We start from the raw sequence: 56,605 nt of genomic DNA on the forward strand, positions 1-56,605 counted from the left end.
TATCCTATACAAAGGGAAGCGCCTCGCAGGCTCAAACATTCGTTATGCAGTTTTGAGGGAGCAATCCCCTAATAAGAAAAGGATCGTTGAGATGTTGTCTCCGATGAGGCTATAATCAAACGAATCCATCCAAAGTCTGGTGGCGATAGCGAAGAGGTTCCACCCGTTCCCATGCCGAACACGGAAGTTAAGCTCTTTTGCGCCGATGATAATGAAGGGGCAACCCTTTGTGAAAGTAGGACGCTGCCAGGCACTAATGAAAGCTGTCAGAATAAAATTCTGGCAGCTTTTTTGGGTTCAAAGGTAAGAAATTATAAATATTTGGCGTTTCACATGTCTAGCGCAAGCGCCTACTCGCTCGAGATTCCTTCGTTCGTCAATGGAAAGCAAAGATCAGCTTTCCATATGCCGACCCTCCAGGACTAGTCGCTCGTGTGCAAGGCGCTTGCGCTTTTCTTATAAAAAACATAGTTGTGTTTTTATACTATCAATTGACTTCCACACTACCATATGGTTGCTTTAACACAGTATGTGTTGACTTTTGCCCTGTAACAAGACGTGAATTTAGAAGATGTACATTAGATCTGTCACCAGCAACACTACGTTCTTAGGCTTTTGGCTACACTAGCACGAAGCATATGCGTCCAGTAAAAATTCTTAACAGAACTTTCTTTTTTACAATGCTTGAACATTTATTAGAAGGTCAATTTAAAGTGACAAGCAGAGCTTTTTATCTATTTTCTCATAAATCCCCGGTTAAATTCCCCTTCATATTTATCACTTTTTAATGATTGATTTTTACCCTAAAAACTGAAAGAGCTAACCATACAAAAAACTTGGCTTGCTGCCATGAATAAAGGAAATCTTCTAGATAAAGGTACTTCTACTAAAAATGCACACCGTCCTGTTTGCAACGTCGAGAAGTCACCACGTCGTGTGGAAGTACGTCTGTACGTTGGAAGCCTTAGTCATTTTTTATCCTTTGTTTCTTTAGCAAAGGGAAACTTTTCAGAAGTATAAAAAGGGAGTTGCGTCCTTAAAATCGAAGATATGAAGATATATAGTTACCAGACAAAACCTAAGAGATTCAAGGACACTCTTTGAGTTAAAGAAGCAGTATATCTAATGCGTCTTACGAACAGGAAATTAGAGTAGTTTATATTAGACACTTTGTCTTCAAACATAAGATTTTTTAACTGAAAAATGACAACTTTAGAAATATTTTTTTAGAGGAGATCCATCATTCATTCTTTGCATGTCTAGCTGTGTTAGTGGGTATAAGAAATAAAATATAATAATATACATAGGCTTAAAAGCAGGGAGGGGGAAATGCATATGGATATGTGGCTCGATCAGGAAGCATATACAATAATAATTAGAATACTAGCAGCTGCATTTCTAGCTGGATTAATTGGAATAGAACGAGAATATAAACGACATCCTGCTGGTTTCCGAACACACCTGTTAGTTGGGACAGGGGCATGTTTAGTGATGGTTATGGCACTGTTTGGATTTCAGGAATACATGGAAGCAAATAAAGAAATTGTACGATATGACCCATCTCGCCTTGCTTCTTATGTGGTGAGCGGGGTCGGCTTTTTGGGTGCAGGAACTATTATCGTTCAAGGTGTTTCCATTAAAGGGCTAACAACTGCAGCGTCTATTTGGGTGGTAGCTGCGATAGGACTAGCTGCTGGAGCCGGAATGTTTTTTGCAGCTGTATTTACTACAATCGTTGTTTTACTGAGTTTATTTTTTCTTAATAATGTTGACCGTTTTTTTCGAACTTCTTCACGTCCTGAGAAAATAGAGGTTACTGTACAAAAAAATACATCGGTTTTATCATCATTAATAGAAATTTTGGAAGATAATGAAGTAATTATTAAAAAAGTGAATGGAAGCACAAAAGAAGGCAATGGCAAAGAAAGTAAATGTGTTTATGATCTGCATGTTCAATCTCCAAATGCCCTAAAGCGTTCCCAGCTTTATGAACAATTACTTTTGACAGAGGGGATCTTAGAAGTTGAAATGCAATTGGAAGAAGAATGATTAAAGATAACTTGGCTATAATGAGTAGTACCGTCTGCTTGAAATTTGCAGGCGGTTGTATTATATTTATAGTCAAAGATAGTCAAGGTCAAAACCTGAAGGGAACCGGCTTACAGCAGGAAGGGGGTTGTTTTCTTGCGTAATATTTCTGATGTCATTGAAAATTATTTAAAAGAAATTCTCACACAAAGTGAGAAGGATTTAATTGAGATTAAACGAAGTGAGTTGGCTAAACGGTTTGAATGTGTTCCCTCTCAAATTAATTATGTGATAAGTACCCGTTTTACAACAGAAAAAGGGTACATTGTAGAAAGCAAAAGGGGCGGCGGTGGGTATATACGTATTTCAAGAGTGAAAATTGGTGACCATGCTGAGCTTATTGATCAATTAATCCATTTAATAAAAGAAGGAATTGATCAGGTCACAGCCGAAAGTATTATTATGCGTCTTTTTGAAGAGAATGCGATATCAAAAAGGGAAGCTAATATTATGCTTGCATCCGTACATCGTTCGATATTGTCCTTGCGTCATGCAGAAGATAGAGACTTTATCCGGGCCAAAATGCTGAAAGCTATGCTTCACAGCTTACGTTATAAATGAGTATATTAGCTGCGAAGGGAGGAGATGAAAATGCTCTGTGAAGAATGTCACCAGCGTCAGGCCACGTTGCATTTTACAAAAATCATAAACGGAAAAAAAGAAGAGATGCATCTTTGTGAGGAATGTGCACGCGATAAAGGAGAACATATCCCTGGCTCAAACAGCTATTCTATCCATGATTTATTATCGGGGTTGTTAAACTTTGAACAACCGATGGGGAATGGGGGGTCTCACCCTTCAAGGGCTTCTGTTCCAAAGCAGCTTGTTTGTGATTCTTGTGGGCTTTCATATGAACGCTTTGCAAAAACAGGAAGATTTGGATGCTCGCACTGCTATAAGGCGTTTGACCCAAAGCTTGACCCAATTTTTAAAAGGGTTCACAGTGGAAATGTGCGTCATGCTGGCAAAGTTCCAAAAAGAGCTGGCGGCCGAATGCAAATTCAAAATCAGATAGATAAATTAAGAAAACAAATGCAGCAGCACATTGAACAAGAGGAATTTGAAGAAGCAGCTAAACTCCGCGACCAAATTCACGATTTAAATGAAAACATACGTGATGGAAAGGGGGATGCTTAATGTCACTTCAACGTTTTATTTCAGAAGCGATCAGTCCGTGGATGAAAAAAGGTCCCGGTCCAGAAGGTGATATTGTTTTAAGTACAAGGATCCGACTAGCAAGAAACTTGGAAAATTACCCCTTTCCGATAGTGGCTTCTGAGGAATCGGCAAACACGATGCTTCACTACACTTCAAAAGAACTGGCAAAGGATCCATATCAATATGTTGGAAATCTAGAAGTATTAAAAATGGATGATATTTCTTCCAATGAAAAAAGAGTATTAGTAGAAAAGCATTTGATCAGCCCGCATTTGGCAGAAAAAGCACAACATGGTGCTGTAATGCTGAGTGAAGATGAGTCTGTTAGTATCATGCTTAATGAAGAAGATCATATAAGACTGCAGTGCTTATTCAGGGGTTTTCAATTAAATGAAAGTCTAGTTTTATCTAACGGCTTAGATGATTGGATTGAAGAAAAAGTAACATATGCTTTCGATGAGAAGAGAGGATTTTTAACAAGTTGTCCAACAAACGTTGGAACAGGTATGAGAGCTTCAGTTATGATGCATCTTCCTGCACTCGTTATGACCCAGCAGCTCAATCGTATATTACCTGCGATTAATCAGTTGGGGCTTGTGGTAAGAGGTATTTATGGAGAAGGAAGCGAAACATTAGGGAATTTATTCCAAATTTCAAACCAAATGACATTAGGTAAATCAGAAGAAGATATTGTCGAAGATCTCAGAGGCGTGGTGATGCAGTTAATTCAACAGGAGCGTTATGCGAGAGAAGAGTTAATACGTACTTCAAAAATTCAAATAGAGGATAAAGTATTTCGTTCTTTCGGACTGCTGACAAATAGCCGGGTGATGGAGTCAAAAGAAGCAGCAAAAAGACTGTCAGATGTTAGATTAGGGATTGACCTTGATTTAATCCAAGGGATTTCGGGTAATATTTTAAATGAACTAATGATTTTAACTCAGCCTGGTTTTCTGCAGCAGTATGCAGGTAAAGGTCTTACACCGGATGAGCGTGATGTGAGACGGGCGGCGTTGATTCGTGAGAGAATGAACTTAGAGAGAGAAGAATAAGCAAATTTTGGAGGTGCGCATATATGATGTTTGGAAGGTTTACAGAACGAGCGCAAAAGGTATTAGCCTTGGCTCAAGAAGAAGCGATCCGTCTTGGGCATAATAATATAGGTACAGAACATATTCTGCTAGGGTTAATTCGTGAAGGCGAAGGAATTGCAGCAAAAGCACTGCAAGCACTTAATCTTGGCTCAGAGCAAATCCAAAAAGAAGTGGAGTCTTTAATTGGAACAGGTCAAGAAGGCTCTAAGACCATCCATTATACTCCACGGGCTAAAAAAGTTATTGAATTGTCCATGGATGAGGCTAGAAAGCTTGGTCATTCATATGTAGGGACAGAACATATTTTGTTAGGATTAATACGTGAAGGCGAGGGAGTGGCTGCAAGAGTACTAAACAATCTTGGAGTCAGCTTAAATAAGGCTAGACAGCAAGTGTTGCAGCTGCTTGGGAGCAATGAAGCATCTACCTCTAATCACCAGCAAGCTTCTGGAGCCGGCTCTTCTAATGCTAATACACCGACTCTAGATAGTTTAGCGAGAGACTTAACTGCAGTTGCTAAGGAAGAAGGGCTTGATCCAGTAATCGGCCGCAGCAAAGAAATTGAACGAGTTATTCAAGTGTTGAGCCGTCGTACAAAAAACAATCCAGTATTAATCGGGGAGCCGGGGGTCGGTAAAACGGCAGTTGCAGAAGGGCTTGCCCAATCCATTATTTCAAATGAAGTGCCGGAAATTCTTAGAAATAAACGCGTGATGACCCTTGATATGGGTACAGTAGTGGCAGGAACCAAATACCGTGGCGAGTTTGAAGATCGTTTGAAAAAAGTAATGGAAGAAATTCGACAAGCAGGTAATGTGATACTGTTTATTGACGAACTTCACACTTTAATCGGTGCAGGCGGAGCCGAAGGGGCTATTGATGCTTCGAATATTTTAAAACCATCACTTGCTCGTGGAGAATTGCAGTGCATTGGAGCTACAACGCTAGATGAATACCGTAAGTATATTGAAAAAGATGCTGCCTTAGAACGCCGCTTTCAGCCTATTCAAGTGGATGAACCGACTACCGAAGAGTCTATTCAAATTCTGGCAGGCCTTCGCGATAGGTATGAAGCACACCACCGAGTTACCATCACCGATGAAGCTATTGCTGAAGCCGTTAAACTTTCTGACCGTTATATCTCGGATCGTTTCCTGCCAGACAAAGCGATTGACTTAATTGATGAAGCTGGGTCAAAAGTACGGCTTCGTTCCTACACGGCGCCGCCAAATTTAAAAGAGCTAGAGCAGAAGCTAGAAGAAACACGGAAAGAAAAAGATGCCTCTGTTCAAAGTCAGGAGTTTGAAAAAGCAGCTTCCTTACGTGATAGTGAACAACGGCTTCGTGAAGAATTGGATAAGATGAAAAACGAGTGGAAAGAAAAACAAGGACAGGAAAATACGGAGGTTACTCCAGAAGATATTGCTCAAGTTGTAGCTAGTTGGACGGGGATACCTGTCTCTAAGCTTGCTGAAGAAGAAACAGATCGTCTTCTTAAAATGGAAGATATTTTACACAGTCGTGTCATTGGCCAGGAAGAGGCGGTAAATGCAATTTCTAAAGCAATCCGCCGTGCTCGTGCAGGTTTAAAAGATCCAAAACGCCCGATAGGTTCTTTTATTTTCCTGGGGCCTACTGGTGTCGGGAAAACAGAATTAGCCCGAGCTGTTGCTGAGACATTATTTGGCGACGAAGATTCGGTTATTCGTATAGATATGTCTGAATACATGGAAAAACATGCGACCAGCCGTCTTGTAGGTTCCCCTCCTGGTTATGTAGGATTTGAGGAAGGCGGCCAGTTAACGGAAAAAGTTAGACGTCATCCATATTCCGTTATTCTGCTTGATGAAGTAGAGAAAGCCCACCCAGAAGTGTTCAATATCCTTCTCCAAGTTCTTGAGGATGGTTTTCTCACCGATTCCAAAGGACGCCGCGTTGATTTTCGAAATACCGCAATTATCATGACATCCAATGTGGGGGCTAGTCTGCTAAGACGTAATAAAAATGTGGGCTTTACCACACAATCAGAGGGAGAAAAGTTTCAGGACATGCGGGATAAAGTAATGGGAGAATTAAAAAATACATTCCGTCCTGAATTTTTAAATCGTTTGGATGAAATTATTGTCTTCCACAGTCTTGAAAAAGAGCATATTAAGAAAATCGTGGTGCTTATGGCAGAACAATTACAAAAACGTTTGGCCGAACAGGGTATCAATGTTGAATTAACAGAAGAAGCTCAGAATAAAATTTCTGATGAAGGATTTGACCCTGAGTATGGTGCTCGTCCATTGCGTCGCGCTCTGCAAAAGCAAGTCGAAGACCGTTTGTCAGAAGAACTTCTTCGCGGAAAGATTCAAAAAGGTGATACGGCAGTGATCGATGTGAAAAACGATGACTATGTCGTTGAAACGAAAACAGGAGCTAGAACGTAAATACGTTAAGCGGTAAGACTGTCCGATATTATTTTCGGACAGTCTTTTTCACCCAATTTCTGTTACTTTTTCGTGGTAAAATAGAAGGTGGTATACATAAGTTAAAGTGAGGGTAAAAAAAGTATGGCGAAACAAAAATCAAAATTTGTTTGTCAAGAATGCGGATATGAATCAAGAAAATGGATGGGGCGCTGTCCTGGCTGTAACCAATGGAATACCATGGTAGAGGAGTTAGAGGGGCCATCAGTTAAAAGTGGAGGAAGGAAATCATTAAGCACTTCACCAGATGGAACCCGCCAAAAACCACAACCCATTACAAATGTAACTGGGGAACGTGAACCAAGAATAGATACTTCCTTAAAAGAGCTTAATCGCGTACTTGGAGGAGGAATCGTGCCTGGATCATTAGTACTTGTAGGGGGGGATCCGGGAATTGGTAAGTCCACTCTTCTTTTACAAATGACAGCCATTTTAGCAGCTCGTGATCATAAAGTGTTATATATATCAGGAGAAGAATCAATAAAACAGACAAAATTACGTGCCGATCGACTCGGGGCACATTCTGATAAACTATATGTATTTGCTGAGACAGATATGGATTTAATCGAAAATGCCATTGATCAAATACTACCTACACTAGTTGTTATTGATTCAATCCAAACAGTACACCAGGCCGGGGTTACCTCTGCTCCTGGAAGCGTTGCGCAAGTCAGGGAATCAACTTCTATGTTTATGAGAATTGCCAAAACACGAGGCATCGCTGTTTTTATTGTAGGTCATGTAACAAAACAAGGCTCCATTGCAGGTCCAAAAATGCTAGAACATATGGTGGACTCGGTATTGTATTTTGAAGGAGAACGCCATCACACTTACAGGATGTTACGTGCAGTAAAAAACCGTTTTGGATCAACAAACGAGCTAGGCATTTTTGAAATGAAAGAAATGGGATTAAAAGAAGTGAAAAATCCATCTGAAATTTTTTTAGAAGATCGAACAGAAGGAAGCTCTGGTTCTATTGTAGTTGCTTCCCTTGAAGGCACACGCCCGGTTCTAGTCGAATTGCAGGCGCTAATAGCTCCTTCTAGTTTTGCCAATCCGAAAAGAACCTCTACAGGGGTGGACCAAAACCGAATTGCATTATTAATGGCAGTATTAGAAAAAAGGTTAGGAATGCTTCTGCAAAATCAGGACGCATATATTAATGTCGCTGGCGGTGTGAAACTTGATGAGCCTGCAATTGATCTTGGTATTGCTATTTGTATTGCTTCAAGTTTTCGAAACCATACAACAAATCCCACAGACGTAGTGATCGGAGAAATCGGCCTGACAGGAGAAATAAGACGGGTCGCTAGAATTGAAGAAAGAATTCAGGAGGCAGCAAAACTAGGTTTTAAAAGAGCAATTATACCTGAAAAAAACATGGATGGATGGACGTCTCCTGACCAGATGGAAGTTGTGGGAGTAACAACATTAGAAGAAGCGCTGGATATTACACTGGAGGGGAAAGCACCGTCTTGGTAATCGCGCTGGTCATCAAAAGGAGGAAAAGAAATGCTAGATAAACAACGTGACTCATTCATTCGAGAAGTACTGCATTTCGTTGCCCCCGGCACCCCCCTTCGTGATGGTATAGATAACGTTTTGCGGGCTAATACGGGTGGTTTGATCGTTCTTGGCTATTCAGAAAAAATAAAAAGTATTGTGGACGGAGGTTTTTTTATTAATTGTCCTTTTACTCCAGCTTATTTATATGAACTAGCAAAGATGGACGGGGCCATTATTTTAAGTGAAAAAGGCGAGCGTATCCTCTATGCGAATACACAGCTCGTTCCTGATAACACCATTGTTTCCAACGAGACAGGAATACGGCATCGTACAGCCGAAAGAGTTGCTAAACAAACAGGAAATCTTGTCATTTCTATTTCACAGCGTCGTCAAATTATTACATTGTATAAAGGGGCATACCGATACTCTCTCAAAGATATGGAAATGATTTTAACGAAAGCAAATCAGGCCGTACAAACCCTCGAAAAGTACAAAGCGGTGCTTGACCAGAGCTTGACCAATCTGGGGGCGCTGGAATTTGAAGAGCTGGTTACTTTCCAGGAAGTGGCACAAGTCATTCACCGAATTGAACTGGTTATGCGAATAAAATATGAAATCTTAAACTACGTGATGGAACTGGGAAATGAAGGGCGTTTAATAGCCATGCAGCTCAATGAATTAGTTTCTAACTTAGAAAAGGAGACGTACCAATTAATAAAAGATTATATTGCAGATTCCAGTAATGACCCGGAAGCAATTATTCAAAAGTTAAAACAAATGACAAATGAAGAACTTATGGATGACACCGTAATTATGAGATTGCTTGGTTATTCTCAGCGAACTAATTCTTACGAGCAGTCTGTTTCTCCAAGAGGATATAGAATATTGCATAAAATTCAGCGTCTTCCAGCTGGAATAATTAACAACTTGATTCACCGGTTTGAAAACTTAGGAGGAATAATGAAAGCTTCTATTGAAGAACTGGATGAAGTACAGGGAATAGGCAGAACCCGTGCCAAAAAGATAAAAGAGGGACTAAGCCGTATTCAGGAACAGTTATTTATCGACCGGCATATATAGATTACATCTGACCACTCTCAATAAAAAGAGATTGACGTTACAATTTGTTCACGATACAATGAAAATTTATTAAAAACTATGACAATCTCATAAAAATTTGCTACATTAATAATAAACGCTCCCATAAAAAGTAAGTTATTGGGTGGTTGCAGTTTCATAGGTTTTAAAATAAAGTATTTGTCTATAATAGAGTAAAGGAGGTGCATGTAAGGTGTTAAAAAGGATAGTACAGTTGTTTTTTATACTTGCCGGGGCTACACTCGGATTTATTTTTATACCGGAATTTATTTCTTTATTGGATTATAGCTCTTTTCCTGAGTGGCTCGGTAATCCTTATGTCGGCGGTCTTATCGGCGCAGTTATTCTCTTTTTGTCTACATTCTGGTTTGCAGATTATATCGTGAATGGCATGAGAGTACTAGAGGAAATGATTGTTAAAGCACCAGTGACAGACGTATTATTTGGTACACTTGGATTAGTTTTTGGATTACTTGTTGCTTTTCTTATCGGCATTCCTTTAAACTCCGTAGATTTTCCGGTAATCAGTTCCGTCTTGCCTATTTTCATCACATTTTTTCTTGGATATTTTGGCTTCCAGGTAGGGTTTAAAAAACGAGATGAACTTATGAACCTATTTCCAGCAAGCCGTGTTGCAGCTAAAAAAAGGGAAGAAACAGGGCAAATTTCAAACCAATCCAAAGTAAAGATTCTTGATACTAGTGTAATTATAGACGGACGTATTGCAGATGTTTGCCAGACTGGTTTTATTGAAGGTACTTTAGTTATACCCGAATTTGTATTAGAAGAACTCCAACATATTGCTGATTCCTCTGATGTGTTGAAACGAAACCGAGGACGCCGAGGTCTTGATATTTTAAACCGTGTTCAAAAGGAATTGGCTGTTGAAGTTGAAATTTATGAAGGAGATTTTGAAGACATACAAGAAGTTGACAGCAAGTTGGTGAAGCTGGCCAAGGTTAGACAAGGAATGGTCGTAACCAACGATTTTAATCTCAATAAAGTTTGTGATCTGCAAGGTGTAGAAGTCTTAAACATTAATGATCTTGCAAATGCTGTTAAGCCCGTTGTTTTGCCAGGCGAAGAAATGAATGTTCAAGTAATAAAAGACGGAAAAGAGCAAAACCAAGGAGTTGCCTACCTTGATGACGGTACGATGATCGTTGTTGAAGGCGGACGCGATTATATAGGTGAAACGATTGAAGTTGTGGTAACAAGTGTTTTGCAAACAAGCGCTGGACGAATGATTTTTGCAAAACCTAAATTAATGGAGAAAGCACTTTAATTTATATACGGAAATGCCTCTGTCGGGTGGTTTTTTACACCGGTTCACAGAGGCATTTCTTTTGTGAAATCTCATCAACAATTGGTGAAAAGCTGTCGGGATAAGTCATTGCCTAGTATGATCTTTCAAGTGTATGATAATAAGAGCCTGAAAAATGACTGAAATCACATGGAGAGGTAATATGAAATACGCTGTAGTTATACCCGCAGCCGGACAAGGAAAACGAATGCAGGCAGGCTGTAATAAACAATTTTTAATGCTTGAAAAAAGACCTGTAATTATTCATACTGTTTCAATTTTTGATAATGACCCTTGGTGTGAGCGGATTATTATCGTAGCTAATAGCAATGAGATCAGTGCAATGGAACGTTTGATGAAGGATTGGAATATTAAAAAGGTAGATGCTATTGTAGCAGGCGGCCGTGAAAGGCAAGACAGTGTGTTTAAAGGTTTAAAACAGCTGAATTCCTCAAATTTGGTTCTCATTCATGACGGCGCTCGTCCCTTTATTACAAAAGAACAAATTCATTCTTTAGCTGAGAAAGCCAACACAGACGGAGCAGCTGTAATGGGTGTGAAAATGAAAGATACCGTAAAAAAAGTAAAAGATGGGCTTATTCTAGAAACGATCGAACGTTCTAGTGTATGGTCTGTGCAGACACCGCAAGCTTTTCAATTTCCTATTGTTTTTGATGCTTACAAAAAGGCAGCAATCGATGGGTATGCCGGAACAGATGACACTAGTTTAGTAGAACGGTTAGGCTTTCCGATACATATGGTTGAAGGCAGCTACGATAATATAAAATTAACCACACCAGAAGACATGACAGTAGCTCAAGCTATCTTAACTAAACGAAAGGAGGAGGCATAAACGTGAGAATAGGACATGGTTTTGATGTACATCAGCTTTCAGAGAACCGCCCGCTTATTATCGGCGGTGTAAACATTCCTCATAGCAAAGGTTTAATCGGTCATTCTGATGCAGATGTTTTACTACATGCAATATCAGATGCTTTGCTCGGTGCAGTAGGGGAAGGTGATATCGGCAAACATTTCCCTGATACAGACCCGGCCTTTAAAGATGCTGACTCCGCGCAGCTGATAAAACATGTTTATCAACTTGTTAAAGAAAAAGGCTATTACATAGGGAACGTAGATTGTACGATTATGGCAGAAAAACCAAAGATGGCTCCTCATATTAAAGAGATGCAGTCCACAATAGCAAGTATTTTTGAAACAGAACAAACGCATGTAAATATAAAAGCGACTACAACAGAGAAGCTGGGCTTCACAGGAAGAGAAGAAGGAATTGCCGCTCATGCTGTTGTATTACTGCAGCCATTATAGTAATTTTCTTCTTCTTTAATTGGTGGTAAAATAGGAAAAGTATTTATTCATAACGTTAGGTATATCTAAAAAATAAAACAAACTAAATCTGATAAAATATTGAGAAATGGAAGGTGTAGAAACATGAGCAATGAAGTACGAGTGCGTTTTGCTCCTAGTCCAACTGGACATCTTCACATAGGAGGCGCACGTTCTGCTCTTTTTAATTATCTTTTTGCAAGAAGTCAAGGCGGAAAATTTATTATTAGAATTGAAGATACCGACCAAGCAAGAAATGTCGAGGACGCTACAGAAAAACTAATGAACAGTATGAAGTGGCTTGGTGTCGATTGGGATGAGAGTGTAGATATTGGCGGACCATATGGACCGTATCGTTCTATGGAACGTCTTGAAGTATACAAAGAATACATCCAGCAGCTCCTAGATGAAGGTAAAGCATACTATGACTATATGACAGAAGAAGAATTAGAAAAAGAACGGGAAGAGCAGCTTGCACGAGGCGAAGCTCCAAAGTACAGTGGACGGGACCGTGACCTGACTGAGGAGCAGCGAAAAGCGTATGAAGCGAAAGGGATTAAGCCCGTTGTTCGTTTTCGTGTTCCGGAAAATCAACAAGTCCTCATCGAAGATGCTGTTCGTGGTGAAGTGACTTTTGAAACGGATGACATTGGAGATTTTGTTATTGCTCGTAAGGATGGTATTCCTACGTATAATTTTGCTGTGGTGGTAGACGATCATTTGATGAAAATTTCTCATGTTATTAGAGGAGAGGAGCACTTGTCTAATGCTCCGCGTCAGGCTCTTGTATTTGAAGCACTTGGCTGGGAGAAGCCGATGTTTGCCCATGCCTCGCTTATTTTAAATCCAGACCGCCAAAAAATGAGTAAGCGTGACGAGTCTATTATTCAATTTGTAGAACAGTATAAAGAGCTCGGTTATCTTCCAGAAGCAATTGTTAACTTCCTTGCTTTATTAGGCTGGTCTCCAGTGGGCGAAGAAGAAATTTTTTCATTAGAAGAACTAGCATCTCAATTTAGTTTGGAACGTGTTTCTAAAGCTCCGGCCGTTTTTGATACCGATAAACTCGCATGGATGAATAATCAGTATGTGAAAGAAGCAGATGTTGAGCGGTTGACACAACTGGCTGTTCCACACCTTCAGAAAGATGGAAAACTTCCAACTGAACTGTCAGAAGAGCAGTACGAGTGGGCCAAAAAGCTGGTAGCATTATACCAGGAACAAATGCATTATGCTGCAGAGATAACAGACTTAACCGAGCTGTTCTTTAAAAAAGAAATAGCGTATAATGAAGAAGCGAAAGAAGTGCTTAACGGTGAACAAGTTCCACAAGTGTTAGAGCAATTTTCTAAAGAACTGGACGGCCTTGAGAACTTTGAGCCGGATGAGATTAAAGCTGCAACAAAAGCAACACAAAAAGAAACAGGGCAAAAAGGAAAAAAATTATTTATGCCAATCCGAGTAGCTGTTACAGGTCAAACGCATGGACCTGAACTTCCGCACGCTATTTCTTTATTAGGTAAAGATGTCGTACAAACACGGCTTCAACAAGCTGTTAAACAATAAAAACAGATTAAATAAGAAAAAAGCATTGAAGGGAAAAAGTAGGAATGTCATTTTCTGTACAGAGAGAATCACGGGTGCTGAAAGTGATTTCAGAAATCATTCTGAACATGCATCCCTGAGCCTTCTGTTGAATAAAGTAGGCAGAAGCGGCAGACATCCGTTACATGTTTAAGGGAAAGGCAGTACATGTTTCTTATCCGCTGCCTTTAAACAGAGTGGAACCGCGCCATAAAAGCGTCTCTGTGCAAAACAAGCACAGGGATGCTTTTTTAGTTATTGTAAGAAGTTGAAAAGCTTAAGGTTTTACACGGCTAATACAATTCGTAGTATCACTCAAAAACAGTCGCTTTTGGGAGGTTAGAGGAGAGGAGAGAAGTAGTATGTTAAAGACATTTAAAAACGATATTGATGTTGTCTTTGACCAGGACCCGGCTGCAAGAAGCAGAATGGAAGTAGTATTGACCTATGCAGGTGTGCATGCCATTTGGTCACACCGAGTAGCTCATTGGCTTTGGAAGAAAAAAATGTATTTTTTAGGAAGGCTGCTTTCCCAAATAAGCCGTTTTTTTACAGGAATTGAAATTCACCCGGGTGCTGTCATAGGCGAGCGTCTTTTTATTGACCACGGTATGGGAGTGGTAATTGGAGAGACCTGTGAAATAGGGGATAACGTAACCATTTATCAAGGAGTAACACTTGGAGGTACAGGGAAAGAAAAAGGGAAACGCCACCCAACTATAGAAGACAATGTGCTTATAGCGACGGGAGCTAAAATTCTTGGATCAATGACAATTGGAAAATACTCGAGGATTGGGGCAGGCTCTGTCGTTTTAAATGAAGTTCCTCCCAATTCAACCGTAGTTGGTATTCCAGCAAAAGTAGTTGTCCAAGATGGTGTGAAGGTGAAAAAAGATGAGCTTGCCCATCATATACTTCCTGATCCGGTCGCCGATAAGTTTAAGGAACTTGAAAAAGAAATTTTAGAGCTCAAAAAAGAATTAGACGCATATAAAAATAACAAAACTGAGGGAAGGACCGATGAATAATGGCCATAAAATTATATAATACATTGGCTAGAAAAAAAGAAGAACTGAAACCTCTTAAAGATGGAAAAGTGACCATGTATGTATGCGGGCCAACAGTGTATAACTATATACACATCGGGAATGCCCGCCCTGCTATTGTTTTTGACATGATCAGAAAATATTTAGAATACAGGGGCTATCAAGTGTACTTCATTTCTAACTTTACCGATGTGGACGATAAAATCATTAATGCTGCAAAGGAATTAAAAGAAGAAGTTCCTGTATTAGCTGAACGTTTCATCGAAGCTTATTTCGAAGACACCGGTGCACTTGGAGTGAAAAAAGCTGATATGCATCCAAGAGTAACAGAAACAATGCCTGATATCATTTCCTTTATTAAAGCATTAATGGAAAAGGGCTTCGCTTATGAAGCAGAAGGCGATGTATATTTTGAAACAAAAGCTTTCAAAGAATACGGCAAGCTTTCTTCCCAATCGATTAATGATTTACAAATGGGAGCTCGAATTGAAATTGGCGAAAAGAAAAAGGATCCACTCGATTTTGTGCTTTGGAAGAAAGCAAAAGAAGGTGAAATTTCTTGGGATAGTCCATGGGGAAAAGGTAGACCAGGATGGCACATTGAATGCTCTGCGATGGTGAAAAAATATCTTGGCGATACCATTGACATTCATGCAGGTGGACAGGATTTGGCTTTTCCTCATCATGAAAATGAGATTGCTCAATCAGAAGCATTGAATAATAAGCAAATGGCTAAGTATTGGCTGCATAATGGATATATTCAAATAAATAACGAAAAAATGTCGAAATCACTTGGAAATTTTGTATTAGTGCATGATATTATTCAAAAGCACCGCCCTGAGGTTATACGTTTTTTTATGTTGCAATCTCACTACCGCAGTCCGCTTAATTTCAGCGAAGAATTGTTAGAAAGCGCGAGAAGCAGTCTTGAGCGTATTCATACAACGACAAATAACTTGAAACACCGGTTCAATGAAAGTGCCGACTTTGGTGAAGAAAATGATTGGATCGACACGGTTCGTCAGTATAAAGAAGCGTTTATTAGGGAAATGGATGATGATTTTAACAGTGCAAATGGAATTAGTGTACTTTTTGATTTAGTAAAAGATGCTAATCGTTATCTTCAAGAAAACCATTCGTCCAAACAGGTGATGCAATCATTTTTGGATGTTATTCGTGAGATTGGCGTGGTTCTCGATATTCCAGTTGAAGCTGAAGAGGAAATATTGGATGAGGAAATCGAACGTTTGATTGAAGAAAGAATTCAAGCAAGAAAAGAAAGAAATTTTGCTCGAGCGGATGAAATTAGAGACTCATTAAAAGAACAGGGCATTATTTTAGAAGATACTCCGCAAGGAACCCGATGGAAGAGAGAGTAGACAATATGATAGGAAAGTTAGAAGGAAATAAAGTGGACGCTAAACAATTAAATGCTCTGGCACTAGCTTATATGGGAGATACAGTTTATGACCTTTATATAAGGCATTACCTCATTGCGTCAGGTCGGGTGAGACCTCACCTATTGCATAGAACCTCCACATCTTTTGTGTCTGCTGCTGCTCAAGCAGCAGTTATGTTTGAATTTCTTGATAAACAACTCCTCACAAAAGAGGAAGAATCTGTGGCTCGCCGAGGAAGAAATGCAAAATCAGGAACGGTACCTAAAAATACCGACCAAAACACTTATCGTTACAGTACTGCTTTTGAAGCTTTATTAGGTTATTTGTATTTTCTAGGTAGAGAAGAAAGAATAGAGCAGCTGGTCACATTTGCCATTGAAACAGTTGTAAGGAGTGAAAAGGAATGAAAGAAGAGTGGATTTCTGGAAAAAATCCAGTGCTAGAAGCAATACGTTCTGAACGATCGATTAATAAAGTTTGGATAGCAGAAGGTGCTGGAAAAGGGCAAATGAAACAAATTTACCAGGCTGCTAAAGAAAATAATATCATTATTCAGCAAGCTCCGAGAAAGAAGTTAGATGAGCTTTCAGGTACTTCTCGCCACCAAGGTGTTGTTGCTTCAGTGGCGGCATATCGTTATGCAGAACTAGAGGATATACTCGAAAAAGCAGCTGATTTGCAAGAAGACCCTTTCTGTATTTTATTAGATGAAATAGCTGACCCTCATAACCTTGGCTCCATTTTAAGAACAGCAGATGCTGCAGGAGCTCATGGAGTTATCATTCCTAAAAGAAGATCTGTGGGCTTAACTCAGTCTGTTGCGAAATCTTCTACAGGCGCTATAGAACATGTACCTGTCGCTAGAGTTACCAACATGTCTCGGACAATGGATGAGCTAAAAAAACGAGGGTTATGGCTTGCGGGTACTGATGCTTCAGGAACAGAAGATTTCAGAGAGTGGAATGCTGATATGCCGCTTGGGCTTGTTATTGGGAGTGAGGGAAAAGGGATGAGCCGTTTAGTAAAAGAAAAGTGTGATTTCCTATTAAAAATCCCGATGAAAGGACATGTTACCTCCTTGAATGCTTCTGTAGCTGCCAGTCTCCTAATGTATGAGGTATACAGGAAACGTCAGCCGGTAGGAAGAAAATAAAATGAAAGATATACTGTTAGTAGATGGTTATAACATGATTGGGGATTGGCCGGAATTAAAAAAATTAAGAGATAAAAGTTTAGCAGAAGCTCGTGATCGCTTGGTTGAAAAGATGGCAGAGTATCAAGCCTTTAAAGGATGGGAAGTTAAAATCATTTTTGATGCCCATATGGTTTCTGGTGTAGGGCGTAAGTATAACAATTACCTTGTAGATATCATTTATACTCGGGAAAAGGAGACGGCCGATGAAAGAATTGAAAAACTGGTCGGTGAATTAAAGAACATAGAAACGCGGGTGCACGTTGCAACGTCGGATTATGCTGAGCAATCAGTTACTTTTGGAAGCGGAGCGCTGCGTAAATCTGCCCGGGAACTTCGGGTAGAAATGGAAGTTGTCGAACAAAACATTTCACGCGAGGTAAAAGAGCAAAGTAAGCATGATAATTTGTCGAATTTTCCGCTCACAGAGGAAATTGCTGAAATTTTTGACAAATGGCGTCGAGGCGACCGCTGAGCTGTTGACGCTTGAATCAAAGGTGCTATATAATTAGGCTATATTCATACAATCAGTCGAGGGCGGAGGGATTGTATTGGGTTTAGACCTCAAAGAAACGGAACACCAGTACTTTGATAAAGCAGAAGATGAAATATTAGTTGAAAAAGTGCGTTCAGGAGATAGTGCTGCATTAGAGTTCCTAATTAATAAGTACAAGAACTTTGTCCGGGCAAAAGCCAGGTCATATTTTCTTATTGGCGGTGACCATGAAGATATTGTACAAGAAGGCATGATTGGATTATATAAAGCAATTAGGGATTTTAATGGAGACAAGTTATCGTCTTTTAGAGCTTTTGCCGAACTGTGCATTACAAGACAAATTATTACAGCTATAAAAACGGCAACCAGGCAGAAGCATATGCCATTGAACTCATATGTTTCCCTGGACAAGCCTCTTTACGATGAAGAATCAGAGCGAACTTTATTGGATGTGCTTTGCGGTTCGAAGGTTAGTGATCCAGAAGAATTGATTATTAATCAAGAAGAATTTGATGATATAGAATTGAAAATTGGAGAAATACTCAGTGATCTTGAACAAAAAGTACTGAGGCTGTATTTGGACGGGAGGTCTTACCAGGAAATATCAGGTGAATTGAACCGCCATGTCAAATCAATCGACAATGCGCTTCAGCGTGTGAAGCGAAAATTGGAGAGGTGCGTGGAAGTCAAGGGTATCAGTTCATAATCAGGGGACCTTTTATTTTGGAACAATAAAGAAAGCGTTTTCAAGCATCCTGATTCGAGGATGCTTTTCTGCTTGTTTTATTTATACTGATAGATAGCATAAAATTTTAGCATTGCGTCGTTAAAATTTTAAGGGAATCAGTGTAAAGGAAAGCGGCCACTGCAAAAATAGGGATCGCACGACATAGAAACCTCTATGCAAATCGATCAATACCCAACGCATTGGTCCGTAATAGTCCAATCAATTTGAAGGCCCTGTTTCAAGAGATAAAGCAGAACAAATATCCAGCCCGTACTGCAAAAGCAAGACTGACCAACTTTTGGGAAAAATTTCCATTCCGAAACGTTTGACAGAGAGCCTTAATTAAACGGTGGTTTAGGCAAAATTGACAGGTTTTTTTCAATGTGATAAGGTAATTAAGCGTATGCAAAGGGAACCTGTCAAATACAGGAGGTGCTCAATGCGGAATAAAGCAGTACTAGCATGTACGATTTGTTTATCAAGAAATTACACAAGTGAAAAGAATAAGCAAAAGCAACCCGACCGCATTGAGATGAAGAAGTTTTGCAAACACTGCAATGCGCATACCCTTCATCGTGAAACAAAATAGCAGCGGTTATTTTTTTATTCCTAAAAAAGATAGTAAAAAACAACAGGTTTGTATTACTGGTATAGAGGAGAATCGTTTTTCTGCTGATCTTACATAAGTGGAATAGCGAACGGTTTGGAGGTGGCTGTATGGCTGATGGAGCAAAAAATCCAGCAAGGTTTCTTCGCGACGTAGGAAGAGAAATGAAACGCGTCACGTGGCCAAATCGCAGGGAACTGACAAAATACACCGTCGTTGTAATTATAACGATTATATTTTTTGTTATATTTTTTGCTGCAGTAGATTCAGGATTGTCTGAGCTGGTGCGTTTGCTGCTGGATTAAAAATTTTGAACCTAAAGAGGAGGAGGGAAGGACGTAACCGTCCGGAAAATAATGGAAAAGAACTGGTTTGTAGTTCACACATACTCCGGTTACGAAAACAAAGTAAAAACCAATTTGGAAAAACGTGTGGAATCAATGGAAATGACCGATAAAATATTTCGCGTCCTCGTTCCGGTAGAAGAAGAGACTGAAGTGAAAAACGGGAAAAGCAAGGCTGTGACCCGTAAGGTTTTCCCAGGTTACGTCATTGTGGAGATGGTGATGACCGATGATTCCTGGTACGTGGTTCGAAATACTCCTGGAGTAACCGGATTTGTTGGTTCGGCTGGAGCTGGCTCTAAACCGACACCTCTCTTGCCGGATGAGGTAGATAACATTTTACGTCAAATGGGTGAAAGCGAACCGAAAGCCGAAGTAGACTTCGCCTTGAAAGAATCGGTGAAAGTGAAAGAAGGACCATTTGCCGATTTCACAGGAACAATTGAAGATATTAATACAGAAAAACAAAAGGTGAAAGTCCACGTAAATATGTTCGGGCGTGAAACACCGGTGGAGCTTGAGTTTAACCAAGTAGAAAAGATTTAAATAATCAGGTCTTGCAGATCTTTGTTTGAAGTGATAAGATTTTAATGTTTGGTATTAAAATTAACTGCAGAGGGGTTTGTAGGTATATTACACTTTGCCCCTTTTTATGAGTGGGAGGACAATTTGTCCGACAAACCACATCACGGACTAAGGAGGTGTGTCGCGTGGCTAAAAAAGTCGAGAAAGTAGTTAAGCTTCAAATTCCTGCCGGCAAAGCTAATCCGGCTCCGCCAGTTGGACCTGCATTAGGTCAAGCAGGTGTTAATATTATGGGATTTTGTAAAGAATTTAACGCTCGTACTTCAGATCAAGCAGGTATGATCATTCCTGTAGAGATTTCAGTATATGAAGACCGTTCGTTTACTTTTATTACAAAAACACCACCTGCAGCTGTACTTCTTAAAAAGGCAGCAGGCGTGGAGAGCGGTTCTGGAGAACCAAACCGCAATAAAGTGGCTACGGTAAAGCGTGATCAAGTACGTGAGATTGCTGAAACGAAAATGCCGGATCTTAATGCGGCTGATGTTGATGCAGCGATGCGTATGGTAGAAGGTACAGCACGTAGTATGGGAATTACAGTAGAGGACTAATGAATGCCTTGCCTAAGGTTGCGACTGCCGTTCCGTATGGGGCGGATGCCTTGTTCGCAACCTTTAATAGTGGGAGGTCTAACCGCTAAAACCACAAACGAGGAGGAAATGAAATTGGCTAAAAAAGGTAAAAAGTATCAAGATGCTGTAGCGCTTGTTGACCGTGAACAGCAATATAATGCCGAAGAAGCCATAGAACTTGTGAAAAAAACATCTATTGCAAAATTCGATGAGACAGTAGAAATTGCTGCACGTCTTGGAGTGGATCCTCGAAAAAACGACCAGCAAATCCGCGGAGCAGTTGTACTCCCGCACGGTACTGGTAAAACACAGCGTGTTCTCGTTTTTGCAAAAGGGGATAAAGCGCAAGAAGCAGAAGCTGCTGGGGCTGACTATGTAGGAGAAGAAGATCTTGTGAATAAAGTTCAACAAGGTTGGTTTGACTTTGATGTAGTTGTTGCCACCCCTGATATGATGGCTCAAGTTGGTAAACTCGGTAAGACATTGGGACCAAAAGGTCTTATGCCAAACCCTAAAACAGGTACTGTAACAATGGACGTTACAAAAGCAGTTGAGGAAATTAAAGCAGGTAAAGTGGAATACCGTGTAGATAAATCCGGAAATATCCATGCACCAATTGGTAAAGTATCTTTTGATACTGATAAGCTGGTTGAGAACTTCAACACGCTAATTGACACGTTAGTAAAGGCGAAGCCAGCCGCTGCTAAAGGCACTTACATGAAAAATGTTGCTGTAGCCTCTACAATGGGGCCGGGGGTAAAAGTAAGTACCTCAACCCTTAATTTAAAATAATTGTTGACGAAAGCTGCAGATACCGCTATACTATATAGCGGTGTCGAAGCTTTGGATAAAATATAAATGTTTACCGCAGACAGCAGGTGCGCTTGCCGCTTAATTTCCTGCCGAGGTAGTTTTCGACATACTCTCGTTCGTTGCTAGGGGAGAGTGTGTATATATTGAGAACAAACCTTCATGTCTGCGAACATGAAGGTTTTTTATGATTTCATAAGAGGTCATAAAACACCATCTGTTTGCGGAACGTCATAAATGAGAGCAGGAGGTGTGACAGTTGAGCAAAGTAATCGAACAAAAACAAAGTGTTGTTCAAGAAATTGCAGAAAAACTTGAGAACAGTGTTTCTACTGTTGTAGTTGATTATCGTGGCTTGGATGTTGCTGAAGCAACAGAATTACGTAAGCAGCTTCGTGAAGCAGGCGTTGACTTTAAAGTGTACAAAAACACAATGGTTCGTCGTGCTACAGAAAAAACCAACCTAACAGAACTTGATGAATTTCTTGTTGGACCTACAGCAGTAGCTACAAGTACTGAGGATGTAGTTGCTCCGGCGAAGGTTCTTAACAATTTTGCTAAGGACCACGAACAGCTGGAAATTAAAACAGGTGTCATTGAAGGTCGCGTAGCTTCCTTAGAAGAAATCAAGGAACTTGCGAGTCTTCCTTCTCACGACGGTTTGGTTTCCATGTTTCTCAATGTTCTTCAAGCGCCAATCCGCAACTTTGCGTTGGCTTCTAAAGCAGTTGCTGATCAAAAAGAAGAAGAAGGCGCATAAGCAAAACGTTATACAGATCCACATTTGTCACGTGTTTTAGAATAAAATTATTATTTAAGGAGGATCAACACAATGAGTAAAGAACAAATCATTGATGCGATCAAAGAAATGTCCGTTCTTGAATTGAACGATCTTGTAAAAGCAATTGAAGAAGAATTTGGTGTAACAGCAGCAGCTCCTGTAGCAGTTGCTGGCGGCGGTGCAGCAGAAGCTGAAGAAGAACAAACTGAATTTGACGTGGTTCTTGAAGAAGCAGGTGCTTCTAAGATCAACGTTATCAAAGTTGTTCGTGAAATTACTGGTCTTGGCTTGAAAGAAGCTAAAGCTCTAGTAGATGGAGCGCCAGAAACAATTAAAGAAGGCGTTGAAAAAGAAGAAGCAGAAGAGCTTAAAGGTAAGCTTGAAGAAGCAGGCGCTAAGATCGAACTTAAGTAAATTGAAGCTAAAGAGCTTTCTCTATTCGTTAGAGAAGGCTCTTTTTTAAAAGATAAGAAATTATAAATATTTGGCGTTTTTGATGTCTAGCGCAAGCGCCTACTCGCTCGAGATTCCTTCGGTTCGTCAATGGAAAGCAAAGATCAGCTTTCCATATGCCGACCCTCCAGGACTTGTCGCTCGTGAGCAAGGCGCTTGCGCTTTTCTTACACTATGAAAAACTTTTATGGAAATAAAGATTACTTTTCTTATTAAGATTGTTTGGGATTATTGACGACTTTTTTATGCTGCAGCAAGCGATTTTACCAAGCTGTGTTATTGAGTGATGAAACGGAAAGAAAACAATGAACAAAGAAGGACGTGGAAAAATGAGCAGTCATTATTTTGATAAATCGCCTGATAAAGAAAGCGAAGAGAGGAAAATAAAGAGTTACCTTCGCGGGAAAAACTTGACTTTCACGAGCGATCATTCCGTTTTTTCAAAAAGAGAAGTGGATTTTGGGAGCAAAACACTGTTAGAAGCTTTTGATTGGCCTGATGCCCAAGGCGACATTTTAGATATTGGCTGTGGCTATGGCCCGATTGGAATTACTCTTGCTAAAGAGACAGAACGAACAGTATGGTTAGCAGATGTGAATCAACGAGCTGTTTCGCTTTCGAAAAAAAATGCAGCCCATTATGGTCTTCAAAACATTAAAATAGTTGAAAGTGATCTGTTTTCTGCAATTCCGGCAAGTGATTTTGCTGCAATAGTAACGAACCCGCCAATAAGAGCAGGGAAGAAAGTAATTCATTCCTTGTTTGATCAAGCTCATGCACATTTGCAAAAAGGCGGGGAGTTCTGGGTAGTGATTCAAAAAAAACAGGGGGCGCCATCGGCAAAAGAAAAATTAGACTCTCTTTTTTTAAATGTAGAAACTGTTAAAAAAAATAAAGGATATTATATTTTTTGTTCAAAGAAAAGTTGACCGTCCTGCTTTTTTGTGTTATTGTTATTTAATGCGTATAAGTATCCGATTGGATATAATACATTTTTACGTCCGCTCTATATTTTTCATACCAAAATCATGTATAAAAAAGGCAGGAACAGGGAAAAATAATATAATCAGCCTGACAGTTGGAAAATAGTGGTTCTTTTTTTAGAAGAAACCATTTTTTTCTTTGTACGAAAAAGAAGGGTCGGGCACTAAAAGATGGAGAAAACATAATCGATTCTATTTCTTGGGATCAGTTATGTTTCTATATTTTTGGCAGCCGCCTTGGGTATACTGCCTGTCGAAAAGATAGGTGGACACTATGCGATATTTAAGGGGTGACTCAGTTGACAGGTCAACTTATTCAGTTTGGACGCCACCGCCACAGAAGAAGCTATGCAAGAATCAACGAAGTATTGGACCTTCCAAACTTAATTGAAATTCAAACAGCTTCCTATCAATGGTTTCTTGATGAGGGTATTCGTGAAATGTTTCAGGACATCTCTCCCATCGAAGATTTCACGGGTAATTTGGTTCTTGAGTTTATTGATTACAGCCTTGGTGAGCCGAAGTATTCTATTGACGAATCCAAGGAAAGAGACGTTACGTATTCTGCGCCTTTGCGAGTGAAAGTTCGTCTTATGAATAAAGAGACCGGTGAAGTGAAAGAGCAGGAAGTATTCATGGGAGATTTCCCTCTTATGACTGATACCGGCACCTTTATTATTAATGGGGCAGAGCGGGTTATTGTTTCTCAGCTTGTACGTTCACCGAGCGTTTATTTTAACAAAAAAACGGACAAGAACGGTAAAAGAGGATACACAGCTACGGTGATACCGAACCGGGGTGCATGGCTGGAATTAGAAACCGATGCTAAAGACATCGTATATGTCAGAATAGACCGTACCAGAAAACTGCCTGTTACGGTGCTCTTGCGTGCGCTTGGATTCGGGTCTGATCAAGAGATCATTGATTTGCTTGGTGAAGATGAGTACTTACGCAACACATTGGAAAAAGATAATACCGAAGGAACAGAAAAAGCATTGTTGGAAATTTATGAGCGCCTTCGTCCTGGAGAGCCTCCAACCGTCGAAAGTGCAAAAAGTTTATTAGAAACAAGATTTTTTGATCCTAAACGGTATGACTTAGCAAATGTTGGTCGTTATAAGGTAAATAAAAAGCTTCATATTAAAAATCGTCTTTTTAACCAACGTTTAGCTGAAACCCTGGCTGATCCTGAAACAGGGGAAGTTCTTGCTGAGGAAGGCGCTGTTTTAGATCGGAGAACGCTCGATCGTCTTCTTCCTTATTTAGAGAACAACCTTGGATTTAAACGCTATACGGTTTCGGGAGGCGTTGTAGAAGAAGCTGACCTTGACGTTCAATCTATAAAAATATATCCGCCAGAAGAACAGGAAGAAGAAAAAGTTATTAACGTTATTAGTAATGGCAATATTGAACGCAATATCAAAAATATTATGCCAGAAGATATCATTTCTTCTATTAACTATTTCTTCAACCTGCTTCATGGTGTTGGTTTAACAGATGATATAGACCACTTAGGTAACCGCCGCCTCCGTTCTGTCGGTGAGTTATTACAAAATCAATTCCGAATTGGCCTATCTCGTATGGAAAGAGTCGTTCGTGAACGCATGTCGATTCAAGATCCAAGTGCGATTACTCCGCAGGCTCTTATCAATATTCGCCCAGTGATCGCTTCTATTAAAGAGTTTTTCGGAAGCTCTCAGCTTTCTCAGTTTATGGATCAAACCAATCCGCTCGCTGAGCTTACCCATAAACGACGCTTATCAGCACTTGGGCCTGGTGGTTTGACAAGAGAGAGAGCAGGGTTTGAAGTTCGTGACGTCCACTATTCTCACTACGGGCGCATGTGTCCTATTGAAACACCGGAAGGGCCTAACATTGGTCTTATTAACTCACTATCAAGTTATGCAAAAGTTAATGAGTTCGGTTTCATTGAAACGGCATATCGCCGGGTAGACCATGAAAAAGGCCAAGTTACCGAAGAATGTGATTATTTAACTGCAGATGAAGAAGATAATTATGTTGTAGCTCAAGCAAACGCTAAGCTAAACGAAGATGGTTCATTTGCAGATGATAATATTATTGCCCGCTTCCGAGGAGAAAACACAATTGTTCCTAAGGAAAAAATTGACTACATGGATGTTTCTCCTAAGCAGGTAGTTTCTGCAGCTACTGCATGTATTCCTTTCTTGGAAAACGATGACTCTAACCGTGCTTTAATGGGAGCTAACATGCAGCGTCAAGCTGTACCGCTGCTTGAACCGGAAGCTCCGTTAGTAGGTACGGGTATGGAATATGTATCTGCTAGAGACTCTGGGGCAGCTATTGTAGCCAAAACAAGAGGTGTGGTAGAGCGTGTTACAGCTCGTGAGATTTGGCTGCGGCGCATAGAAGAAGTAGACGGAAAAGAAATAGAAACAGACATTGATAAATACAAAATGTCTAAATATATTCGTTCTAACCAAGGAACAAGTTATAACCAACGTCCGATTGTCAGCGAAGGCGACCGAATTGAAAAAGGAGAAGTACTCGGCGATGGACCTTCCATGGATAAAGGAGAAATGGCACTCGGCCGCAACGTGCTAGTTGGGTTTATGACCTGGGATGGTTATAACTATGAGGATGCGATTATATTAAGTGAACGTTTAGTTAAAGATGATGTATATACTTCCGTACACATTGAAGAATATGAATCAGAAGCTCGAGACACCAAACTTGGACCGGAAGAAATCACACGTGATATACCGAATGTAAGTGAAGAAGCATTAAAGAATTTAGATGATCGCGGCATTATCCGGGTCGGTGCAGAAGTAAAAGATGGAGATATTCTAGTTGGAAAAGTAACACCGAAAGGGATGACCGAACTTACAGCTGAAGAGCGCCTCCTTCACGCAATATTTGGTGAAAAAGCAAGAGAAGTACGGGACACTTCATTGAGAGTTCCGCACGGCGCAGACGGCATTGTGCTTGATGTCAAAATCTTTAACCGCGAAGATGGAGATGAACTCCCTCCTGGGGTGAACCAGTTAGTTCGCGTTTATCTCGTGCAAAAGCGTAAGATTCACGAAGGAGATAAAATGGCTGGGCGCCACGGAAACAAAGGTGTTATTTCAAGAATTTTACCAGAAGAAGACATGCCTTATCTTCCTGATGGAACACCTATTGAAATCATGTTAAACCCGCTTGGGGTTCCATCCCGTATGAATATAGGCCAGGTTCTTGAACTGCACTTGGGAATGGCTGCTCGCTCTTTAAATCTTCATATGGCAACACCGGTATTTGACGGTGCTAGAGAAGAAGACGTATGGGAAACTCTAGAGGAAGCAGGAATTGCTCGCGATGGTAAAACTGTTCTCTACGACGGACGGACAGGAGAACCTTTTGACAGCCGTGTTTCTGTTGGGGTTATGTACATGATTAAACTTGCTCATATGGTTGACGATAAACTTCACGCGCGCTCCACTGGTCCATACTCCCTTGTTACGCAGCAGCCTCTTGGCGGTAAAGCCCAGTTTGGCGGTCAGCGTTTCGGTGAGATGGAGGTTTGGGCCCTTGAAGCATACGGCGCAGCCTATACTCTACAAGAAATTTTGACAGTGAAATCAGATGACGTCGTCGGTCGGGTGAAGACGTACGAGTCAATTGTAAAAGGTGAAAATGTACCGGAACCAGGAGTACCTGAATCTTTTAAAGTGCTGATCAAAGAACTTCAAAGTCTTGGTATGGACGTTAAGATGCTGTCTAGTACCGAGGAAGAAATCGAAATGAAAGAACTCGATGATGAAGACGAACAATCCAGCGATAAATTAAATTTAAAAATGGAGTCCAGTGAAAACGCCTAAAGAGAGTTCAAAGCACAAACACTGACAAAGAAGGTTAGCAAATTTAAAGCACAGATGAAACTTCTTCCTTGAAAAAAGGGAGGGTTTCCTCTGCCCTGCTTTTCTTATACTAAAACTTTCCCGTGCTTGTACTATTAGCTACCCAAAGTTCGAAAGGGAGGTTGACCCCTTGATTGATGTGAATAATTTTGAATACATGAAAATCGGTTTGGCATCGCCGGATAAAATTCGTTCGTGGTCCCGCGGAGAAGTCAAGAAGCCCGAGACCATTAACTACCGCACATTAAAACCGGAAAAAGACGGTCTTTTTTGTGAGAGAATATTTGGTCCAACGAAAGACTGGGAATGTCATTGCGGGAAGTACAAACGAGTTCGTTATAAAGGCGTAGTATGTGATCGCTGCGGGGTGGAAGTGACCCGTGCAAAAGTCAGACGTGAACGGATGGGCCATATTGAATTGGCTGCTCCTGTTTCTCATATCTGGTATTTCAAAGGAATCCCTAGTCGTATGGGACTGGTGCTGGATATGTCCCCGAGATCACTTGAAGAAGTGATTTATTTCGCTTCCTATGTAGTAACAGATACAGGGGAGACTCCACTAGAATACAAACAATTACTTTCTGAAAAAGAGTATCGTTCCTATTATGATAAATATGGACGTGGTTTTTCTGCTCAAATGGGAGCAGAAGCTATCCGTAAACTTTTGCAAGATATTGATTTAGATAAAGAAGTGAAGATTCTCAAAGACGAGTTAGAAACAGCTCAAGGTCAAAGAAGAACTCGTGCTATCAAACGCTTGGAAGTTTTAGAGTCCTTCCGTAATTCAGGGAACCATCCTTCATGGATGATTTTAGATGTTCTTCCGGTAATCCCTCCTGAATTGCGCCCAATGGTACAACTTGACGGCGGACGTTTTGCGACGTCTGATTTGAATGACTTGTACCGCCGCGTCATAAACCGAAACAACAGGTTGAAGCGTCTGCTTGACTTGGGGGCTCCAAACATCATTGTACAAAATGAAAAACGGATGCTTCAGGAAGCAGTTGATGCGTTGATTGATAATGGCCGCCGCGGCCGTCCGGTTACTGGACCTGGAAATCGTCCTCTGAAATCTCTTTCTCATATGTTAAAGGGAAAGCAAGGTCGTTTTCGTCAAAACCTTCTTGGTAAACGTGTAGACTATTCAGGTCGTTCTGTTATTGTTGTAGGTCCAGCATTGAAAATGTACCAATGCGGCCTTCCTAAAGAAATGGCTCTCGAGTTATTTAAGCCTTTTGTGATGAAAGAACTTGTCAGCAGAGGCTTGGCTCATAATATTAAGAGTGCGAAACGTAAAGTCGAACGTGTCCATCCTGAAGTGTGGGACGTCCTTGAAGAAGTAATTAAAGAACATCCAGTACTTCTTAACCGTGCACCAACATTACACCGTCTTGGTATTCAGGCTTTTGAACCAACGCTGGTAGAAGGCCGGGCTGTTAAACTTCATCCGCTCGTATGTACAGCATATAATGCGGACTTTGACGGCGACCAAATGGCTGTTCACGTGCCTCTATCTGCAGAAGCTCAAGCTGAGGCTCGTATATTAATGCTTGCTGCTCAAAACATTTTGAATCCAAAGGACGGAAAACCAGTTGTAACACCTTCTCAGGACATGGTTCTTGGTAACTACTACCTTACGCTGGAAAGAGCTGGGGCAGTAGGGGAAGGATCAATATTTAAAGATACGAATGAGGCTTTAACTGCTTATCAAAATGGATATGTGCATTTACACAGCAGAGTCGCTATTCCTGTATCATCTTTATCAAAAACGAACTTTACGGAAGAGCAAAACAAGAAATTGCTTCTTACAACCGTAGGGAAAATTATATTCAACGAAATACTCCCTACATCTTTCCCATATATAAACGAACCAACAGCTACCAATTTGGAAGAGCACATACCTGAAAAATATATCGTACCGACGACGGCTGATATTAAAAAGGAATTTGAAAATCGAGAAACGGTTCTTCCATTTAAAAAAGGATTTTTGGGAGATATAATCGCAGAAGTCTTTAAGAACTTCCAGATTATTGAAACTTCTAAAATGCTTGACCGTATGAAAGACCTAGGGTTTTACTATTCTACCAAAGCCGGTATAACAGTTGGTATTTCAGATATTGTTGTTTTAGGTGACAAGCAAGTAATTCTAGATGATGCAGAAGAAAAAGTAGAACGTGTAATGAAGCAGTTCCGCCGCGGTCTTATTACAGAAGAAGAGCGTTACAATAAAGTGATTTCTATTTGGAGTGAAGCCAAAGACACTATTCAAGATAAATTGATGGGAACACTAGATAAAACGAACCCTATCTTTATGATGAGTGATTCTGGGGCTCGTGGTAACGCATCAAACTTCACTCAGCTTGCTGGAATGCGCGGACTGATGGCTAATCCATCAGGACGTATTATTGAACTTCCAATCAAGTCAAGTTTCCGTGAAGGATTAACAGTACTCGAATACTTTATTTCTACTCACGGTGCCAGAAAAGGTCTTGCAGATACAGCTCTTAAAACGGCAGACTCAGGTTACCTTACCCGCCGCCTTGTGGATGTTGCTCAAGACGTCATCGTTCGTGAAGATGATTGTGGTACTGATAGAGGCCTTGACGTTCAAGCTCTTCGAGAAGGAAATGAAGTTATCGAACATCTTCAGGACCGCCTAATCGGCCGTGTACTGTTTAAAACAGTCCGCAATCCCGAAACGAACGAAGTGCTGGCTAAAAAAGGTGAATTAATTAACGAAGACAAGGCAAAACTTATTGAAGAAGCTGGCGTAGAAAACGTCACAATTCGCTCTGTCTTCACGTGTGATACCCGGCACGGCGTTTGTAAAAAATGTTACGGGAAAAACCTTGCTACTGGTGCCGATGTAGAAGTTGGAGAAGCAGTAGGCATTATTGCAGCCCAATCTATCGGTGAACCGGGAACGCAGCTTACCATGCGTACGTTCCATACGGGCGGGGTAGCAGGAGACGATATCACACAAGGTCTTCCTAGGATTCAAGAGCTGTTTGAAGCACGTAATCCAAAAGGTCAGGCTGTCATCTCTGAATTATCAGGTGAAATTGTAGATATTAAAGAGCTGAATGATAAAAAAGAAATTACCGTACAGGGAAATCTTGAGTCAAGAAGCTACACTACTCCATTTGGAGCTCGTTTGAAAGTAGAGCTAGGAGAGCGGATTGTTGCTGGCCAGCCTCTAACAGAGGGTTCTATCGATCCAAAAGAATTGATCAAGGTTACTGGTCTGCAAGCTGTTCAAGAGTATCTATTAAAAGAAGTACAAAAGGTATACAGTATGCAAGGGGTTGAAATCGGCGACAAACACGTGGAAGTCATGGTACGCCAAATGCTGCGTAAAATACGTGTGGCAGATTCCGGAGATACAGAAGTACTTCCTGGCAGTCTCGTAGAGGTACACCACTTTGATACTGCTAATGAAAAAGTACTTGAAAATGGAGGGCGCCCTGCTGTCGGACAACCGGTTATTCTTGGTATTACAAAAGCTTCACTTGAAACAGATTCTTTCCTCTCGGCAGCTTCCTTCCAGGAAACTACCCGTGTGTTGACAGATGCAGCAATTAAAGGAAAGCGCGATGAGCTTGTCGGGTTGAAAGAAAACGTGATAATAGGTAAACTTGTTCCAGCCGGAACGGGTATGCAGCGTTATCGATCGTTGGAAGTGGATCTACCTGAAGAGGCATCACAAGAAACATCAGAGACGACGGGAGAAGAAGCTGTTCCACAGGAATAAAATAGTGTTGACATCTGTAATTTACGGTGATATGCTATCAAAGTGTGCCTAACTCCCTGTGCTTTGGAGGATATAGAATGTCTTATGAAAAAGTATCACAGGCGGCTGAGGTTTTAATAGGAACGAAGCAAACGTTAAAAGCTCTGGAGTCGAACTCCGTCCAATCAATCATAGTCGCTGATGATGCAGAGAACAGGGTTATTAATAAAGTCCTTCTCGCAGCGGAAGCAAAAGGAGTACCGATTCACACAGTAGATTCTATGCGTAAGCTTGGTAAAGCTTGTGGAATTGATGTTGGAGCAGCTGCGGTTGCGTTAAAAAAGCAATGATGTTTTTGCTGGTAGGGAGCACCCTATCGGCAAAAACTTTACTTTTGCTTTGGAGTGAACCACCTGGAACGGTGGTCATAAAAAATAGCTTGAAGAAAGGAGGAAACAGCATGCCGACTATCAACCAATTGGTACGTAAAGGACGTCAGGCAAAAGTGAAAGGTTCTGACTCTCCAGCTTTGAATAAAGGGTATAACAGTTATAGAAAAATCCCTACTGATCAAGATTCTCCGCAAAAACGTGGAGTATGTACTCGTGTGGGAACGATGACACCGAAGAAACCAAACTCGGCTTTGCGTAAATATGCACGTGTTCGTTTGACTAACCAGATCGAAGTAACTGCTTATATCCCTGGTATTGGTCATAATTTGCAAGAACACAGTGTGGTGCTGATCCGCGGAGGACGTGTAAAAGACCTTCCTGGTGTACGTTACCACATCGTACGCGGAGCGCTTGATACTGCTGGTGTTCAAGACCGTAAACAAAGCCGCTCTAAATACGGCACAAAGCGTGGAAAGAAATAATCTTTTCATATATATTATGTTAGTAAATTAAACGGAAAGGAGGAGTGACCCATGCCTCGTAAAGGACCTGTACCACGCAGGGATGTACTGCCTGATCCTATTTATAATTCTAAATTGGTTACTCGTTTGATTAACCGTATTATGCTGAATGGTAAAAAAGGGAAAGCGCAGAATATCCTATATAATGCGTTTGACCTTGTACGTGAAAGATCTGGCCAAGAGCCAATGGAAGTCTTTGATCAGGCCATGAAAAATGTTATGCCAGTGCTTGAAGTTAAAGCACGCCGTGTTGGTGGTGCGAACTATCAGGTGCCAATCGAAGTAAAGCCAGACCGTCGTACTACTTTAGGATTGCGCTGGGTAGTGAGCTATGCTCGCCTTCGTGGTGAGAAAACAATGGAAGAACGTCTTGCGAATGAAATCCTTGATGCAGCCAACAACACTGGATCTGCTGTGAAGAAACGTGAGGATACGCATCGTATGGCAGAAGCTAACAAAGCATTTGCTCATTATCGCTGGTAAAATCAATTCAATAAATAATACAACTAACTTTAGGATGGAAGAAAGGAGAAAGGAAGTCCATGGCACGAGAATTCTCCTTAGAAAAGACTCGTAATATCGGTATCATGGCTCATATTGATGCCGGTAAGACTACTGCTACAGAGCGTATCCTTTATTACACAGGCCGTATCCACAAAATTGGGGAAACACACGAGGGTGCTTCCCAAATGGACTGGATGGCTCAAGAACAGGAGCGCGGTATCACAATCACTTCTGCTGCGACCACAGCACAATGGAAAGATCACCGTATTAATATTATTGATACTCCTGGACACGTCGACTTCACCGTAGAAGTGGAGCGTTCTCTTCGTGTATTAGATGGAGCGGTAGCAGTACTCGATGCTCAGTCAGGGGTTGAGCCTCAAACAGAAACAGTATGGCGTCAGGCTACAACTTATCATGTTCCGCGTATTGTTTTTGTTAATAAGATGGACAAAGTAGGTGCGGATTTCATCTACTCCTTAGGTACGTTAAGTGATCGTCTTGGAGCGAACGCTGCTGCAGTGCAGCTTCCAATTGGTGCAGAGGACAATTTTGAAGGGATTATCGATTTAGTATCAATGGAAGCTTATTACTATATGGATGATCTCGGCACTCGTACGGAAGCGCGCGATATTCCAGATGAATACAAAGCTCAAGCAGAAGAATATCGTGAAAAGCTAGTAGAAGCTGTATCTGAACTTGACGAAGACTTAATGATGAAATACCTTGAGGGTGAAGAAATCACCACTGATGAATTGAAAGCTGCAATTCGTAAAGGTACGTTAGATGTTGAATTCTATCCTGTTCTATGCGGCTCTGCGTTTAAGAACAAAGGTGTTCAACTTGTGATCGACGCTGTTCTTGATTATCTTCCATCACCATTGGATGTTCCTCCAATTAAAGGGATTCTTCCAGATAGTGATGAAGAAGTTGAAAGAAAAGCAGATGACAACGGGCCTTTCTCTGCACTAGCTTTTAAAGTTGCAACAGACCCATATGTGGGTAAACTTACATTCTTCCGCGTATATTCCGGTAAACTTGATTCCGGTTCATATGTTCGTAATTCCACCAAGGAAAAACGCGAACGGGTTGGTCGTATTCTTCAGATGCATGCCAACTCACGTGAAGAAATTTCTACGGTTTATTCTGGGGATATTGCCGCTGGTGTTGGTTTGAAAGACACTGGTACTGGTGATACTCTATGTGATGATAAAAATAGAGTTATTCTTGAATCTATGGAGTTCCCTGAACCGGTTATCTCTTTATCTGTTGAGCCAAAATCTAAAGCAGACCATGACAAAATGGGTATCGCATTAGCTAAACTGGCTGAGGAAGATCCAACATTCCAAACAGAAACAGATCAAGAAACGGGTCAGACTCTTATTAAGGGTATGGGCGAACTTCATTTAGATATTATCGTTGACCGTCTTAAGCGTGAATTCAAAGTGGAAGCTACTGTTGGTGCGCCGCAAGTTTCTTATCGTGAAACAATTCGTACTGCTGGTAAATGCGAAGGTAAATTCGTACGTCAATCTGGTGGTCGCGGTCAGTACGGACACGTGTGGGTAGAATTTGAGCCAAACGAAGAAGGAGCAGGCTTTGAATTTGTAAACAAAATTGTCGGCGGTGTCGTACCGCGTGAATATGTACCTTCTGTACAGCAAGGTATTGAAGAAGCACTTCAAAATGGTTTGTTAGCTGGTTATCCAATGATTGATGTGAAAGCTACGCTATTTGACGGCTCTTATCACGATGTCGACTCCAACGAAATGGCGTTTAAAGTTGCAGCGTCCATGGCGCTGAAAAAAGCTAAGAATCTCTGTCAGCCTGTTATCTTAGAACCGCTTATGAAAGTTGAAGTGGTTGTTCCTGAAGAATACATGGGTGACGTAATGGGTGACATTACTTCACGACGCGGCCGTGTGGACGGTATGGAAGCTCGCGGTAACTCTCAAGCTATTAAAGCATTTGTTCCACTTGCTGAAATGTTTGGATACGCGACGAACCTTCGTTCTAACACACAAGGACGCGGTAACTACACTATGTTCTTTGACCATTACGAAGAAGTACCAAAGAACATAGCAGAGGAAATTGTTAAGAAAAACAGTGGAGAATAATTCTCTAAAAATGATTGTTTGTAAAAATGTTTTATTGTAAGCTAAGGAAGGTGACCCTACTACAAGGTACACCTTTCTGGCTTCCATATAATTTACCTGTATTAAGGGAGGAAATTAATAATGGCTAAAGAAAAGTTTGATCGTTCCAAAACGCATGCCAACATAGGTACTATCGGCCACGTTGACCATGGTAAAACTACATTGACTGCTGCTATCACCACAGTTCTTCATAAAAAATCCGGTACAGGTGAAGCAATGGCTTATGACTCCATTGACGGAGCACCGGAAGAGCGTGAACGTGGTATCACAATTTCTACTGCACACGTAGAATATGAAACAGATACTCGTCACTATGCCCACGTAGACTGCCCAGGACACGCTGACTATGTTAAAAACATGATCACAGGTGCAGCACAAATGGACGGAGCAATTCTTGTTGTTTCCGCTGCTGACGGCCCAATGCCTCAGACTCGTGAGCACATTTTGCTTTCCCGTCAAGTAGGTGTACCTTCTATCGTTGTTTTCTTAAATAAAACAGACATGGTTGACGATGAAGAGCTTCTTGAACTTGTAGAAATGGAAGTTCGTGACCTTCTTTCTGAATATGACTTCCCTGGCGACGATGTACCGATTGTAAAAGGGTCTGCATTGAAAGCCATCGAAGGTGACGCTGATCATGAGCAAGCTATCGTTGATCTCATGCAAGCAGTAGACGATTACATCCCAACACCAGATCGTGACAAAGACAAGCCATTCATGATGCCTGTTGAGGACGTATTCTCCATCACTGGACGCGGTACTGTTGCTACAGGACGTGTAGAGCGCGGTATGCTTAACGTTGGTGATGAAGTTGAAGTCATTGGTATCGATGAAAATGCTAGAAAAACAACTGTTACAGGTGTTGAAATGTTCCGTAAGCTTCTAGACTATGCTGAAGCTGGGGACAACATTGGTGCACTTCTCCGTGGTATTGACCGTGAAGACATCAAACGCGGACAAGTTCTTGCTAAACCAGGCAGCATCACTCCACATACTAACTTCAAAGCTGAAGTTTATGTTCTTTCTAAAGAAGAAGGTGGACGTCATACTCCATTCTTCACAAACTACCGCCCGCAGTTCTACTTCCGTACAACGGACGTAACTGGCGTAATCAACCTTCCAGAGGGCGTTGAAATGGTTATGCCTGGAGATAACGTAGAAATGACTGTTGAATTGATTTCACCAATCGCTATCGAAGAAGGTACAAAGTTCTCCATCCGTGAAGGTGGACGTACTGTAGGTGCCGGCGTTGTTTCTACAATCGAAAAATAATCTCTAAAGAAGAAACCCCGTCCTCGAGATGGGGTTTTTTATTACACTGATAGATTGCATAAATTTTTAGCGTGGATGAATCATCGGCGTCGTCAAATTTTTGAGGATATCAGTATAAGTGCAACTAGACAATCGCCTTCGCCTAAAGACTTGACGCTAGCCAAGTTTTTCTCTGTATTAAACATTCTTTTTACTAATTTATCAAAGGAATTTTAAAAACTTCTTGCATTTAGCATAATGAATCATTATAATAGATAAAGTGTGACCACGGACTGTGTCTTTGGTGATAAGAAATCACATTACAGATACAGTTGTGGTTAGGGCGATGATGTGAAAGGTTACCGACACACCCGGACCCTTTGCCATGGCTGGGAGGTTGGAAAATTTTCACGGAGTATGTCTGTTAAAAAATCGGGCGAAAAGGAGGGCTCATAATGGCAAAAGAAAAGATCCGCATTCGTTTAAAGGCTTATGATCATCGTGTACTAGATCAATCTGCCGAAAAGATCGTTGAAACTGCAAAACGCTCTGGTGCAGGGGTATCAGGACCAATTCCGCTTCCGACGGAAAAGTCTGTATACACGGTGCTTCGTGCGACTCACAAGTATAAAGATGCTCGTGAACAGTTTGAAATGCGTACACATAAACGTTTGATTGACATCGTAAGTCCAACACCGCAGACGGTCGATGCTCTAATGCGTTTAGATCTGCCATCTGGGGTAGATATTGAAATTAAACTTTAAGTTATTGAAATAAATGAAAATTATTTAGGAGGTGTGACTGATGACCAAAGGAATCTTGGGCAGAAAAATTGGCATGACCCAGTTGTTCAACGAGAATGGTGAACTTCTTCCGGTCACAGTCATTGAAGCTGAGCCGAATATTGTGCTTCAAACAAAAACATCAGAAGCTGATGGTTATGAAGCGATTCAACTTGGTTTCATTGACAAAAAAGAAAACCGCGCTAACAAGCCTGAACAAGGCCATGCTGACAAAGTAAGTTCAGCTCCCAAGCGCTACGTACGTGAAATCTGCGAAGTGAACAGCGGAGATTACGAAGTTGGTCAGGAAGTCAAGGTAGATACATTTACTAATGGAGAAATAGTGGATATCACTGGAACATCCAAAGGGAAAGGTTTTCAAGGTGCGATAAAACGTCATAACCAATCCCGCGGACCAATGACCCACGGTTCTCGTTATCACCGTCGTCCTGGTGCAATGGGTCCAATTGATCCTAACCACGTATTAAAAGGTAAAAAGCTTCCTGGACGTATGGGTGGAAATACAGTAACTGTACAAAATCTGGAGATTGTAAAAGTTGATCCAGAACGTAATTTGCTGCTCATTAAAGGTAATGTACCCGGAGCAAAGAAAAGTTATGTAACGGTAAAAAGTGCTGTAAAAGCAGCGAAATAACGATTGAAAGAAAGGAGGCTCCATCATGCCTAAAGTAGCATTGTTAAACCAGACCGGCTCTAAGGTCGGCGACATTGATTTGGCTGAAGCCATTTTTGGTATTGAACCAAATGAAAAAGTTCTTCATGATGCTGTCGTGATGCATCAGGCGTCCCTTCGTCAGGGAACTCACAAAGTGAAGAACCGCTCTGAACGCAGAGGAGGCGGACGTAAGCCGTGGCGCCAGAAGGGTACTGGACGAGCTCGTCAAGGGTCTATCCGTTCCCCTCAATGGGTCGGAGGAGGAGTCGTATTCGGACCAACTCCCCGTCAATACAGCTATAAACTACCAAAGAAAGTTCGTCGCTTGGCTATCAAGTCTGCACTTTCCACGAAAGTGAAAGAAGAAGCTATTGTTGTAGTAGACAGCCTGCAGCTTGAAGCACCAAAGACAAAAGAAATGGTTAACATTTTATCTGGTCTGTCTGTGGACGAAAAGGCATTGGTAGTAACAGCAGACTATAATGAGCAAGTAGCATTGTCAGCACGTAATATTCCTGGAGTGACCTTCGCAACTGTTGATGGCGTGAATGTACTAGAATTACTAAAACACGATAAACTTGTGATCACGCAAGAGGCAGTGGAGAAGGTAGAGGAGGTGCTCGCATAATGGAAGCACGCGACGTAATTAAGCGCCCCGTCATCACTGAACGTTCTGCTGATCTTATGGATGAGAAAAAATATACGTTTGAAGTTGACGTGAAAGCAAATAAAACACAAATTAAAAAAGCCGTTGAAGAGATATTTGAAGTGAAAGTGGATAAAGTTAATACACTTAACTACAAAGGGAAATTCCGTCGGTTCGGACGCTATACTGGCTATAAGCCGAAGCGTAAAAAAGCCGTAGTGACATTGACTGAAGATAGTCAAGAACTCGAATTCTTCGAAGGCGTATAAACAATCAACGAGTGAAGGAGGGAAACAATTATGCCTATCAAGAAGTATAAACCGACCACAAATGGCCGCCGTCATATGTCTGTTAACTTACAAGCGGAAGTCACAACAGACCAGCCTGAAAAATCATTGCTTGAGCCGCTTCATAAAAAAGCTGGACGCAACAATCAAGGGCGGATTACGGTTCGTCACCAAGGCGGCGGTCATAAGCGTCATTACCGTGTGATTGATTTTAAGCGTGATAAAGATGGAGTGCCGGGCCGGGTCGCAACTATTGAATATGACCCTAACCGTTCTGCCAATATCGCACTTATTCACTACAATGATGGGGAAAAGCGTTATATCTTGGCTCCAAAAGGACTGAAAGTAGGTCAAGAGATCGAATCTGGTGCAGATGCTGATATTAAAGTTGGGAATGCTCTTCCACTTACGAACATTCCAGTTGGTACTGTTATTCATAACATCGAATTGAAACCAGGCCGCGGAGCTCAATTGGTACGTTCTGCAGGTGCCGAAGCACAAGTGCTAGGTAAAGAAGGAAAGTATGTACTTGTACGTCTTCGTTCTGGAGAAACTCGCTTGATTCTTTCTACTTGCCGCGCTACTGTTGGCCAGGTAGGTAATATCGAACATGAGCTTGTGAATGTCGGAAAAGCTGGACGTTCACGCTGGTTAGGCAAGCGCCCTGTTGTTCGTGGTTCTGCGATGAACCCAAGCGATCACCCTCATGGTGGCGGGGAAGGACGTGCTCCAATCGGCCGGAAATCACCAGTTTCACCTTGGGGTATGCCTACAGTCGGTTACAAAACCCGCAAAAAAAATAAAGACACGGACAAATATATCGTACGCCGTCGTCGTAAAAAATAACGGGATTGAGCTGCGGTTCTTACGAATCGCAGAACAATCACGAAAGGAGGTTTCCTCATGGGTCGCAGTTTGAAAAAAGGACCTTTTGTCGATGATCACTTGATGAAAAAAGTGGAAAACCTAAACGAAAAAAATGATAAGCAGGTTATCAAAACATGGTCGCGCCGTTCTACAATCTTCCCTGATTTTGTAGGTCATACTATTGCTGTGTATGATGGACGCAAACATGTTCCAGTATACGTTTCTGAAGACATGGTAGGTCATAAGCTAGGTGAATTCGCACCATCTAGAACATTTAAAGGCCACAAAAATGACGACAAGAAAACCAAACGGTAAACAGAGGGGAGGTTCTCTAAATGCAAGCTAAAGCAGTTGCTAAACAAATTCGCATTGCCCCTCGTAAAGCACGGTTAGTCATTGATCTTATCCGGGGCAAGGAGGTCGGTGAAGCAATCGGCATATTGAAAAACACTCCGAAAGCAGCTTCTCCGATTATCGAAAAAGTACTAAACTCTGCTATTGCAAACGCGGAGCATAATTATGAGATGGAACCGGAGGATCTCTATGTCAGCGAAGCATTTGTTGATGAAGGGATTACCTTAAAACGTTTCCGTCCGCGTGCAATGGGTCGTGCAACACGTATTAACAAGCGCACAAGCCACATTACTGTTGTGGTAACAGAAAAGAAGGAGGGATAATGCGTGGGTCAAAAAGTAAATCCAGTAGGACTTAGAATTGGTGTCATTCGTGACTGGGATTCCAAGTGGTATGCAGAAAAAAACTATGCAGACTTACTTCACGAAGATGTGAAAATCCGTGAGTATATTGAAAATAGACTCAAAGATGCATCTGTCTCCACAATCGAGATTGAACGTGCTGCAAAGCGTGTCAATATCACTATTCATACTGCTAAACCAGGTATGGTTATTGGTAAAGGCGGTTCAGAAGTAGAGGCGTTGCGAAAAGCTCTTAATGACCTTACCGGCAAGAGAGTTCATATTAATATTGCTGAAGTAAAACAAGCTGATTTAGATGCAAGATTGGTTGCAGAAAATATCGCTCGCCAGCTAGAAAATCGTATTTCTTTCCGTCGTGCGATGAAGCAATCTATACAGCGCACTATGCGTGCTGGGGCTCTTGGAATTAGAACAGAAGTATCCGGGCGTCTTGGCGGTGCAGATATCGCTCGTAACGAAAGCTACAGTGAAGGAACTGTTCCACTCCACACCTTGCGTGCAGACATTGATTACGGAACTGCAGAAGCAGATACAACGTACGGAAAACTTGGTGTGAAGATTTGGATTTATCGTGGAGAAGTCCTTCCATCGAAAGGTGCCAACAACGAGGAAGGAGGAAAATAATTATGTTAATGCCAAAACGTGTCAAATATCGTCGTGAACATCGCGGCAGAATGAGAGGCCGTGCAAAAGGCGGTACGGAAGTTTCTTTTGGTGAATATGGCCTTCAAGCTTTAGAAGCTTCTTGGATCACAAATCGTCAAATTGAGTCAGCTCGTATTGCGATGACTCGTTACATGAAACGTGGCGGTAAAGTTTGGATTAAGATTTTCCCTGATAAACCTTACACTGCTAAGCCTTTGGAAGTTCGTATGGGTTCCGGTAAAGGTGCTCCTGAAGGCTGGGTAGCTGTTGTAAAGCCAGGTAAGATCATGTTTGAAATTGCAGGTGTTTCTGAAGAGGTCGCTCGTGAAGCACTTAGACTTGCGTCTCACAAACTTCCTATTAAAACTAAGTTTGTAAAACGCGAAGAAGTGGGTGGTGAGGCAAATGAAAGCTAATGAATTGAGAGATTTGACTACAGCGGAAGTAGAAGAACAAACAAAGTCTCTAAAAGAGGAACTTTTTAATTTGCGCTTCCAGCTAGCAACAGGCCAATTAGATAACCCTGCCCGCATTCGCAGCGTCCGTAAGGATATTGCACGTGCCAAAACCGTTTTACGTGAACGGGAGCTAGGCATCAATAAAGGTTAAAATGAGAGGAGGTTTGGCAGACAATGGCTGAACGTAACCAGCGTAAAGTATACAATGGACGTGTTGTTTCCGATAAAATGGATAAAACCATTTCGGTCCTTGTAGAAACCTATAAAATGGATTCTCTCTACGGAAAGCGCGTTAAATATTCAAAGAAATTCAAAGCGCACGACGAAAACAATGAAGCAAAAAAAGGTGACATTGTGAAAATCATGGAGACTAAACCACTTTCTAAAGACAAACGCTTTCGTCTAGTGGAAATCGTGGAAGAAGCAGTGATCATCTAAAACATCTTTCTCTGATGAAGGGAGGTTCGACAGACTATGATTCAACAAGAAAGTCGATTAAAAGTTGCGGATAACTCTGGTGCTCGTGAAGTGCAATGTATTAAAGTACTAGGCGGTTCTGGTCGTAAATCTGCAAATATTGGCGATATGATCGTCTGTTCTGTAAAGCAAGCAACACCTGGTGGCGTTGTCAAGAAGGGTGAAATAGTAAGAGCGGTAGTTGTACGTTCTAAAAGCGGTGCTCGTCGTTCAGATGGTTCATACATTCGCTTTGATGAAAATGCAGCAGTTGTTGTCCGTGATGACAAGAGCCCAAGAGGTACTCGTATTTTCGGACCTGTAGCTAGAGAGCTGCGCGAAGAGCAATATATGAAAATCGTTTCACTAGCTCCGGAAGTGCTTTAATAGAAACGAATATAAAACGGTCATGCCTGACTAAGGAGGTGCGATTATGTCTCAACCTAAACTCCACGTGAAAAAGGGCGACAAAGTAAAGGTTATTACTGGGAAAGATAAAGGCCAAGAAGGTGTAATCCTTCAAGCTTACCCAAGTCAACAGCGTGTATTAGTTGAAGGCGTTAATATTGTAAAAAAACACGCTAAACCATCTCAGGAAAATCCGCAGGGCGGAATCCTTAATCAAGAGGCTCCTATTCACGTATCGAATGTGATGCCTCTAGATCCCAAATCTGGTGAGCCTACCCGAGTAGGCTTTAAAGAAGAAGACGGAAAAAAAGTGCGCATCGCCAAAAAATCCGGCGAGCCTCTTGATAAGTAAGTCATTCAGATGATGAAAGGAGGTCAACCTAATGAACGCTCTGAAAGAGAAATTTAAAAATGATATTGTGCCTCATTTGCACAATAAATTTAGCTACTCCTCGGTGATGGGAGTTCCAAAGATCGAAAAAATCGTTATCAACATGGGTGTGGGTGATGCTGTTCAAAACCCTAAAGCCCTTGACAAAGCTGTAGAAGAGCTTACTGAAATCACAGGTCAGAAACCATTGATTACAAAAGCGAAAAAATCCATTGCAGGTTTTAAACTTCGTGAAGGCATGCCGATTGGAGCGAAAGTTACGCTTCGCGGAGAACGCATGTATGATTTTCTTGAAAAATTAATTAATGTTTCTCTCCCACGTGTACGTGACTTCCGTGGTGTTTCTAACAAAGCATTTGATGGACGCGGCAATTATACACTTGGGGTAAAAGAACAATTAATTTTTCCGGAAATTGAATATGACAAAGTAGATAAAGTACGCGGTATGGACATCGTTATTGTCACTACTGCTGAAAATGATGAAGAAGCTCGTGAATTATTGACTCAAATGGGAATGCCATTTCAAAAATAATTTAAAAAACAATGAAGGAGGGAATACGGACCTTGGCAAAAAAATCTATGATCGCCAAACAGCAGCGTCCCCAAAAGTTCAAAGTGCGTGAGTACACTCGTTGTGAGCGTTGCGGACGTCCTCATTCCGTCATCCGTAAATTTAAACTTTGCCGAATTTGTTTCCGTGAACTTGCATATAAAGGACAAATTCCAGGCGTGAAAAAAGCCAGCTGGTAAGCCCGATATAGGGAAGGAGGTAAATCGATATGGTCATGACAGATCCAATCGCAGATATGTTGACTCGTATTCGTAATGCGAACACTGTACGTCACGAAAAATTAGAACTTCCGGCATCAAACCTTAAAAAGGAAGTAGCGGAAATTCTTAAAAACGAAGGTTTCGTTCGTGATGTGGAAAATATCGAAGATAACAAACAGGGTATCCTTCGTATTTTCTTGAAATATGGAGCAGAAAATGAACGTGTTATAACTGGACTGAAGCGTATTAGTAAGCCAGGTTTGCGTGTGTATGCTAAAGCTGATGAAATCCCTCGTGTACTTGGAGGATTGGGAATCGCAGTTATTTCCACTTCTAAAGGCGTAATGAGCGATAAAGAAGCAAGAAAGCAGCAAGTTGGCGGAGAAGTACTTGCTTACGTCTGGTAATAAATAGTGTAAGAACGGAGGTGCAAAGTAATGTCTCGTATTGGTGTAAAACCTATTTCAATCCCGGACGGCGTCAATGTAACAATGGACGGTAACACTGTTACCGTTAAAGGGCCGAAAGGAGAGCTTAAGAGAGATCTTCATCCGGATATTAGTGTTAATATTGAAGACAGCGAAATAACATTCGAAAGACCTTCTAACCATAAAGATCATCGTTCTCTGCACGGAACTACTCGCAGTGTTGTTAACAATATGGTAGAAGGTGTTACAAAAGGTTATGAAAAAGGACTTGAGCTTGTTGGTGTCGGTTACCGTGCTTCCAAGTCTGGAAATAAACTTGTATTGAATGTTGGGTACTCTCACCCAGTAGAATTCGAACCGGAAAACGGTGTAGAAATCGATGTTCCTTCCAATACAAAAGTCGTTGTAAAAGGTATTGATAAAGAACTTGTAGGTGCAGCGGCATCAAATATCCGTGCAGTACGTACTCCTGAACCTTATAAAGGAAAAGGAATTCGTTATGAAAATGAATATGTACGTCGTAAGGAAGGTAAGACTGGTAAGTAATGTCTAGGTAACGGTTTTACGAAAGGAGGAGCGATTCATGACCACTAATTCAACGAAGTACGTAAAACGTAAAAAACGCCATGCAAGTATTCGTGTAAACGTAAAAGGAACTTCTGAGCGTCCGCGTTTAAACGTATTCCGTTCTTCTAAGCATATTTATGCACAATTGATTGACGATGTAAAAGGGGAAACAATTGTGGCCGCTTCAACATTGGAAAATGATTTGGACGTGAAGAATGGTGGAAATAAAGATGCGGCAAGTAAAGTCGGAGAATTAATTGCAAAGCGTGCATCTGAAAAAGGATATGAGTCTGTAGTGTTTGACCGCGGAGGCTTTGTTTATCATGGCAGAGTAGAAGCTCTTGCAGACGCTGCACGCGAAAATGGATTAAAATTTTAAGGTGTAAGGAGGGAAAAGAATGCAAATTGATGCTAGCAAGCTTGATGTCGAAGAAAGAGTGGTAGCCATCAACCGTGTGGCTAAAGTTGTAAAAGGTGGACGTCGTTTCCGTTTTGCAGCTCTTGTTGTAGTTGGTGACCGCAATGGCCATGTCGGTTTTGGCATGGGTAAAGCATTAGAGGTACCAGAAGCAATTCGCAAAGCTGTAGAAAATGGTAAGAAAAATATGGTTGAAGTACCAAGAGTCGGAACAACGATTCCTCATGAGATTGTAGGGCATTATGGAGCAGGGAATGTATTGTTGAAACCTGCTGCTGAAGGTACTGGTGTTATTGCAGGCGGCCCGGTCCGTGCTGTACTGGAACTTTCCGGTGTCACAGATATTCTCTCTAAATCTCTTGGTTCAAACAACCCGATTAACATGGTTCGCGCTACCATTCAAGGTCTAACTGAGCTTAAAACAGCTGAACAAGTTGCCAGACTACGTGGTAAAAGCGTTGAAGAATTGTTAGGATAAGGAGGGATACGATATGGCAAAACAAGTTGAAATCACCCTCAGCCGCAGTCTCATTGGTCGTCCGGAAGATCAGCGCGTTACGGTAAGAACGCTTGGTCTTCGTAAAGTCAACCATACAGTGGTGAAAGAAGATAATCCCGCAATACGCGGAATGATTAATAAAGTGTCTCATTTGTTGACTGTAAAAGAATTGGATGCATAAATGATACAACAAAGTGATAGGGAGGTGTCAGCATGAAACTTCATGAGTTGAAACCTGCAGAGGGATCTACGAAAACCCGTAACCGTGTAGGACGCGGTGCTGCTTCTGGTAATGGTAAAACGGCTGGTCGCGGCACAAAAGGTCAAAAAGCCCGCTCCGGCGGTGGTGTGCGTCCTGGTTTTGAAGGTGGCCAAAATCCTATATATAAGCGTCTGCCTAAACGTGGTTTCACAAATCCGACCCGCAAAGAGTTCGCGATCGTGAATGTTGAAACATTGAACCGTTTTGAAGCAGGTACGGAAGTTACTCCGGAGCTTCTTGTTAAAGAAGGCGTCATCAACAAAACAAAAGACGGTGTGAAAGTTCTGGGTAATGGAAGTTTGGAAAAAGAGCTTAACGTTAAAGCGGATAAGTTCTCTGCTTCTGCAGTAAAAGCGATTGAAGCGGCCGGCGGAAAAACCGAGGTGATCTAATGTTCCGCGCGATTTCAAATATTTTTCGCGTGAGTGATTTAAGAAGCAAGATCTTTTTCACTCTAGCCATGTTATTTGTTTTTCGAATCGGCAGCTTCATTCCAGTTCCCGGTTCTAACAACGATGTGTTAAACTTTGCAGACCAAGCAAATGCGTTTGGATTTTTAAACACTTTTGGAGGCGGAGCGCTCTCGCAATTTTCCATATTTGCTATGGGGGTCATGCCTTATATCACGGCTTCAATCGTCGTGCAGCTTTTGCGAATGGACGTCGTTCCGAAATTTACGGAATGGGCAAAGCAAGGTGAAGCAGGTCGTCGAAAATTAGCTCAATTTACTCGGTATTTCACCGTAATTCTTGCTTTTATTCAAGGTTTAGGAATGTCTATTGGATTTAATAACATTTTTAATGGGCTTATTCCTGACCCAAGTATTCCGAAATACATTTTTATAGCTCTGGTAATGACCGCTGGTACTGCATTTTTAATGTGGCTTGGAGAACAAATTACTGCTAAAGGAGTAGGTAATGGTATCTCCATTCTGATCTTCGCAGGGATTGCAGCTGGTATTCCAGGTGGAATTAACCAGATTTATGCTACGCAGATAGAAGACGCCGATCAGCTCTTTATGGGTATTGTGACTATACTGTTATTAGCGGTTGCCGTTTTAGCGATAATCGTTGGTGTTATATTTGTACAACAAGCCCTTCGTAAAGTACCGATTCAATATGCAAAACGTTTGGTTGGACGCAGCCCTGCGGGTGGTCAATCAACGCATCTGCCTTTAAAAGTTAACTCTGCTGGAGTTATTCCGGTCATTTTTGCATTATCACTATTTATTTTCCCGCCAACAGTAGCTGGTTTTGTCGGTGAAGATCATCCAGTTGCCCGCTGGGTCATTCAAAATTTTGATTACACTCAGCCAGTTGGTATGGTGATTTATGCAGCATTAATTATTGGCTTTACGTATTTCTATACGTTTGTACAGGTTAATCCCGAACAAATGGCAGACAACCTAAAAAAACAAGGCGGATACATTCCTGGGATTCGCCCTGGGAAAACAACGGAAACCTATATCCGAAGAATTTTGTACCGCTTGACTTTTGTAGGTGCTTTATTCCTTGCTGTTATTTCGGTAATTCCTGTATTCTTCACAACACAAATGGGGCTTCCGCAAACCATTCAGATTGGCGGAACTGGCTTACTGATTGTCGTTGGTGTAGCTCTAGATACTATGAAGCAGATTGAGAGTCAGTTAATACAGCGAAGTTATAAAGGCTTTATTAAATAGATAGAGATAGGGGGAGGGGTGAGTACGTTCGCCTTGCCCCTGGCTGAAATCGGAATGATGGAGGAGATATCATGAATTTGATATTAATGGGGCTTCCTGGTGCTGGTAAAGGCACGCAAGCCGAAAAAATTGTAGAAAAGTATGAAGTTCCGCACATTTCTACTGGTGACATGTTTCGCGCAGCGATTAAAGAAGAAACTTCTTTAGGGAAAGAAGCTAAGTCTTATATGGATAAAGGCGAGCTTGTTCCTGATAAAGTTACAATAGGTATTGTAAAAGAAAGACTTGGAAAAGATGATTGCAAAGCAGGTTTTCTTCTTGATGGCTTTCCGCGGACTGTTGCACAGGCCGAAGCACTAGAAGATATTCTTTCTTCTTTAAATAAAAGCCTGGATTATGTTTTAAATATTGATGTTCCAAGAGAAGACCTTGAGGAACGGCTTACCGGCCGTCGTATTTCTCCAACATCAGGTAGAACGTACCATGTGAAATATAATCCCCCAAAAGTTGAAGGAATCTGCGATGAAGATGGCAGTGAACTCGTTCAAAGAGACGACGACAAGCCAGAAACAGTGAAAAAACGTTTAGACGTAAATATCGAACAACAGCAGCCTCTGATTGATTTTTATGAAGAAAAAGGTTATCTTCGTAATATCGATGGAGGTCGGGATATAAATAAAGTTTTTGAGGATATTGAAGAACTGCTGAAAGGACTTCATGCATGATTATTTGTAAAACGGATCGTGAACTCGATATAATGCGGGAAGCAGGTAGAATTGTTGCGATAACGCATCAAGAACTGCAAAAACACATTCAACCAGGTATTAGTACAAAAGAGTTGGATAATATTGCGGATAAATCGATCCGTCAACACGGGGCAATCCCATCATTTAAAGGCTACGGTGGATTTACTGGCAGCATTTGCGCTTCAGTAAACGAAGAGTTGGTACATGGAATTCCGGGTGACCGGGTTTTAAAAGAGGGCGATATCATTTCAATTGATGTCGGGGCCAAGTATAATGGTTATCACGGAGATTCTGCCTGGACTTATCCTGTAGGGAAGATATCCAGGGAAGATCAGCGCTTGCTTGATGTAACCGAGGACTCTTTATATATAGGGTTAAAGGAAGCAAAACCAAAAGAGCGCTTATCCAATATTTCTCATGCCATTCAAACTTACGTTGAAGCCGAAGGTTTTTCTATTGTGCGTGAATACGTAGGACATGGTGTTGGGCAGGAATTGCATGAAGATCCGCAAATCCCACATTTTGGTCCCCCTGGGAAGGGTCCGCGTTTGAAGCCGGGTATGGTTTTGGCCGTAGAACCAATGGTGAACGCAGGAGAGCGGTATGTACACACGCTCTCGGATAACTGGACAGTGGTCACAACTGATGGCAAGAGCTGTGCCCATTTTGAGCACACGATTGCAATAACAAATACAGGCTATGAAATACTCACTAAAGCCTGAATTAGGTGATGACTGGATGAAAGAAGCTGAATCACCGCCTGAAGTCGGCCAGGTTGTCCGTATAAAACAAGGACGTGAAGCTGGCAACTTTGCGGTAGTCATTGGAGTGTTGAATGAACGATTTCTCCTTTTAGCAGATGGAGAAAAACGTAAATTTGACCGAGCTAAAAAGAAAAATATCAACCATGTAGAAATTTATCCGCACCTTTCCAATGAGGTCAAACGAAGTATAGAAGAAACCGGACGTGTTACCAATGCTAAATTAAGGTTTGCTCTACTTTATTTTTTAAAAGAGCAGCCTGAATTACTGAAGGAAGGAGAGTAAATTCATGGCCAAAGATGATGTTATTGAAATGGAAGGCACAGTCATAGAGCCTCTTCCAAACGCCATGTTTCGGGTGGAGCTTGAAAATGGGCACAAAATTCTGGCCCATGTATCTGGGAAAATTCGTATGCACTTCATTCGAATTCTTCCTGGGGACAAAGTGACTGTGGAAATTTCGCCATATGACTTATCCCGCGGACGGATTACGTACCGCTATAAATAAAATTGCAGTTAAGAAGGCTGACATGAGTCCGAACTACGTTTACTCTCGCATGTACTCCGCGCAGTTAAGGAGGTAAATGGACATGAAGGTGAGACCATCTGTCAAACCAATCTGTGAAAAATGCAAAGTCATTCGCCGTAAAGGTACGGTAATGGTTATTTGTTCAAATCCAAAGCATAAACAAAAACAAGGATAATAATAAAGGAGGTGTCGACTAGATGGCACGTATTGCAGGTGTTGATATTCCTCGTGATAAGCGAATTGCAATTTCCCTAACGTATGTATACGGAATTGGTAAATCCCGTGCTCTTGAAATCGTTAAAGAAGCTGGTGTAGACGAAAGCACACGAGTTCGTGATTTAACCGAAGAAGAACTCGCTCAAATCCGTACAGTACTAGAAAATTATACGGTGGAAGGTGATCTTCGCCGTGAAAAATCTTTAAACATTAAACGTTTGATTGAAATTGGAAGCTACAGAGGTATTCGTCATCGTCGTGGATTGCCGGCCCGCGGTCAAAACACGAAGAACAATTCTCGTACAAGAAAAGGTCCTCGCCGTACAGTAGCAAACAAGAAAAAATAATAAGGTAAAGGAGGTAAGTCTAACATGGCAAAAGCTAAAACAAATACTCGTAAACGTCGTCAGCGTAAGAATATTGAGGCTGGAGTCGCTCATATCCGCTCGACGTTTAACAACACCATCGTGACGATTACAGACACGCAGGGGAATGCTCTTTCTTGGGCAAGTGCTGGTGCTCTTGGTTTCAAAGGTTCCCGTAAATCTACACCATTCGCAGCTCAAATGGCTGCAGAAACAGCTTCAAAGGCGGCAATGGAACATGGTTTAAAAACGGTAGAAGTGGCTGTTAAAGGACCAGGTGCTGGTCGTGAAGCAGCAATTCGTTCTTTGCAAGCTACAGGGCTTGATGTTAGTGTCATCCGCGATGTGACTCCGGTACCTCATAATGGCTGCCGCCCACCGAAACGTCGCAGAGTTTAACCCGCAGAAGTATAGATTTTCCTGAAGTGTCAATAATGGGTAAGGTCATATATAGGACGGATCCCCTTACGCATTGTTGACGAGTAAGGCTGTTAATGTGATCGGGACTGCCTAATGCAAAATTCCGGATAGACGGGAAAGCCTTCTGCCGGAGTTTGGACGTTTTGAAGGAGGGTATTTTAAAGAATGATCGAAATCGAAAAGCCTAATATCGAAACGGTTGAAGTAAGCGAGGATGCCAAATACGGCAAATTTGTCGTAGAACCGTTAGAACGTGGGTACGGTACAACTCTAGGAAATTCCTTGCGTCGTATCCTTTTATCCTCCCTTCCAGGAGCTGCTGTTACGACAATTCAAATCGATGGGGTGCTTCATGAGTTTTCAACCATTGAAGGGGTTGTCGAAGATGTCACTACGATCGTTTTGAATTTGAAGAAGCTTGCCCTGAAGATATACTCCGATGAAGAGAAAGTGCTTGAGATTGACGCACAGGGCGAAGGCGTTGTAACTGCAAAAGATATTACACACGACAGTGACGTTGATATCCTTAATCCGGATTTGCACATCGCTACGCTTACAGAAGGTGCGAACTTTCATATGCGTTTAACGGCGCATCGTGGACGCGGTTATGTTCCTGCTGAAGGAAATAACAGTGAAGATCTGCCTATTGGGGTGCTCCCTATTGATTCTATCTATACACCAGTTGCCCGGGTAAACTATCAAGTGGAAAATACGCGTGTTGGTCAAATTACTAACTATGATAAGCTGACACTTGATGTATGGACAGATGGAAGCATTCGCCCCGAGGAAGCTGTTTCGCTTGGTGCTAAAATCATGAATGAGCATTTGAATATTTTTATCGGCCTCACGGATCAGGCACAAAATGCTGAAATCATGGTTGAAAAAGAAGAAGACCAGAAAGAAAAAGTACTTGAAATGACGATTGAAGAACTGGACCTTTCTGTTCGTTCTTACAACTGCTTAAAACGAGCTGGCATCAATACAGTACAGGAACTAACGCAAAAATCGGAAGAAGATATGATGAAAGTCCGAAACCTTGGCCGCAAATCTCTTGAGGAAGTTCAAGAGAAGTTAGGTGAATTAGGTCTTGGCCTGCGTAAGGAAGAATAAAAGACAACAGTGATAATTAGTGTCTCGGAAAAGGAGGGGAATATACATGTCTGCATATGCAAAGCTTGGACGTAATAGTTCTGCACGTAAAGCACTATTTCGTGATCTTACGACAGATCTTATCATCAATGAACGTATCGAAACCACTCATGCAAAAGCAAAAGAATTGCGTCCTGTCATTGAGAAAATGGTGACACTTGGCAAACGTGGAGATCTTCATGCACGCCGCCAAGCAGCTCAATTCGTTCGTAAGGAAACAGCAGATGAGGAAAATGGAAAAGATGCTGTTCAAAAATTGTTCGATGAGATTGCACCTCGTTATGAAGAACGTCAAGGCGGATATACCCGCGTTCTGAAAGTAGGTCCTCGCCGCGGGGATGCTGCGGAAATTGCTATCATTGAATTCGTATAAGTCACTTCTTCGTGGATAATGGGAGACTGCTAATGCAGAACACACAGACGCTGCAGCACAATGTAGCGGTCTTTGTCTGCGTTAGTACAACTGATGAATGATGGCAAATTAGATTGACTTATAAGGGCAAAGGGCATGCTGCTCTAAAAAGATAACACGTTTAGTTATTGCTTTTTCTTAAAAACCACCTATACGTTTAATCATCCGTAAGGGCAGGACTGGACCTATTTTAGGTTACAACGTCTGTGCCCTTTTTTTAATTAATTAGGTGCAAGAGCAAATAATGTTCCGGCATACCCTCTGATTTGCTCCAAACACACAATGAATCTTCGTAAAGGAGCTTATAGACATGTGTATAATATTGTCATAAGATATGGCCGCAGCTCCTTTTTCTACATACATGCGGAGCAAGATCTGGCGATAAATGTTTAAAATAAAGAAGTGCTTGAGTTGTGTTTGTTAACCTACTATAATGTTCTTGTTAACGTTTAGTGGCGGGTGTATTAAAAAGGCAGGTGAAAGCAATGGATGCTGTACGGCTGCAAAATGTTTCCTTTCAATATGAGGAAGAAGGACCTTGGATTTTAAATAATTTAAATGCTTCCATTCAACATGGAGAATGGATCGCTGTTATAGGTCCAAATGGTTCTGGAAAATCAACGTTGTCTCGGCTGTTTAACGGGTTATATTCCCCTACGCTGGGTGAAGTTTTTATTGGGGAGCAATCTACAAAAATAGAAGAACATCTACCTAATATTAGAAAGCATGTAGGGATGGTATTTCAAAATCCAGATCATCAGTTTGTAGCTCCTACTGTAAGAGATGATATTGCATTTGGAATGGAAAACGCAGGGGTGGAAAGGGAAGAGATGGTTCGTCGAATCGAGCAGGCAGCAAGCCAGACAGGAGTCGAAAGGATACTCGAAGCAGAGCCGCACCGTCTTTCAGGTGGTCAAAAACAGAGGGTAGCAATTGCAGGAATACTGGCGTTACACCCTAAAATAATGGTGTTAGATGAAGTGACTTCCATGCTCGATCCAAAAGGAAGAAAGGAAGTAATGTCCACTGTGGAAAACCTCCATACCAATGAAGGTGTTACGATAATATCAGTCACTCACCACCTTCATGAAGCACTGCTTGCAGACCGTGTATGGTATATGGAAGAAGGAAACATTGCATTTAATTTAGAATCTGAAAAGTTATTTTCTGAATTAAAATGGCTGAAAGATAAAAATATTCCCCTTCCTTATGGGTTTGAACTGCTAGAATCCTTACGAAAAAGAAATCAGCCTACCTCTTCGTTAGAAACCTTTATTAGGGAGACGGTGAAGTATGAAGATCGTATTTGAGCAGGTAGAACACATTTATATGGAAAAAACCCCGTTTGAAACCAGCGCGCTAAAAGATGTTTCGATTACGTTTCCGGATAAGTCGTGTACTGCTGTAATTGGGAGGACAGGTTCGGGCAAGTCGACCTTAGTCCAGCATATTAATGGTCTGCTAAAGCCCAATAAAGGAAAAGTAATTATTGGAGATCAAGTTATTCATGCTAATACAAAACGAAAACATATAAAATCCTTGCGTAAAAAAGTAGGGATGGTTTTTCAATATCCGGAACATCAGTTATTTGAAGATACTGTAGAAAAGGATTTGTTATTTGGACCAAAAAATATAGGGTTAAATGTTGAAAACAAGAAGAAGGAACTTCCGGAATTGTTAGAGCGTGTTGGTTTAGATGAAACGTTTTTAGAACGCTCCCCCTTTGATTTAAGCGGGGGACAAATGAGACGAGCAGCAATTGCTGGTGTGCTTGCAATGGAGCCTGACATCCTAATTTTAGATGAACCAACAGCGGGACTTGATCCTAAAGGACAGGAAGAAATACTGACGTTATTTAAAGATTGGCATGAACAAAAGAAAACAACAATGATTATGATTACTCATCAAATGGAAGAAGCATCTCGTCTAGCTGAACAAGTTATAGTTATGGATGACGGACAGATAGCAATGGAAGGGTCGCCAAAAGAAATATACAAACGAGAAAATGAGTTAACACAATTGGATTTGGATATACCTGAAGGTGTCAAAGTACTAAAATACCTAGAAGAAAACACAGGGGTTTCATTTTCAGAATGGTCCTTGACCCCAGAGAAAGCAGCAGACGAACTTATGATGCTGTCAAACAAGAAGGAGTAAAAAAGCATGTTTGAACATGTGATTATAGGCCAATATTTACCTGGTTCTTCTTTTTTACATCGAATGGACGCCAGGGCCAAATTAATAGCAGTGTTTTTATTTATTTTTATTATATTTTTGATGAACAGTTGGGCCGGATACGGTATTCTCTGGGCAGGAGCAGCTATTATTTATTTTTTATCCGGGATACCGTTTCGCTACATTCGCAAAGGGATGTTCCCGATTTTAATTTTAATTGTGTTTACTTTCTTTCTTCATGCTCTTTTCACTAAAGAAGGGGAAATTCTTATTTCAGCAGGATTTTTTACACTATATAAAGGCGGTGTCGAACAAGGTCTGTTTATCGCCTTTCGATTAATTTTACTTGTATTTATCACCTCCCTTTTGACGCTGACTACCAGTCCGATAGATTTAACGGATGCACTAGAGCAGCTGTTTACGCCTTTAAAACGTATTGGAGTGCCGGCTCATGAAATAGCATTAATGATGTCCATTGCAATCCGTTTTATTCCGACCCTGCTGCAGGAAACAGAAAAAATCGTAAAGGCCCAGTCAGCCAGAGGTGCTGATTTTAATAAAGGTACATTTCAAGAGCGGTCACAAGCATTTGTTGCATTGCTTGTTCCATTATTTGTTCGAGCATTTAAGCGGGCAGAAGATCTAGCTTTTGCTATGGAAGCCCGTGGTTATAACGGAGGAGAAGGAAGAACAAAACTTCGTCAATTAACGTGGTCATTTCGTGATAGTGCAGCCTGTACAGCTGTGTTGATATTTGGATTTTTGTTGCTTTTTTTCAGGGATTAAGGAGAGATATATTTATGCAGAGAGTAAAAGCTGTCGTTAGTTATGAAGGCACATTCTTTTCAGGGTGGCAAAAGCAGCCAGGTAAACGTACAGTTCAAGAAGAAATAGAATCGGCTTTAACAAGCATTCATAAAGGACAAAAAACAAAGGTTACAGCTTCAGGACGAACAGACGCTTCCGTTCATGCTATCGCACAAGTTATTCATTTTGATACCTCCTTATCTATCCCAGCCGATAAATGGCCAAAAGCAATCAACAGCAAATTACCGGAAGATATACAAATTAAAGAAGCAGAGTATACAAGTTCTGATTTTCATGCACGCTTCCATGCTGTCGAAAAAGAGTACCGTTACCGCGTTCTTCCAAAGCGAGAAAAAGATATATTTAGGAGAAATTCTGCTTTTTTTTATCCGTACCCTATAAATGTGGCTGAAATAAAAAAAGCAGCTGCTTATTTCAAAGGAACACATGATTTTTCTTCCTTTTGTGCATCTGGTACGGATGTGGTGGATATGGTTCGGACCGTGCATAAATCAGAAGTACTCGAAAAAGGAGATGAATTGCACTTTATTTTTCGAGGAAATGGTTTTTTATACAATATGGTGCGTATCATGGTGGGAACGCTGCTTGAAGTAGGAAAAGGTATGAGAAGAGCCGATGATATCCCTGAAGTAATCCATGCAAAAAAACGAAGTGCTGCTGGTAAAACAGCGCCTGGGCATGCCTTATATTTATGGGAAGTATGTTATGAAAAATAAGACGTTTTCAAAGCAGGACATTTGACGCTGGGTAAGATTTTTTGCCGAGACATCAAATACTACATTTTAAAAAACAACGTCGCCAGGTGTAGCAAAACCATTGACATTAGCCTCACAATGTTATATGATGTTATTTGGCATTTCACGTCCCACAGCCCCGGGATCGGAAATGATGAACGTAATGACATGTGATATATAAATGTATGATAAAAGATTTAGGAGGGACATTGATGCGTACGACATATATGGCTAAGACCGACGAAGTAGAGCGCAAATGGTATGTTATCGACGCAGAAGGCCAAACACTGGGTCGTTTGTCCAGTGAAGTAGCTTCTATTCTTCGCGGCAAAAACAAGCCTCAATATACACCGCACATTGATACGGGAGATAATGTGATCATTATCAACGCAGAGAAAATTGAACTTACTGGAAAGAAGCTCCGTGACAAGATGTATTATAGCCACAGTCAGTATCCTGGCGGGTTAAAAGAAACACGCGCGTCTGAAATGCGTGCAAATAAACCAGAGAGAATGATTGAGCTTGCAGTAAAAGGAATGCTTCCAAAAGGTTCACTCGGACGTAAGCAAGCGAAAAAACTTCATGTATTTGCAGGACCAGAACACAATCATCAAGCACAACAGCCTGAGAAGTACGAACTTCGCGGCTAAATTAAAGGGAGGGTATTATTTTGGCACAAGTGCAATATTACGGTACTGGCCGTCGTAAGAACTCCGTTGCCCGTGTATTCGTTGTACCTGGCGACGGCAGTATCACTATTAACAATCGCGACATTGATGAATATTTTGACCTTGAAACATTAAAGCTTGTTGTGAAGCAGCCTCTTGCAGAAACAGGCACAGAAGGTCAGTATGATTTAAAAGTAAACGTAAACGGTGGAGGATTTACAGGACAGGCAGGTGCTATCCGTCATGGTGTAGCACGTGCACTTCTTGAAGTAGATCCTGATTTCCGCAAGCCGCTTAAGAACGCTGGATATCTTACTCGTGACGCTCGTATGAAAGAACGTAAGAAATACGGTCTTAAATCAGCTCGTCGTGCGCCTCAGTTCTCGAAGCGTTAAGAACACCTTTATATCAAGGACTTGCCCTCTTTGCTCACACAGAGCCGAGAGGGCTTTTTTAAAAGGTAAGAAATTATAAATAGTTGGCGTTTTACATGTCTAGCGCAAGCGCCTACTCGCTCGAGATTCCTTCGGTTCATCAATGGAAAGCAAAGATCAGCTTTCCATATG

Annotated in this window: 70 protein-coding genes, 1 rRNA gene and 2 other annotated features; all 71 genes read left to right on the forward strand. The window is 41.3% G+C overall.

What is annotated here, in order from left to right:
* Positions 1-135: 135 nt before the first annotated feature.
* The 71 genes from rrf (at position 136) to rpsI (ending at position 56,434) form a co-directional block, all read left to right on the forward strand.
* A 5S ribosomal RNA gene (gene rrf / locus FZF09_RS19645) occupies positions 136-252 on the forward strand.
* Positions 253-1,335: 1,083 nt separating this feature from the next.
* Positions 1,336-2,049, forward strand: a complete 714-nt coding sequence (locus FZF09_RS19650) for an MgtC/SapB family protein (RefSeq protein WP_158738295.1) — start codon at positions 1,336-1,338, stop codon at positions 2,047-2,049.
* 135 nt (positions 2,050-2,184) lie between these two features.
* A complete protein-coding gene (locus FZF09_RS19655; RefSeq protein WP_158738296.1) occupies positions 2,185-2,649 on the forward strand; it encodes a CtsR family transcriptional regulator in 465 nt (154 codons plus the stop codon).
* A gap of 30 nt (positions 2,650-2,679) precedes the next feature.
* Positions 2,680-3,225 (forward strand): protein-arginine kinase activator protein McsA, encoded by a 546-nt coding sequence (mcsA, locus tag FZF09_RS19660; RefSeq protein ID WP_158738297.1) that lies wholly within the window; start codon positions 2,680-2,682, stop codon positions 3,223-3,225.
* Positions 3,225-4,298 (forward strand): protein-arginine kinase McsB, encoded by a 1,074-nt coding sequence (gene mcsB, locus FZF09_RS19665; protein ID WP_158738298.1) that lies wholly within the window; start codon positions 3,225-3,227, stop codon positions 4,296-4,298. Before mcsA ends, mcsB begins: the two co-directional genes overlap by 1 nt.
* Before the next feature lie 23 nt (positions 4,299-4,321).
* Complete coding sequence (gene clpC / locus FZF09_RS19670; RefSeq protein ID WP_158738299.1) at positions 4,322-6,772, forward strand: ATP-dependent protease ATP-binding subunit ClpC; 2,451 nt, start codon at positions 4,322-4,324, stop codon at positions 6,770-6,772.
* Between the two features lie 123 nt (positions 6,773-6,895).
* The gene (gene radA / locus FZF09_RS19675; RefSeq protein ID WP_158738300.1) at positions 6,896-8,293 is read left to right on the forward strand and encodes a DNA repair protein RadA; all 1,398 of its coding nucleotides are present in this window, start codon (positions 6,896-6,898) and stop codon (positions 8,291-8,293) included.
* A gap of 30 nt (positions 8,294-8,323) precedes the next feature.
* Positions 8,324-9,397, forward strand: a complete 1,074-nt coding sequence (gene disA / locus FZF09_RS19680) for a DNA integrity scanning diadenylate cyclase DisA (RefSeq protein WP_158738301.1) — start codon at positions 8,324-8,326, stop codon at positions 9,395-9,397.
* A gap of 211 nt (positions 9,398-9,608) precedes the next feature.
* Complete coding sequence (locus FZF09_RS19685) at positions 9,609-10,700, forward strand: PIN/TRAM domain-containing protein (protein WP_158738302.1); 1,092 nt, start codon at positions 9,609-9,611, stop codon at positions 10,698-10,700.
* Between the two features lie 181 nt (positions 10,701-10,881).
* On the forward strand, positions 10,882-11,571 hold the full coding sequence (gene ispD / locus FZF09_RS19690) for a 2-C-methyl-D-erythritol 4-phosphate cytidylyltransferase (RefSeq protein WP_158738303.1): 690 nt from the start codon (positions 10,882-10,884) through the stop codon (positions 11,569-11,571).
* Between the two features lie 2 nt (positions 11,572-11,573).
* Positions 11,574-12,047, forward strand: a complete 474-nt coding sequence (gene ispF, locus FZF09_RS19695) for a 2-C-methyl-D-erythritol 2,4-cyclodiphosphate synthase (protein ID WP_158738304.1) — start codon at positions 11,574-11,576, stop codon at positions 12,045-12,047.
* Positions 12,048-12,170: 123 nt separating this feature from the next.
* Positions 12,171-13,631, forward strand: a complete 1,461-nt coding sequence (gene gltX, locus FZF09_RS19700; RefSeq protein ID WP_158738305.1) for a glutamate--tRNA ligase — start codon at positions 12,171-12,173, stop codon at positions 13,629-13,631.
* Positions 13,632-13,647: 16 nt separating this feature from the next.
* Positions 13,648-13,876: a binding site (T-box leader), on the forward strand.
* 135 nt (positions 13,877-14,011) lie between these two features.
* Positions 14,012-14,677: a serine O-acetyltransferase EpsC gene (epsC, locus tag FZF09_RS19705; RefSeq protein WP_158738306.1), complete on the forward strand. Its 666-nt coding sequence runs from the start codon at positions 14,012-14,014 to the stop codon at positions 14,675-14,677.
* Positions 14,677-16,074, forward strand: coding sequence for a cysteine--tRNA ligase (cysS, locus tag FZF09_RS19710; RefSeq protein ID WP_158738307.1), 1,398 nt, complete (start codon positions 14,677-14,679; stop codon positions 16,072-16,074). Before epsC ends, cysS begins: the two co-directional genes overlap by 1 nt.
* Before the next feature lie 5 nt (positions 16,075-16,079).
* On the forward strand, positions 16,080-16,502 hold the full coding sequence (locus tag FZF09_RS19715; protein ID WP_158738308.1) for a Mini-ribonuclease 3: 423 nt from the start codon (positions 16,080-16,082) through the stop codon (positions 16,500-16,502).
* The gene (rlmB, locus tag FZF09_RS19720; protein ID WP_158738309.1) at positions 16,499-17,248 is read left to right on the forward strand and encodes a 23S rRNA (guanosine(2251)-2'-O)-methyltransferase RlmB; all 750 of its coding nucleotides are present in this window, start codon (positions 16,499-16,501) and stop codon (positions 17,246-17,248) included. The genes FZF09_RS19715 and rlmB overlap by 4 nt, the downstream gene beginning before the upstream one ends.
* Before the next feature lies 1 nt (position 17,249).
* On the forward strand, positions 17,250-17,762 hold the full coding sequence (locus FZF09_RS19725) for an NYN domain-containing protein (RefSeq protein ID WP_158738310.1): 513 nt from the start codon (positions 17,250-17,252) through the stop codon (positions 17,760-17,762).
* Between the two features lie 76 nt (positions 17,763-17,838).
* Complete coding sequence (sigH, locus tag FZF09_RS19730; protein WP_158738311.1) at positions 17,839-18,489, forward strand: RNA polymerase sporulation sigma factor SigH; 651 nt, start codon at positions 17,839-17,841, stop codon at positions 18,487-18,489.
* A gap of 460 nt (positions 18,490-18,949) precedes the next feature.
* Positions 18,950-19,099 carry a 50S ribosomal protein L33 gene (gene rpmG, locus FZF09_RS19735; RefSeq protein ID WP_158738312.1) on the forward strand — a complete coding sequence of 50 codons (150 nt, stop codon included), beginning with the start codon at positions 18,950-18,952 and terminating at the stop codon, positions 19,097-19,099.
* Positions 19,100-19,227: 128 nt separating this feature from the next.
* A complete protein-coding gene (secE, locus tag FZF09_RS19740) occupies positions 19,228-19,422 on the forward strand; it encodes a preprotein translocase subunit SecE (RefSeq protein ID WP_091587341.1) in 195 nt (64 codons plus the stop codon).
* 51 nt (positions 19,423-19,473) lie between these two features.
* Positions 19,474-20,007, forward strand: coding sequence for a transcription termination/antitermination protein NusG (nusG, locus tag FZF09_RS19745; protein ID WP_091587339.1), 534 nt, complete (start codon positions 19,474-19,476; stop codon positions 20,005-20,007).
* Positions 20,008-20,171: 164 nt separating this feature from the next.
* On the forward strand, positions 20,172-20,597 hold the full coding sequence (rplK, locus tag FZF09_RS19750) for a 50S ribosomal protein L11 (protein WP_091587338.1): 426 nt from the start codon (positions 20,172-20,174) through the stop codon (positions 20,595-20,597).
* A gap of 69 nt (positions 20,598-20,666) precedes the next feature.
* On the forward strand, positions 20,667-21,410 hold the full coding sequence (gene rplA, locus FZF09_RS19755; protein ID WP_304503074.1) for a 50S ribosomal protein L1: 744 nt from the start codon (positions 20,667-20,669) through the stop codon (positions 21,408-21,410).
* A 55-nt stretch (positions 21,411-21,465) separates the two neighbouring features.
* Positions 21,466-21,625: a sequence feature (ribosomal protein L10 leader region), on the forward strand.
* Positions 21,626-21,687: 62 nt separating this feature from the next.
* On the forward strand, positions 21,688-22,188 hold the full coding sequence (rplJ, locus tag FZF09_RS19760; protein ID WP_158738314.1) for a 50S ribosomal protein L10: 501 nt from the start codon (positions 21,688-21,690) through the stop codon (positions 22,186-22,188).
* A 72-nt stretch (positions 22,189-22,260) separates the two neighbouring features.
* Positions 22,261-22,623: a 50S ribosomal protein L7/L12 gene (gene rplL, locus FZF09_RS19765; RefSeq protein ID WP_158738315.1), complete on the forward strand. Its 363-nt coding sequence runs from the start codon at positions 22,261-22,263 to the stop codon at positions 22,621-22,623.
* A gap of 82 nt (positions 22,624-22,705) precedes the next feature.
* Positions 22,706-22,840 carry a hypothetical protein gene (locus FZF09_RS23180; protein WP_255450613.1) on the forward strand — a complete coding sequence of 45 codons (135 nt, stop codon included), beginning with the start codon at positions 22,706-22,708 and terminating at the stop codon, positions 22,838-22,840.
* Positions 22,841-22,991: 151 nt separating this feature from the next.
* The gene (locus FZF09_RS19770) at positions 22,992-23,591 is read left to right on the forward strand and encodes a class I SAM-dependent methyltransferase (protein WP_158738316.1); all 600 of its coding nucleotides are present in this window, start codon (positions 22,992-22,994) and stop codon (positions 23,589-23,591) included.
* 353 nt (positions 23,592-23,944) lie between these two features.
* A complete protein-coding gene (rpoB, locus tag FZF09_RS19775) occupies positions 23,945-27,484 on the forward strand; it encodes a DNA-directed RNA polymerase subunit beta (RefSeq protein WP_158738317.1) in 3,540 nt (1,179 codons plus the stop codon).
* A 169-nt stretch (positions 27,485-27,653) separates the two neighbouring features.
* On the forward strand, positions 27,654-31,274 hold the full coding sequence (gene rpoC, locus FZF09_RS19780) for a DNA-directed RNA polymerase subunit beta' (RefSeq protein ID WP_158738318.1): 3,621 nt from the start codon (positions 27,654-27,656) through the stop codon (positions 31,272-31,274).
* 77 nt (positions 31,275-31,351) lie between these two features.
* On the forward strand, positions 31,352-31,603 hold the full coding sequence (locus FZF09_RS19785) for a 50S ribosomal protein L7ae-like protein (protein WP_091587324.1): 252 nt from the start codon (positions 31,352-31,354) through the stop codon (positions 31,601-31,603).
* Positions 31,604-31,713: 110 nt separating this feature from the next.
* Positions 31,714-32,127, forward strand: a complete 414-nt coding sequence (rpsL, locus tag FZF09_RS19790) for a 30S ribosomal protein S12 (RefSeq protein WP_091587322.1) — start codon at positions 31,714-31,716, stop codon at positions 32,125-32,127.
* Between the two features lie 51 nt (positions 32,128-32,178).
* The gene (gene rpsG / locus FZF09_RS19795) at positions 32,179-32,649 is read left to right on the forward strand and encodes a 30S ribosomal protein S7 (protein ID WP_158738319.1); all 471 of its coding nucleotides are present in this window, start codon (positions 32,179-32,181) and stop codon (positions 32,647-32,649) included.
* 59 nt (positions 32,650-32,708) lie between these two features.
* Positions 32,709-34,787: an elongation factor G gene (fusA, locus tag FZF09_RS19800; protein ID WP_158738320.1), complete on the forward strand. Its 2,079-nt coding sequence runs from the start codon at positions 32,709-32,711 to the stop codon at positions 34,785-34,787.
* 120 nt (positions 34,788-34,907) lie between these two features.
* Positions 34,908-36,098 carry an elongation factor Tu gene (gene tuf / locus FZF09_RS19805; protein WP_158738321.1) on the forward strand — a complete coding sequence of 397 codons (1,191 nt, stop codon included), beginning with the start codon at positions 34,908-34,910 and terminating at the stop codon, positions 36,096-36,098.
* A 434-nt stretch (positions 36,099-36,532) separates the two neighbouring features.
* Positions 36,533-36,841 (forward strand): 30S ribosomal protein S10, encoded by a 309-nt coding sequence (gene rpsJ / locus FZF09_RS19810; protein ID WP_091587315.1) that lies wholly within the window; start codon positions 36,533-36,535, stop codon positions 36,839-36,841.
* Positions 36,842-36,881: 40 nt separating this feature from the next.
* On the forward strand, positions 36,882-37,514 hold the full coding sequence (rplC, locus tag FZF09_RS19815) for a 50S ribosomal protein L3 (RefSeq protein ID WP_158738322.1): 633 nt from the start codon (positions 36,882-36,884) through the stop codon (positions 37,512-37,514).
* A gap of 25 nt (positions 37,515-37,539) precedes the next feature.
* Positions 37,540-38,163 (forward strand): 50S ribosomal protein L4, encoded by a 624-nt coding sequence (gene rplD, locus FZF09_RS19820; RefSeq protein ID WP_158738323.1) that lies wholly within the window; start codon positions 37,540-37,542, stop codon positions 38,161-38,163.
* The gene (rplW, locus tag FZF09_RS19825) at positions 38,163-38,450 is read left to right on the forward strand and encodes a 50S ribosomal protein L23 (protein ID WP_175488382.1); all 288 of its coding nucleotides are present in this window, start codon (positions 38,163-38,165) and stop codon (positions 38,448-38,450) included. The genes rplD and rplW overlap by 1 nt, the downstream gene beginning before the upstream one ends.
* Positions 38,451-38,480: 30 nt before the next feature.
* Entirely contained in the window at positions 38,481-39,314 is an 834-nt protein-coding gene (gene rplB / locus FZF09_RS19830; protein ID WP_158738324.1) for a 50S ribosomal protein L2, read from the forward strand.
* A gap of 57 nt (positions 39,315-39,371) precedes the next feature.
* Positions 39,372-39,650, forward strand: coding sequence for a 30S ribosomal protein S19 (gene rpsS / locus FZF09_RS19835; RefSeq protein WP_158738325.1), 279 nt, complete (start codon positions 39,372-39,374; stop codon positions 39,648-39,650).
* Between the two features lie 20 nt (positions 39,651-39,670).
* Positions 39,671-40,012: a 50S ribosomal protein L22 gene (rplV, locus tag FZF09_RS19840; RefSeq protein WP_091587305.1), complete on the forward strand. Its 342-nt coding sequence runs from the start codon at positions 39,671-39,673 to the stop codon at positions 40,010-40,012.
* A gap of 3 nt (positions 40,013-40,015) precedes the next feature.
* Entirely contained in the window at positions 40,016-40,675 is a 660-nt protein-coding gene (gene rpsC, locus FZF09_RS19845; RefSeq protein WP_091587303.1) for a 30S ribosomal protein S3, read from the forward strand.
* A 2-nt stretch (positions 40,676-40,677) separates the two neighbouring features.
* On the forward strand, positions 40,678-41,112 hold the full coding sequence (rplP, locus tag FZF09_RS19850) for a 50S ribosomal protein L16 (RefSeq protein ID WP_091587301.1): 435 nt from the start codon (positions 40,678-40,680) through the stop codon (positions 41,110-41,112).
* Positions 41,102-41,305, forward strand: a complete 204-nt coding sequence (rpmC, locus tag FZF09_RS19855; protein ID WP_091587300.1) for a 50S ribosomal protein L29 — start codon at positions 41,102-41,104, stop codon at positions 41,303-41,305. Before rplP ends, rpmC begins: the two co-directional genes overlap by 11 nt.
* A gap of 23 nt (positions 41,306-41,328) precedes the next feature.
* Positions 41,329-41,592, forward strand: coding sequence for a 30S ribosomal protein S17 (gene rpsQ / locus FZF09_RS19860; RefSeq protein ID WP_091275176.1), 264 nt, complete (start codon positions 41,329-41,331; stop codon positions 41,590-41,592).
* Positions 41,593-41,628: 36 nt separating this feature from the next.
* The gene (gene rplN / locus FZF09_RS19865) at positions 41,629-41,997 is read left to right on the forward strand and encodes a 50S ribosomal protein L14 (RefSeq protein ID WP_158738326.1); all 369 of its coding nucleotides are present in this window, start codon (positions 41,629-41,631) and stop codon (positions 41,995-41,997) included.
* A gap of 46 nt (positions 41,998-42,043) precedes the next feature.
* Positions 42,044-42,370 (forward strand): 50S ribosomal protein L24, encoded by a 327-nt coding sequence (rplX, locus tag FZF09_RS19870; protein WP_091587294.1) that lies wholly within the window; start codon positions 42,044-42,046, stop codon positions 42,368-42,370.
* Between the two features lie 31 nt (positions 42,371-42,401).
* A complete protein-coding gene (gene rplE, locus FZF09_RS19875) occupies positions 42,402-42,941 on the forward strand; it encodes a 50S ribosomal protein L5 (RefSeq protein ID WP_091587293.1) in 540 nt (179 codons plus the stop codon).
* Positions 42,942-42,973: 32 nt separating this feature from the next.
* Positions 42,974-43,159 (forward strand): 30S ribosomal protein S14, encoded by a 186-nt coding sequence (rpsN, locus tag FZF09_RS19880; RefSeq protein WP_091275188.1) that lies wholly within the window; start codon positions 42,974-42,976, stop codon positions 43,157-43,159.
* A 29-nt stretch (positions 43,160-43,188) separates the two neighbouring features.
* Positions 43,189-43,587: a 30S ribosomal protein S8 gene (rpsH, locus tag FZF09_RS19885; protein ID WP_091587291.1), complete on the forward strand. Its 399-nt coding sequence runs from the start codon at positions 43,189-43,191 to the stop codon at positions 43,585-43,587.
* A 30-nt stretch (positions 43,588-43,617) separates the two neighbouring features.
* Positions 43,618-44,154, forward strand: a complete 537-nt coding sequence (gene rplF, locus FZF09_RS19890; RefSeq protein ID WP_158738327.1) for a 50S ribosomal protein L6 — start codon at positions 43,618-43,620, stop codon at positions 44,152-44,154.
* 37 nt (positions 44,155-44,191) lie between these two features.
* Entirely contained in the window at positions 44,192-44,554 is a 363-nt protein-coding gene (rplR, locus tag FZF09_RS19895) for a 50S ribosomal protein L18 (protein ID WP_091587288.1), read from the forward strand.
* 19 nt (positions 44,555-44,573) lie between these two features.
* A complete protein-coding gene (gene rpsE, locus FZF09_RS19900; RefSeq protein WP_158738328.1) occupies positions 44,574-45,071 on the forward strand; it encodes a 30S ribosomal protein S5 in 498 nt (165 codons plus the stop codon).
* A 13-nt stretch (positions 45,072-45,084) separates the two neighbouring features.
* Positions 45,085-45,273 (forward strand): 50S ribosomal protein L30, encoded by a 189-nt coding sequence (rpmD, locus tag FZF09_RS19905; protein WP_091587284.1) that lies wholly within the window; start codon positions 45,085-45,087, stop codon positions 45,271-45,273.
* Positions 45,274-45,305: 32 nt separating this feature from the next.
* Entirely contained in the window at positions 45,306-45,746 is a 441-nt protein-coding gene (rplO, locus tag FZF09_RS19910) for a 50S ribosomal protein L15 (RefSeq protein WP_091587282.1), read from the forward strand.
* Entirely contained in the window at positions 45,746-47,035 is a 1,290-nt protein-coding gene (gene secY, locus FZF09_RS19915; RefSeq protein ID WP_158738329.1) for a preprotein translocase subunit SecY, read from the forward strand. The genes rplO and secY overlap by 1 nt, the downstream gene beginning before the upstream one ends.
* Before the next feature lie 71 nt (positions 47,036-47,106).
* Complete coding sequence (locus tag FZF09_RS19920) at positions 47,107-47,760, forward strand: adenylate kinase (RefSeq protein ID WP_158738330.1); 654 nt, start codon at positions 47,107-47,109, stop codon at positions 47,758-47,760.
* Positions 47,757-48,503 carry a type I methionyl aminopeptidase gene (gene map / locus FZF09_RS19925; protein ID WP_158738331.1) on the forward strand — a complete coding sequence of 249 codons (747 nt, stop codon included), beginning with the start codon at positions 47,757-47,759 and terminating at the stop codon, positions 48,501-48,503. The genes FZF09_RS19920 and map overlap by 4 nt, the downstream gene beginning before the upstream one ends.
* A 16-nt stretch (positions 48,504-48,519) precedes the next feature.
* The gene (locus FZF09_RS19930) at positions 48,520-48,828 is read left to right on the forward strand and encodes a KOW domain-containing RNA-binding protein (protein WP_158738332.1); all 309 of its coding nucleotides are present in this window, start codon (positions 48,520-48,522) and stop codon (positions 48,826-48,828) included.
* Positions 48,829-48,832: 4 nt separating this feature from the next.
* A complete protein-coding gene (gene infA, locus FZF09_RS19935) occupies positions 48,833-49,051 on the forward strand; it encodes a translation initiation factor IF-1 (RefSeq protein WP_026702375.1) in 219 nt (72 codons plus the stop codon).
* A gap of 82 nt (positions 49,052-49,133) precedes the next feature.
* Positions 49,134-49,247, forward strand: coding sequence for a 50S ribosomal protein L36 (rpmJ, locus tag FZF09_RS19940; protein ID WP_026702374.1), 114 nt, complete (start codon positions 49,134-49,136; stop codon positions 49,245-49,247).
* 22 nt (positions 49,248-49,269) lie between these two features.
* The gene (gene rpsM, locus FZF09_RS19945) at positions 49,270-49,635 is read left to right on the forward strand and encodes a 30S ribosomal protein S13 (RefSeq protein WP_091587273.1); all 366 of its coding nucleotides are present in this window, start codon (positions 49,270-49,272) and stop codon (positions 49,633-49,635) included.
* Between the two features lie 24 nt (positions 49,636-49,659).
* On the forward strand, positions 49,660-50,052 hold the full coding sequence (gene rpsK, locus FZF09_RS19950) for a 30S ribosomal protein S11 (protein ID WP_158738333.1): 393 nt from the start codon (positions 49,660-49,662) through the stop codon (positions 50,050-50,052).
* Positions 50,053-50,238: 186 nt separating this feature from the next.
* A complete protein-coding gene (locus tag FZF09_RS19955; RefSeq protein WP_091587270.1) occupies positions 50,239-51,183 on the forward strand; it encodes a DNA-directed RNA polymerase subunit alpha in 945 nt (314 codons plus the stop codon).
* A gap of 46 nt (positions 51,184-51,229) precedes the next feature.
* Positions 51,230-51,595, forward strand: a complete 366-nt coding sequence (gene rplQ, locus FZF09_RS19960; protein ID WP_158738334.1) for a 50S ribosomal protein L17 — start codon at positions 51,230-51,232, stop codon at positions 51,593-51,595.
* A 524-nt stretch (positions 51,596-52,119) separates the two neighbouring features.
* On the forward strand, positions 52,120-52,944 hold the full coding sequence (locus FZF09_RS19965) for an energy-coupling factor transporter ATPase (RefSeq protein ID WP_158738335.1): 825 nt from the start codon (positions 52,120-52,122) through the stop codon (positions 52,942-52,944).
* The gene (locus tag FZF09_RS19970; protein ID WP_158738336.1) at positions 52,928-53,791 is read left to right on the forward strand and encodes an energy-coupling factor transporter ATPase; all 864 of its coding nucleotides are present in this window, start codon (positions 52,928-52,930) and stop codon (positions 53,789-53,791) included. Before FZF09_RS19965 ends, FZF09_RS19970 begins: the two co-directional genes overlap by 17 nt.
* A 6-nt stretch (positions 53,792-53,797) precedes the next feature.
* A complete protein-coding gene (locus FZF09_RS19975; protein WP_158738337.1) occupies positions 53,798-54,595 on the forward strand; it encodes an energy-coupling factor transporter transmembrane component T family protein in 798 nt (265 codons plus the stop codon).
* Between the two features lie 14 nt (positions 54,596-54,609).
* Positions 54,610-55,353 carry a tRNA pseudouridine(38-40) synthase TruA gene (truA, locus tag FZF09_RS19980; RefSeq protein ID WP_158738338.1) on the forward strand — a complete coding sequence of 248 codons (744 nt, stop codon included), beginning with the start codon at positions 54,610-54,612 and terminating at the stop codon, positions 55,351-55,353.
* Between the two features lie 230 nt (positions 55,354-55,583).
* On the forward strand, positions 55,584-56,021 hold the full coding sequence (gene rplM, locus FZF09_RS19985) for a 50S ribosomal protein L13 (protein WP_091587258.1): 438 nt from the start codon (positions 55,584-55,586) through the stop codon (positions 56,019-56,021).
* 20 nt (positions 56,022-56,041) lie between these two features.
* Positions 56,042-56,434 (forward strand): 30S ribosomal protein S9, encoded by a 393-nt coding sequence (gene rpsI / locus FZF09_RS19990; protein WP_158738339.1) that lies wholly within the window; start codon positions 56,042-56,044, stop codon positions 56,432-56,434.
* The last annotated feature ends 171 nt before the right edge of the window (positions 56,435-56,605 follow it).

Source organism: Alteribacillus sp. YIM 98480, from assembly GCF_009765375.1.
GTDB lineage: Bacteria > Bacillota > Bacilli > Bacillales > Marinococcaceae > Alteribacillus.

Coding starts and splice junctions, on each gene's coding strand:
- nusG (WP_091587339.1), top strand. CDS start 19,474: ATGGAAAAGAACTGGTTTGTAGTTCACACATACTCCGGTTACGAAAAC.
- rpsM (WP_091587273.1), top strand. CDS start 49,270: ATGGCACGTATTGCAGGTGTTGATATTCCTCGTGATAAGCGAATTGCA.
- FZF09_RS19970 (WP_158738336.1), top strand. CDS start 52,928: ATGAAGATCGTATTTGAGCAGGTAGAACACATTTATATGGAAAAAACC.
- rplE (WP_091587293.1), top strand. CDS start 42,402: ATGAACGCTCTGAAAGAGAAATTTAAAAATGATATTGTGCCTCATTTG.
- rpsS (WP_158738325.1), top strand. CDS start 39,372: ATGGGTCGCAGTTTGAAAAAAGGACCTTTTGTCGATGATCACTTGATG.
- fusA (WP_158738320.1), top strand. CDS start 32,709: ATGGCACGAGAATTCTCCTTAGAAAAGACTCGTAATATCGGTATCATG.
- rplC (WP_158738322.1), top strand. CDS start 36,882: ATGACCAAAGGAATCTTGGGCAGAAAAATTGGCATGACCCAGTTGTTC.
- cysS (WP_158738307.1), top strand. CDS start 14,677: ATGGCCATAAAATTATATAATACATTGGCTAGAAAAAAAGAAGAACTG.
- FZF09_RS19715 (WP_158738308.1), top strand. CDS start 16,080: ATGATAGGAAAGTTAGAAGGAAATAAAGTGGACGCTAAACAATTAAAT.
- truA (WP_158738338.1), top strand. CDS start 54,610: ATGCAGAGAGTAAAAGCTGTCGTTAGTTATGAAGGCACATTCTTTTCA.
- rplV (WP_091587305.1), top strand. CDS start 39,671: ATGCAAGCTAAAGCAGTTGCTAAACAAATTCGCATTGCCCCTCGTAAA.
- rplF (WP_158738327.1), top strand. CDS start 43,618: ATGTCTCGTATTGGTGTAAAACCTATTTCAATCCCGGACGGCGTCAAT.
- mcsA (WP_158738297.1), top strand. CDS start 2,680: ATGCTCTGTGAAGAATGTCACCAGCGTCAGGCCACGTTGCATTTTACA.
- rplW (WP_175488382.1), top strand. CDS start 38,163: ATGGAAGCACGCGACGTAATTAAGCGCCCCGTCATCACTGAACGTTCT.
- FZF09_RS23180 (WP_255450613.1), top strand. CDS start 22,706: ATGTCTAGCGCAAGCGCCTACTCGCTCGAGATTCCTTCGGTTCGTCAA.
- rplX (WP_091587294.1), top strand. CDS start 42,044: ATGTCTCAACCTAAACTCCACGTGAAAAAGGGCGACAAAGTAAAGGTT.
- rpmG (WP_158738312.1), top strand. CDS start 18,950: ATGCGGAATAAAGCAGTACTAGCATGTACGATTTGTTTATCAAGAAAT.
- rpsH (WP_091587291.1), top strand. CDS start 43,189: ATGGTCATGACAGATCCAATCGCAGATATGTTGACTCGTATTCGTAAT.
- rpmJ (WP_026702374.1), top strand. CDS start 49,134: ATGAAGGTGAGACCATCTGTCAAACCAATCTGTGAAAAATGCAAAGTC.
- FZF09_RS19725 (WP_158738310.1), top strand. CDS start 17,250: ATGAAAGATATACTGTTAGTAGATGGTTATAACATGATTGGGGATTGG.
- ispD (WP_158738303.1), top strand. CDS start 10,882: ATGAAATACGCTGTAGTTATACCCGCAGCCGGACAAGGAAAACGAATG.
- rpsQ (WP_091275176.1), top strand. CDS start 41,329: ATGGCTGAACGTAACCAGCGTAAAGTATACAATGGACGTGTTGTTTCC.
- rpmC (WP_091587300.1), top strand. CDS start 41,102: ATGAAAGCTAATGAATTGAGAGATTTGACTACAGCGGAAGTAGAAGAA.
- clpC (WP_158738299.1), top strand. CDS start 4,322: ATGATGTTTGGAAGGTTTACAGAACGAGCGCAAAAGGTATTAGCCTTG.
- rlmB (WP_158738309.1), top strand. CDS start 16,499: ATGAAAGAAGAGTGGATTTCTGGAAAAAATCCAGTGCTAGAAGCAATA.
- FZF09_RS19785 (WP_091587324.1), top strand. CDS start 31,352: ATGTCTTATGAAAAAGTATCACAGGCGGCTGAGGTTTTAATAGGAACG.
- rpsL (WP_091587322.1), top strand. CDS start 31,714: ATGCCGACTATCAACCAATTGGTACGTAAAGGACGTCAGGCAAAAGTG.
- rplO (WP_091587282.1), top strand. CDS start 45,306: ATGAAACTTCATGAGTTGAAACCTGCAGAGGGATCTACGAAAACCCGT.
- rplB (WP_158738324.1), top strand. CDS start 38,481: ATGCCTATCAAGAAGTATAAACCGACCACAAATGGCCGCCGTCATATG.
- rplL (WP_158738315.1), top strand. CDS start 22,261: ATGAGTAAAGAACAAATCATTGATGCGATCAAAGAAATGTCCGTTCTT.
- infA (WP_026702375.1), top strand. CDS start 48,833: ATGGCCAAAGATGATGTTATTGAAATGGAAGGCACAGTCATAGAGCCT.
- FZF09_RS19965 (WP_158738335.1), top strand. CDS start 52,120: ATGGATGCTGTACGGCTGCAAAATGTTTCCTTTCAATATGAGGAAGAA.
- rplM (WP_091587258.1), top strand. CDS start 55,584: ATGCGTACGACATATATGGCTAAGACCGACGAAGTAGAGCGCAAATGG.
- rplP (WP_091587301.1), top strand. CDS start 40,678: ATGTTAATGCCAAAACGTGTCAAATATCGTCGTGAACATCGCGGCAGA.
- mcsB (WP_158738298.1), top strand. CDS start 3,225: ATGTCACTTCAACGTTTTATTTCAGAAGCGATCAGTCCGTGGATGAAA.
- tuf (WP_158738321.1), top strand. CDS start 34,908: ATGGCTAAAGAAAAGTTTGATCGTTCCAAAACGCATGCCAACATAGGT.
- radA (WP_158738300.1), top strand. CDS start 6,896: ATGGCGAAACAAAAATCAAAATTTGTTTGTCAAGAATGCGGATATGAA.
- rplR (WP_091587288.1), top strand. CDS start 44,192: ATGACCACTAATTCAACGAAGTACGTAAAACGTAAAAAACGCCATGCA.
- rplN (WP_158738326.1), top strand. CDS start 41,629: ATGATTCAACAAGAAAGTCGATTAAAAGTTGCGGATAACTCTGGTGCT.
- disA (WP_158738301.1), top strand. CDS start 8,324: ATGCTAGATAAACAACGTGACTCATTCATTCGAGAAGTACTGCATTTC.
- secE (WP_091587341.1), top strand. CDS start 19,228: ATGGCTGATGGAGCAAAAAATCCAGCAAGGTTTCTTCGCGACGTAGGA.
- secY (WP_158738329.1), top strand. CDS start 45,746: ATGTTCCGCGCGATTTCAAATATTTTTCGCGTGAGTGATTTAAGAAGC.
- FZF09_RS19770 (WP_158738316.1), top strand. CDS start 22,992: ATGAGCAGTCATTATTTTGATAAATCGCCTGATAAAGAAAGCGAAGAG.
- rpmD (WP_091587284.1), top strand. CDS start 45,085: ATGGCAAAACAAGTTGAAATCACCCTCAGCCGCAGTCTCATTGGTCGT.
- FZF09_RS19955 (WP_091587270.1), top strand. CDS start 50,239: ATGATCGAAATCGAAAAGCCTAATATCGAAACGGTTGAAGTAAGCGAG.
- rpsK (WP_158738333.1), top strand. CDS start 49,660: ATGGCAAAAGCTAAAACAAATACTCGTAAACGTCGTCAGCGTAAGAAT.
- map (WP_158738331.1), top strand. CDS start 47,757: ATGATTATTTGTAAAACGGATCGTGAACTCGATATAATGCGGGAAGCA.
- FZF09_RS19930 (WP_158738332.1), top strand. CDS start 48,520: ATGAAAGAAGCTGAATCACCGCCTGAAGTCGGCCAGGTTGTCCGTATA.
- gltX (WP_158738305.1), top strand. CDS start 12,171: ATGAGCAATGAAGTACGAGTGCGTTTTGCTCCTAGTCCAACTGGACAT.
- FZF09_RS19920 (WP_158738330.1), top strand. CDS start 47,107: ATGAATTTGATATTAATGGGGCTTCCTGGTGCTGGTAAAGGCACGCAA.
- epsC (WP_158738306.1), top strand. CDS start 14,012: ATGTTAAAGACATTTAAAAACGATATTGATGTTGTCTTTGACCAGGAC.
- FZF09_RS19975 (WP_158738337.1), top strand. CDS start 53,798: ATGTTTGAACATGTGATTATAGGCCAATATTTACCTGGTTCTTCTTTT.
- rpsE (WP_158738328.1), top strand. CDS start 44,574: ATGCAAATTGATGCTAGCAAGCTTGATGTCGAAGAAAGAGTGGTAGCC.
- rplD (WP_158738323.1), top strand. CDS start 37,540: ATGCCTAAAGTAGCATTGTTAAACCAGACCGGCTCTAAGGTCGGCGAC.
- rpsJ (WP_091587315.1), top strand. CDS start 36,533: ATGGCAAAAGAAAAGATCCGCATTCGTTTAAAGGCTTATGATCATCGT.
- rpsG (WP_158738319.1), top strand. CDS start 32,179: ATGCCTCGTAAAGGACCTGTACCACGCAGGGATGTACTGCCTGATCCT.
- FZF09_RS19650 (WP_158738295.1), top strand. CDS start 1,336: ATGGATATGTGGCTCGATCAGGAAGCATATACAATAATAATTAGAATA.
- rplQ (WP_158738334.1), top strand. CDS start 51,230: ATGTCTGCATATGCAAAGCTTGGACGTAATAGTTCTGCACGTAAAGCA.